The organism is Methanoculleus formosensis (genome assembly GCF_025384765.1).
Lineage (GTDB): Archaea > Halobacteriota > Methanomicrobia > Methanomicrobiales > Methanoculleaceae > Methanoculleus > Methanoculleus formosensis.
In genome coordinates this window covers 1-55,075 of the sequence record NZ_VHLL01000009.1, presented here as the reverse complement: position 1 = coordinate 55,075, position 55,075 = coordinate 1, and the positions used below count along the sequence as shown (strand labels likewise).

Below are 55,075 nucleotides of genomic sequence, written 5' to 3'. Positions count from 1 at the left end.
GGGAGAGGACGGTGCGCGGGTTACCGTCGACGGCGAGGAGTTCTTCATCCCCGCCGACCTCTATGCGGTCCGGGAGGAGGAGGTCGAGGTCCGCGGCGAAGAGGTGATGCCCCACGTCATCGAGCCGTCGTACGGGATCGACCGGATGATCTATGTCGCCCTCGAGCACAGCTACGCCGAGGAAGAGGTCGAAGGCGAGATCCGGAAGGTCCTCCGGTTCCCGCCGGCGGTCGCGCCGATCCAGGCCGCCGTCTTCCCGCTGATGAACCGCGACGGTCTCGACGATATCGCGCAGACGATCACGGAGAGGCTCACGCAGTGCCGCATCCTCGCCCAGTACGACGACTCCGGCGCCATCGGCAGGCGTTACCGGAGGCAGGACGAGGTCGGGACGCCCTTTGCCGTCACCGTCGACTACGATACGCTCGAGGACAACACCGTGACCGTGAGGGATCGCGACAGCATGGAGCAGGTCCGCGTACCGATCGAGCGGCTGCCCGAGACCCTCTCCGCACTCATCTCCGGCGCCGTCGCGTTCCGTAACATCAGGGTATGAACTACGTCTCCCACCCGCTGATCCGGCCGGAGAGCATCGAGGAACGGCGGTATCAACTCTCCGTCGCGCTCCGGGCGCTTGACGCGAACACGATGGTCGTCCTCCCGACAGGGCTCGGGAAGACGGCCGTCGCGCTCATCGTTGCGGCGTCCCGCCTCTACTCTCACCAGGGGAGAGTGCTCGTTCTTGCGCCTACGAAACCGCTGGTCGAGCAGCACCTCCGTTTTTTCAAGCAGTTCCTGCTCGTCCGGAACGATTCCGAGCCGGCCGAATCCGATTTTGCCATGTTCACCGGCGACACCTCCCCGGAGGAGCGGGCGCGGGCCTGGGAGGCGTGCCGGGTCTGTTTCGCCACCCCGCAGGTGATCAAGAACGACTGCCTCGCGGGGAGGTACAGCCTCGCCGACGTCGTGCTGCTCGTCGTGGACGAGTGCCACCGGGCGGTAGGAAACTATGCTTACGTCTTCCTCGCACAGCACTACTGCACCGCGGCGAAAGACCCCCTGCTGCTCGCGATGACCGCTTCCCCCGGCGGAGACCCGGCGAAGGTGCAGGAGGTCTGCAACAACCTGCAGATCGAGGCGGTCGAGACCCGGGTGGAGACCGACGAAGATGTCCGGCCCTACATCCACGAGCGTGAGATCCATTATGTCGACGTCTTCCTGCCTGAAGAACTACAGGCGGCGATCGCCGTTCTCCGGGGGCTCGTGGAGTCGCGTCTTTCCCACCTTGCGAAACTCAACTTCCGCGTCCCGAAACCGGACAAACTCTCGATGAAGGCGTTGAACGCCTTGAACGCCCAGATCCAGCAGCGTATACGGACGCGCGACTCATCGGCGTTCGCCGCGGCATCCCTGCACGCCGAGTGCATGAAACTCCGGCACGCCATAACGCTCGCCGAGACTCAAGGGAGCGAGGCGCTCAAACACTACCTCGACCGGCTCGGCGCGGAAGGGGCCTCCATCTCGGGGAGCAAGGCGAGCAAGCGCCTCATCGCCGATCCCGCTTACCTGGGTCTCGTCGAGGCCGCCGCCGGCTGGAAGGAGGAGCTGCACCCCAAGGCTTCGCTCGTCCGCGAACTGGTGCAGACACAGCTTGCGGCGCACCCGGAGAGCAGGATCATCGTCTTCGCCACCTATCGCGACACCGTCCAGACGCTCGTGGATACGCTCACTGCTGCCGGAATTGTCTGCGAGCGGTTCGTCGGCCAGGCGTCCCGGGACGCGGAGCGGGGGCTCTCGCAGAAGGAGCAGATCGCGAGCCTCGCCCGGTTCCGGGAGGGCGAGTTCAGGTGCCTGATCGCGACCTCCGTGGGCGAGGAGGGGCTCGACGTCCCTTCGACGGATATGGTGATCTTTTACGAGGCCGTCCCTTCAGAGATCCGGAGCATCCAGCGGAAGGGTCGGACCGGGCGAAGCGGCAGCGGCACGATCGTCGTGCTGGTGACGAAAGGCACGTCTGATGAGACGTTCCGGTACGTGAGCCAGAGCCGGGAGCGGGCGATGGTGACGGGGATAAAGGGGATGAGCGCCGCACCCGCTCCCGTTCCCGCCCCGGCTCCGCCCGTCCCGGCAGCCACCAGGCAGACGGACTTCCTCGCGTTTACTCCGGCGGGGCCGGCGATCACCGTCGACGACCGGGAGACGTCGTCAAGGGTCGCTGAGCGCCTGCACGAACTCGGGGCGTCGATCGCCCTGGAACGTCTCGAGTACGGTGACTACGCCATCGGCGACCGCATCCTCGTGGAGAGGAAGACCGTGCAGGACTTCATGAACACCCTCGTCGAGCGCGATCTCTTCGGGCAGATCAAGGCGATGGCCAACGCGGTGCTGCGCCCCGTCCTGATCATCGAGGGGAATGAAGACCTCTACTCGGTGCGAAACATCCATCCAAACGCAATCCGGGGCACGCTTGCGGCCATCACGGTCGATATGGGTGTCGCGCTGATACGCACCCGGGATGCGGACGACACCGCCGAGACGCTCTACGTCCTCGCACAGCGGGAGGGGAGCGAGCGGGGGGAGCGGAAGATGCATCCGAAGAAGTCGTACCGCTCGGTCCGCGAGGAGCAGGAATACGCGCTCGCTGCGTTCCCGAACGTCGGTTTAAAAAGCGCACGGCTCCTCCTCGAACACTTCGGGTCGCTCAAGGCGATCGTCGATGCCGAACCGGAGGAACTCTCGGCGGTGCACGGGATCGGGGAGAAGACCGCCCGTGCGATATGGGATCTCGCTCGCAGACCTTACCGCTGACCCAGTCTCGCGAGGGCTCTGGCACCCCGCTCGACCGCCCGCATCAGGGTCAGGCATTCGTCGGGCCTCTGCTCGCCCCTGATCCGCTCGCAGAGATGGATGATCGTCCGCTCGATCTCGGCGGCAGCCTCGCCCTGCATCTCTGGTGCGGCCGGCGCCGGGGACCGTCCGGGTTTTGGGGTCGGTGCCGGGGGCTCCGGTTCGGGAAGAGGCTCAATTTGCGCAGCAAGCGGGCAGATGACGCACTGTGTCTCTCCCTTATACTCAAATAGGGGGTAGCCGCAGACCTTACAGGATTTAGCGAGCATCTTTCCTCCCTTGAGGAGGTACCCGGCCATAACTTCGTCAGCCTGATCCGCCGTCATTTCGTTGAACTCCCTTAATGAACTTATATATGTCTGGATGCCATTAATAATAGAGGGGTAATTTTAATGGCAAGTCCAGACGAAACAATACGGATCTGCATTCAGATGCTGCAGAATATCAGTGAGGATTCTACTATTCCAAGAAATATCCGGCGCGTCGCAGACTCAACCAGATCGGTTCTCCAGGACGAATCGAGAAGCATCGGTCTTCGCGCGGCAACCGCAATCTCCATGATCGACGAGATCAGCAACGATCCGAACATGCCGGTTCATGCACGGACCCGCATCTGGGAACTGGTATCTCAACTCGAGACGGTACCTCTCGATTAAACCACTCATTCTCCCCGGGCGATCCCGGCCCGGGCCGGAAGCAGGGCGATACTACCCGGGTCTCGGCCCGAACACTTACCCTTTTGCCCGTCGTGCCGCGATCGGGCCATAATCTCAACCCGTGACGGTGACGTAGACCGTCCGCTCGCGTCTCGACCGCACGTCGAGTTCCAGGAGGACGATCTGCTGCCAGGTGCCGCATCCGAGCGCACCGCCGATGACCGGGACGGAGAGCGACGGGCCGACGATCGCCGCCCTGACATGCGAGCGGCCGTTGCCGTCGCCCCATGCCGCATCGTGGGCGTAGGAGATGTCGGCCGGGGCGATGACCGCGAGCGCCCGGGAGAGATCGGTGAGTACGCCCGGCTCGTACTCGATAGTGGTGACGGCGGCGGTCGAGCCCGCGACGAAGACGTTTGCGAGGCCTTCCCGAACACCGCTCTCGGCGACCGCCTGCGCCACCCGGGGCGTGAGGTCGACGATCTCTCCTTCCCCGTGCGTATCTACCTTGATTGTCGTATGAAACATCATGGACACCTCATCCAGACGACCTGTTGTCGTTCGGTCGGATAAAACCCGCGGAGAGTAACTGTGATCCGGGGTACTGGGATCTGGAATGTTACGCGGCAGTACCTATTCCAGGGGGTGCAAACGCGTTTAAGCAAGGCATGATTTCGGGCGCATCTTCGGCACCTTGGGTATCGGTAAATTAAGTGAGATGATTAACGAGCTAAAGAAACCTGAGTGTGATGCAGATGAGCGCGGTTAGTCCTATAATTCCTGCCACGATGTACCGAAGTAATCTGGCTGTCCGGACATTTTGCTTTTCGCGGAAATTTTCTTTCGCTTGAGAAATCGCAGCAGATACTTCACCATGGACTCTTTCGGTTTTCTCTAGATATTTGACATTTTCCTCCTCGGAGAGAGGGCGGAACATAATGAAACGGCGCGCACTATTTTCAAAGTCCAACAATGTTATCTCCGATTCTTTATGTGTTAGTGCGGATTCTTTGATTATTGGAATGCGCCGTTCCCTCCAGTACACCGCAAATTCTTCGAGTTCCTGTTCGAGATCTTCCCGCATCGTTACACGCCCCAAATAATCAATGGACCAATGCAATTTATATATTACGTGGAATTGTCGCTCATAACAATCGAATGTGGCATATGCGAATGTCAAAATCATCTCCAGATATCCCGCGCTAAAGAGAGTCTGTAACAAAGACTGGTGCGCAGCCTGCCACGTTATCGGTGCCGCACCAACCAGTTAGATCGGATGTCCTTCATGACTACAGGGAAGGACGACGCGTAAATACGCAAACAGCGTGAACGAAAAAGAGAGAGACTGTTTACGCCTCTTCCCGGTCTTCGGCATCCAGGATCGTGAACCCGATGACCCTGTCGCCGTCGTCGAGTTTCATCACCCGGACGCCGCGGGTGCCCCGCTTCTGGATCGATATCTCCGAGACCTTCGTCCGGATGACGATGCCGGACGCGCTCATCACGATGATCTCGTCGTCATCGGAGACCGCCATTGACCCGATGACGTTGCCCGCCCGGGCGTCGACAACGATGTTCCGGACGCCCATCGTGCCTCTGCCGTGGCCGCGGAACTCATCGAACTCCGTCCGTTTCCCGTAGCCCTGCTCCGTGATGGTGAGAAGATGATCCTCCTCGACCACCGCAACCGCCTGCAGGGCATCGCCGTGGCGGAGTTTGATCCCCCGCACGCCCATCGCGTTGCGGCGAACCGGGCGGACGGCCTCCTCGTGGAACCGGAGGCTCTGTCCGAACTTCGTCGTCAGGATCAGTTCCTGGTTCCCGTCGGTCGCCTTCACGTCCACCACCGCATCATCGCCGCGGAGGTTGATGGCGTTGATCCCGGTCTGCCGCGGCCGCGAGAACTCGTCGAGCGCCATCTTCGCGACTGTTCCCTCCCTCGTCGCGAAGAAGAGGTAGCGGTCCGGCCGGAACTCCCGCACAGGGATCACGGTCGTCACCCGCTCCTCGCCGTCGAGATTCAGGAGATTGACCAGAGCCTTGCCCTTGCCGGTCCGCTGCCCCTCGGGGAGATCGTAGACCTTCAGCCAGTAGACCCTCCCTTTATCGGTGAAACAGAGGAGGTAATCGAGCATATTCGCGACGAAGACGTTCTCGACACCGTCGTCGTCTTTCGTCGCCATGCCGATGATGCCACGCCCGCCGCGCCGCTGGTTCCGGTAGGTGTCGAGGTCGATCCTCTTCACGTAGTTCGAGGAGGTGAGCGAGACCAGCATCGGTTTATCCTCGATGAGGTCTTCTTTCTCCAGGATCTCGGTCGCGTGCCCGATCTGGGTCCTCCGTTCGTCACCGAAACGGGCGGTGATATCGACGAGTTCCTTCCTGATCTCGGCGAGGATGCTTGCTTCGCTTGCGAGGATCGCGGTCAGCCGTTCGACCTCCAGTGCGAGAGCGTCGCGCTCGTCCTGGATCTTCTTGTGCTCAAGCGCCGCCAGCCTCCGGAGCTGCATCTTCAGGATGGCGTCCGCCTGCGCCTCGTCCAGGCCAAACTTCGCCACCAGGGCCGCCTGTGCCTCCTCGGTCGTCCCGGATCCCCGGATGGTTGCGATGACGGCATCGATGTTGTCGAGCGCAACAAGGAGGCCGCTGAGGATGTGCCTCCGCTCCTCCGCCTTTGCAAGATCGAACTCGGTCCGCCGCCTGACCACGTCCACCCGGTGCTTGAGGAACTCCTGGACGAGTTCCTTCAGGTTCAAGACGCGGGGCTGGCGGTCGACGATGGCGAGGTTGATGATGCCGAAGGAGGACTCAAGCGCCGTGTGCTTGTAGAGGAAGTTCAGGACAACCTGGGGCGCGGTGCCTCTCTTCAAGTCGATGACGATCCGCATGCCGTCCCGGTCCGACTCGTCGCGGATGTCGGAGATGCCTTCGATCCTTTTTTCGCGGACGTGGCCGGCGATATTCTCGATAAGGCGCGCCTTGTTCACCTGGAACGGGATCTCGCTGATGATGATCCGCGGTGTCCGCCCTTCCTCCTCAATCTCCACGACTCCCCGCACGACGCACTTCCCGCGCCCGGTCAGGTAGGCGTCCCGGACACCCTGGGTGCCCATCATGATCCCGCCGGTGGGGAAGTCCGGGCCGGGCATAATCCGCATCAATTCCTCGGTGGAGACGCCGGGCTCGTCGATGATGCGGCAGGTCGCCTCGCAGACCTCCCGGAGGTTGTGGGGCGGCATGTTCGTCGCCATCCCGACCGCAATCCCGCTCGACCCGTTGACGAGGAGGTTCGGGATCCGGGCGGGGAGGACGTCGGGCTCCTGGAGCGACTCGTCGAAGTTCGGGACGAAGTCGACGGTCTCCTTATCGATATCTGCCAGGAGTTCCTCTGAGAGTTTCGTGAGCCGGGCCTCCGTGTATCGCATGGCGGCAGCGGAGTCCCCGTCGATCGACCCGAAGTTTCCCTGGCCGTCCACGAGCGTATACCGGTAGGAGAAGGGCTGCGCCATCTTCACCAGCGTGTCGTAGATGGCCGAATCGCCGTGAGGATGGTACTTACCCATCACGTCTCCGACGATACGGGCGCTCTTCTTATAGGGCTTGTCGCTCGTGTTGCCGAGCTCCCGCATGGCATAGAGGGTGCGGCGGTGAACCGGCTTCAGGCCGTCTCTCGCGTCAGGGATGGCACGGCCGATGATCACGCTCATCGCGTAGTCGATGTAGCATGATTTCATCTCCTCTTCTATGTTGATCGGAACAACCTGATTAGACGTCAAGGTTGTTCACCTCCTTTGCATGCCGGCGGATGAAGTCTCTCCGGGCATCCACATTCTCTCCCATAAGTTTCTCGAATATCTCGTTTGCGTAGACGGCATCCTCGATCTTCACCTGCTTGAGGATCCGGTTGGCCGGGTCCATCGTGGTGGACCAGAGTTGCCCGGCATTCATCTCACCGAGACCCTTGTAGCGCTGGATCGTGACGCCTTTTTCGCCGAACTCACCGACGATCTCCCGCATATCTTCCTCGCCGTAGGCGTACTTCTCCTGTTTTCCCCGGGCGACCCGGTAGAGCGGCGGCTGGGCGATGTAGATGTAGCCGTTCTCGATGAGTGCCGGCATATACCGGTAGAAGAACGTGAGGAGGAGCGTCCGGATATGCGCACCGTCGACATCCGCATCGGTCATCAGGATGACATGGTGGTACCGGGCCCTCTCGACGTCGAAACTGTCGCCGACCCCGGTGCCGATAGCGGATATCAGCGCCTGGATCTCGGCGTTCTTCAGGATCTTGTGCTCCGAAGCCTTCTCGACGTTCAGGATCTTGCCCCGCAGGGGGAGGATTGCCTGGAACTTTCTGTCTCGCCCCTGCTTTGCGGAACCGCCTGCAGAATCTCCTTCCACGATGTAGAGTTCGCTCTTTGCCGGGTCCCGCTCCTGGCAGTCGGCGAGTTTGCCGGGCAGACCTGTGGATTCCAGCGTGCTCTTTCGCCGGGCGAGTTCGCGAGCGTTCTTTGCAGCTTCACGGGCACGGGCGGCCGTAAGTGCCTTGTCCACGACGACCTGGAGGGTCTTCGGGTGCTCCTCGAAGTACTCGGTGAGCGACGAGTAGACGAGGGAATCCACGATGCCGCGGACGTTGCTGTTGCCGAGGCGCATCTTGGTCTGCCCCTCGAACTGCGGGTTCGCGACCCGGGTGCTGATGACAGAGGCGAGCCCTTCCCTGACGTCCTCGCCCTTGACCTGAGCGTCGTTGTTCTTGAGAAGGTTGTTCCGGTGGGCTGAGTTGTTGATCGCCCGGGTGAGGGCGCTCCGGAAGCCCTCGAGGTGGGTCCCGCCCTCCCTGGTGTTCACGCTGTTGACGTAGGTGTAGATCGTCTCCGTGTATGAGTCGTTGTACTGCAGGGCAACCTCGACCTCGACCATGCTCTCGGGGTCGCGCTTCTGGAAGTAGATGACCTCATCGTGGAGGCGCGTCTTCCCCTCGCCGACATGGGCGACGAACTGCCGGATGCCGTCCTCGAAACAGTAGGTGACCGCATCGCCGGTGCGGTCGTCCCGGAGGCTGATCGTAAGGCCGCTGTTTAAGTAGGCGAGTTCGCGAAGCCGGTGGTCCAGCACATCGTAGTCGAACTCGACGGTCTCGAAGATCGACCGGTCGGGCTGGAACGTGATCCGGGTTCCCTGGAGTCGCTCGTAGTCGAGCCGCTGCCCGGGCTGGGTGCCGTAACGCTCTTCACTGCGCAGTTTCTGCTCATGCTCGGTCTCCGGGCGGCTCTCGAGCGGCTTTGCGACCAGGCCCTGCCGGAACTGCATCTTGTAGACCTTGCCGTCCCGGAAGACCGTCGCATCGAGCCAGCTTGCAAGGGCGTTGACGACCGAGACGCCGACGCCGTGCAGCCCGCCGGAGACCTGGTAAGTATTTTTATCGAACTTTCCGCCGGCGTGGAGGACGGTGAGGACGATCTCGAGAGCGCTCTTGCCGTACTGGGGCATGATGTCGACCGGGATGCCGCGGCCGTTGTCATCCACCGTGATCGAGCCGTCCTTATTGATGCTCACCTGTATCAGGTCGCAGAACCCGGCAAGCGCCTCATCTACGGCGTTGTCCACGACCTCGTAGACAAGGTGATGCAGTCCCCGGGGACCCGTGCTGCCAATGTACATGGCGGGACGTTCCCGCACAGGCCGAAGCCCTTCCAGTACCGTGATGTGTGAAGCATCGTAGGTATCAGTCATTTGTGACCTCCGCTGAACGAGCGGCGTCCTGAATCGCAGCAAAACTCACAGTATATATTGGTCGTGTAGCCTCTTATACTGTTTGGATCCGGGAAATTCCCTGTTTTGAGGTGATCCTGCTGCATCGTGGTTCGATGGGGCTCCAGTGCAGACCAGCCCGGGAAGCCCCTGCGTCCCGGCCGGTCCCGACTTCCGCGCGGTAAGCGCGCGCTCCCGTTAATCGTATTTTCCCGTATCCGGATCGGGTATGCCGAGTTCTTTATCGACCGCGACCGCGAGCCGGTTGAGGAGCCGTTTCACATCGGCCGCGTCCTCCTTGTCCAGGATTCCCGGCTGGTGCCAGATCACCGTCTTGCGGAGCCGCTCGACGAGTTCCTCGATCTCGGTTCCCCGGAACTGTTCCGGTATGGTGAAGTCGTTGAGGTGGTCTGCGGCGCCAAAGAATGCTCGCTCAGGAGGCAGGCCGAAGTGCCGTGAAAGCAGCATCAGGTTGACGACAAACCCTCTGCCGAATTCGCTCTTTGCAGGCATACTACCCTATGCATCGCCGGGGAATATGAACGATCTGGTTTTTCGCGTGTCGAAAGGCGTCTCTGAGATGATCCCGGCTCGTCTCAAACACGTAATTACATCGCTGGTTTCCGCTAAGGTTCCCCCGTTCGCACCTGCGAGTGCCCCTGCTCAGGTTCTAACGAACTGTCGCATCTCGAAATCTGATGGCTCCGCGTGCTCCGGATGTTCTGTTCGTTACGGCAGGTCATACTTCGGAATATCACGCCCCCGGATACGGATTCCCACGGGCTATCGCAACTTGGGGAGGGGCTGACGGGGAGGGGGGAGCATCCCCCCTCCCCTGTCTCCACCCCACTTCGGCGATATTTCCACGGTCCAGTCTGCTGGAATTTTCCACGCACCGTCCGCTTTGTTTGTCGCAGCTTGTACTTCCGCTAACCAAGCTCTGCTGGGACATCCGGAACTCGAGAAGAGTAGAGGTGCAGGCATTGGCCTCCACAGCAAAAGGGACTACGGCAACCGAACACTCATCTACGGCTGCACGTAGATCAGAACCGCAGAAAGCACGACGAAACCGAGCGTTGCGGCGAAGAAGACGATCTCCTGGGTGCGGAGAGGTTTTTTCCTGACATACAGGCCGGCGTTCGCCCCGTATCCCCGACAGAGCATGCTCGTGTAGGTGCGTTCGCCCTGCTCGTAGGACCGGATGAAGATCGTCCCGACCGTGTAACCGATCTGGTGCAGCCGGTAGCGGTAGGGGAGGGTGCGGTCGAGGGGGTCGAAGCACCGGGTCGCCATTGCGGTCCGTATCCTGTTGAACATCTCGGCGAAGACGAAGATGTAGCGGACCATCATACCGAGCGTGAGGGTGAACTCCCGGGGCAGGCCGAGCCTCCCCGCCGCCTCGATCATATCCTGCATCTTTGTCGTCGACGAGAGCAGGATGATGAACGATATGCTGATGACGAACTTCACGAGGAGGATCGACGCGAACTCCACCGACTCCGCGTAGATCTCGATCCCGAGCGGCAGGGTCGCAATCGTATGGAATACGTCATAATAGGGGTTTTTTACAAATGCCTGGAAACCGACCAGGAAGATCCCGAACGGTAGAATGAGTATGAGCCTCTTCAAGTAGACAGTCGGCGGGAGGCGTGAAGCGGCCCAGAGTACGATGAAGAGAGCAAAAAGGACAGCACCGAGTTCGTAGACTTTCGTCGAGTATGGCACGGCAACGATGGCCACGATGGCAGCGAGGGCTATGAGGAGTTTAATCCTCGCATCCAGACGGTGGACGATGCTCGTCTGGTAAGCATACTTCTCGATGAAGTAGAGGTCGTCGATCATCCTCGTCTCGCGTAGGCGTTGAGAAACGATCTCTTCGCGTCCTCGTAGGTGTAGGCCATATCGATGGCGACGCCGTTTTCCCGGAGCGACCGGATCAGTTTCGGTATGGGCGGCACGTCGAGCCTTGTCCGGGCGAGCAGTTCCGGCCGGGCGAAGACCTCCTCGACCGTCCCGGTGCCCACGATCATTCCCTTATCCATCACGTAGACATAGTCCGCCATCTCCGCCACGAGGTCGAGGTGGTGGGTCGAGAAGATCACCGTCATGCCGTACTCCTCGGGCAGCCGGTTGACGAACGCCACGAGGTCGGCGACGCCCTGGGGATCGAGCCCCGCGGTCGGTTCGTCGAGCACCAGCACCTGCGGCTCCATCGCGAGGATGCCGGCGATGGCGACCCGTTTCTTCTCGCCGCCCGAGAGATGGTGCGGCACGCGCTCGCGCAGCCCCTCGATCCCGAGGAGGTGCAGGGCCTCCTCGACGCGGTGGGCGACCGTCGTCTCGTCGAGGCCGATGTTGATCGGGCCGAACGCGACGTCCTGCTCTACGGTGGGAGAGAAGATCTGGTCGTCGGGGTTCTGGAAGACGATCCCGACGAACTTGCGCACCTCGTTCTGGTTCACCTTCGTGATCGGCTCGCCCCTGACCAGCACCTCGCCGGAGGTGGGTTTGAGGATGCCGTTGAGATGCTTGAACAGGGTGCTCTTCCCGGCACCGTTCGGCCCGATGACGGCGATACGGGACTTTCTTTCGGCAGCGAAGTTCACGCCTTCGAGAGCGTGGACGTCGCCTCGGTAGATGTGAGTGAGATCGCGTGTCTCGAGCAGGTGCATGGTAGCAAAAAGTTGGAGTTTTTTGGGTATTTAGTTATCGGGCCGCGCTGAGATCTTCGCAACGACGACCCCCAGGACGAGGATCATGAGCGTACCGAGCACGACCGCAAGAACCTCTCCGGTTTTATCCATTCCGGGGATGCTGTAGTCGGGCATGAGCGCCTCATACGAGAAGTCGTTCCCGGTCGCGGCGACCACCTGCTCCTCTGCGGCGCCGGCGGCATCTTCGTCGAGTTCGCTCCCCATGAAGGGCTTTGCGCCGTAAATGCTGAAGAACGCGCTCTCAAGCCCGTCGGGGTCCCCGGACGCAAGGAACGGTGCGGCAACCGCGATCACAAGGGCGATAGCGACGCCGATGAGGATAAACTGTTTCGTCTCCATTACGCGCTCACCCCCGTGGGACGTTCGAGGATATCTGGCCGTGCCGAGGCTATCAGGTAGAGGGCGCCCGCGGTGATGCCTCCCTCGATCAGGCCGATGACCGCATGGTAGAGTCCAAGGCCGATGAGTGCTGGAACCAGCGGGAACGTGCCGGCGATGGCGAGTTCGACCGCACAGAGGATTGCGGAGACGAAGAGCGCCGCCCATCCGGCGATGAACGCGGCGGCGTATGCGTTTCCTATCACGCCTTTGATGCCGGTATACCCGTAGTAGCCGACGAACCCGCCGATGACGCCCATGTTGACGATGTTCGCGCCCATGACAGTGATGCCGCCGTCGCCGAAGATGACGCCCTGTACGAGGAGTACCAGCGTCAGGACGAAGATGCCTGCATACGGTGATCCGAGGACGATCGCCGCGAGCGCCGCACCGACCATGTGGCCGCTCGTCCCCCAGGGGATGGGGATGTTCAACGCCTGGATGGCAAAGATGCCGGCGGCGAGGACGGCGACCAGCGGTATCTTCTCCTCTCCCATCGAACGCCGCGCCCACCGGAGGGCGAGAGCGATGAAGATCAGGGCGATGACCCAGTAGACCAGGGCCTGCCCCACCGGTATAAATGCATCAGGTATATGCACAACAACACCTTGTGCAGTGGTATTACATCTTTGTATAAATGTATTACTAACCGTGAGGGTTGTATCAGCCAGTAAGAATCCGACGTACTCCCGATGCAAAAAGTATGCCCATTGCCCGGGCCAATGCAGGTTTCAGGGCAAGTTTGCGGAGCAGGGTGCCCGGCCTGTCCATGTCGCCGTGCTCCACGATCGTTGCGATGAGATCCGGATCGTCGAGGGCCCGGCAGAGGCGGTCGATATCCTCCGGCGTCATCTTCTGCCGCATCCGGAACGCTTTCATCCCGATATCGAGTTCTTTTCCGAAGTCCTCCTTCCAGCGCCGCTCGTAGTCACGGAGACTCCCGTCGTCGAACTCGGCGCGCGCGCAGCAGGCCGCGGCGACGGCGGCCGCGTGTTTTGCGGACCGGATACCGGTGTAGATCCCGCCGCCCGATGTCGGTTTCGCGAACCCCGCGGCGTCGCCGACGATGAGCGCCCGGCGGCCATAGGTCTGCGGCATGACCCCGAGCGGGATGACCCCGCTCACGAGGTGGAGCGAGTTTTTCCCGTAACGGGCGATGAACCGGTTGAAGTGGTCGTTTGCGTGCTCCTGGGCACAGAGGCCGACTCGGGCCCGGGTCGGCGAGACCGGGATCACCCATCCGAAGAAGCCGGGAGCGGCGTTGGGGTGGAGTTCTACGTGGCGCGGGTTCATTTCGTAGGGGATCTCCGCCTGCACCCCGGCGAGGTAGGTCTCCGGTCTCCGGAAGCCGAGCATGCGGGCGATGGAACTCCGCGGGCCGTCGGCGGCGATCAGGAGGCGGAAGGGGATCTCCTCCCGCCCGCGGATGCCACGGGTCAGGAGTGAGGTGCCGCTGATGCCCGCTGCGCTGGTCTTCAAGCGGAACTCCGCCCCGGCGTCCGCTGCTCTCTCTGCCATCTCCCGGTCGAGGAGGCACCGATCTACGACATAGGCCTTTGTGGTCCGGGCGTCGAAGAGGAGTTCTCCCCCGAGATCCGAGACCATCCGGGCCCCGCTCACCTCGTTCTGGACCGAACGCCTTGAAACACCGCACTCGGCGAACGCGGATGCGGAGAGCAGTCCCGCGCACTGCACCGGGTAGCCGATCGTGCCGTGCTCCTCGATACAGAGCGTCGTAAGCCCCTCCTTCGCGCACGCCCGCGCGGCGGCACTCCCGGCGGGGCCTGCGCCCACAACAACAACATCCCAGGTCAGACTACCATGCCTCGCATACATGAGATCCCGACCGGCCGGCGATCCCTTTCCCTCGAATAATAGGGCCCGGCGGGTATAAATGAAATGGGCACGGTCGGCGGGGTCGGTCGCCCCGCCTACCTGAGATACTCCGCCACGAACCGGCCCGTCTCAAGGCCGATGAGGGCGAGAAAGATCATGGTCAGCACGACCATCGCGGAGAGGAAGAGTGCGACCGTTTCATCGAGGGGGAACATGAGCGCCCCGGCGGCCGGGGCCATGAGGCCGGGAAATGCGGCAACTGCCACGGCGCCGAGGACCCATATCGCCACAAAAATGAGGTAGACCGATAGTTTCCTCATGGGTCTACTCTTCGCGGTATTGTGCCTGCTGCTCCTTTAAGGCCATATCCTGCCGCTCTAACTCGACCTTCCGGGAGAACTCCGCGGCCCACCGCTCGATCTCCCCCGAAAAGAGCCTGCCTGTCCGGAAGAGGACGAAGATCGCCCAGAGGACCAGGATGACCAGGACTATGCCTGCAAGGACCGGGAAGATCCCCGCGATGAACGGCAGGAAGAACAGGAACGCGACGACGGCAAGGAGCACGTACGCGATACCCCGGAATGCCAGCCGGTAACGCTCCACCTTCTCGTCAGGCGTCTCGCCTCGCGAGTATGCCGCGGCAGCGTACCCCGCGGTCGCCTCGGCGACGTCGAGGACCTCCCCGAAGATACCGAGGACGATGATCACGAGCGCGACGAGAATTATCCCTGAGATCAGGCTGTCAAGACCGATCAGGCCGAAGAGGAACGGGTTCCCGAGCATCGTTGCAAGCGGCAGGAAGATGAGCACGCCAAAGAGCCATATGAGGAATGCGATGGCGACGCCGACCGCAATCTTTGGAATGCTGTCGTAGATCTCCTGCCGGGATTCGGCAAGTAACTGTTCGCGGTTTACCATAAAAATCACCTCGTTCGATGGAGTGTTATGGACGGCGGCCTATAAATAAGTTTCCCGGAAAGGCGGGCCTATAAAAACCTTTCCCGGGGAAAAGGGCCGGTGTCATCGAACGAAATCCGATACCGTCCGGGGATCAGGCCCGGATATCCGGGCAGCCCGGCACGATCTCCGGCGGGTTGGTGTTCCTCTGCCTTTTGCCCCGGCAGGTGCGTCGAGAGAAGATCTCCCGCACAGGCGGTGCAACGCGCTCCTCCGCCGCCCCATAGGCGAGGACAGGCGGGAGGAACGCCGGTGACCTCTTTTGGCCTCCGCCCCCATAGCTGCGTATTTGATGGATCATGCCCCAGGTAGTAGGAGATGCCTGATATGCGGGAGTTCAAGTGGAAACAGTGTCTGGTCGTGCGCGCCGACATCAAGATGAGTTGCGGCAAGAAGTGTGCCCAGATCGCCCATGCCGCCATCGGGGCCTACGAGAGGGCCGACAAGATCGCAAAGAAGGCCTGGCTCGACGAGGGGCAGAAGAAGGTGGTGCTGAAGGCGTCAAACGAACGGCAGCTCTTTGAACTCAAGACGATCGCAGAGCGGGCGGGCATCCCCGCATCGATCATCCAGGATGCCGGGATGACCGAGATCCCGCCGGGAACCGTGACGGCCCTCGGGCTCGGCCCCGCCCGCTCCGAAGACCTCGACCGAATCACCGGAGACCTCTCCCTGCTATGATGCCCTCGCCCTATCCCCTTGAGGTGGACCTCGGGATGCGCTACTACGCGTCCGTTGCCCCCGGCATCGGCGGGCGTCTCCGCGCAAGCCCCGCCGACTTCGTCGTCGAGGAACTCCCGCTCCCGATCAGCGATCCGGACGGCCCCTACCTCATCTGCCGGCTCACCAAGACGAACTGGGAACTCCAGCGAGCGGTCAAGGAGATCGCGAAGAGGCTCGGCATCAGCCACCGGCGGATCGCCTGGGCGGGGACGAAGGACAAGAACGCGGTGACCACCCAGTTCATATCGATCTACGACGTCCCGCCCGAGGCGGTCGAGCAGGTGCACCTCGCGGACATCACGCTTGAGGTCGTCGGGCGGTCGCAGCACTCGCTCGCCCTCGGCAGCCTCGCGGGCAACCGGTTCGATATCGTCATCCGCGACTGCATCGAAGAGGGCCTCGCGGAACGGGTGCAGGCGGCGACGGAGGTTGCGTCCGCCGGGATACCGAACTACTACGGGCTGCAGCGGTTCGGCGTCGTCCGGCCGGTCACGCACCTCGTCGGCGAGAGGATCCTCAAGGGCGACTACGAAGGCGCCGTGACCACCTATATCGGCCGGGCCTACCCCCGGGAGCCGGAGGAGGTGCAGCGCGCCCGGACCCATTTTGCCGAGACATGCGATGCGCGGGCGGCGCTCGCCGACCTCCCCGTCCGGATGACCTACGAGCGGGCGATGGCGAACCACCTCGTCGCGAACCCCGGCGACTACGCCGGCGCGCTCCGGGCCCTCCCCCCGAAGCTCCTCTCGCTCCTCGTGAGCGCATACCAGTCCTACCTCTTCAACCGCGCTCTCTCCTCTCGTATCGACGCCGGCATGTCGCTCACCGAGCCTGAAGTCGGCGACCGTCTCCTCTTTTCAGGCGGCCGCGAGGATGTCGTCTCCGCGCGGAACCGGCAGGCGGCTCTGGTGCAGGCCCGGCGCGGCCGGTGCCGGATCGCCCTCTTCATCCCGGGATCCGGGCCCGTGGCGTCGCACGGGCCGATGGACGAGATCATGCAGGGCCTGCTGATCGAGTCGGGTATCGACGCCGGGGACTTCGAGCGCGCCTCCCGGTTCGTGAAGACCGCGTTTGCCGGTGTCTCGAGACCGATCAGCCTCTCCGCCGACGTGGAGGCGGACGTATCCGGTGCGGATGTCCGGCTCAAATTCACGCTCCCTCCCGGTCACTATGCGACGACGGTCTGCCGGGAGTACATGAAGGCCGACCCCTACGTGATGATCTAGGGGTTCGGCGTCAGAAAAGGATCATTCGTGGGGGACGGGATGATAGATCACGTCCCACTCGGTGACCAGATTGCTCCCGCACATGAAGTGGCGTTTCAGGGAGAGCCGGAACATCTCGTCCTCGCTCTCGATATGCATGCCGCCGACGAGCGACGGGGTGTCTGCGCCGCCGACGATGAACGGCAGGTGGATCAGGCGAATCTCGTCCACGAGCCGGTGGTTCAGCATCGACCAGTTCAGCGTCGGGCCCCCCTCGATCATCATCCGGCCGACACCGTAATCTCGCGAGAGGATGGCCATCAGTCCCGGCAGGTCGACCTCGTCCTCGCCCGCGACAACGACATCGACGCCGCTCTCCCGGAGCCGGACGACATTCTCCGTCGGCGCGGCCTTACTGACGGCGATGACCGTCCGCGCATCCGGGCCGAGGATGTTTGCGTTCGGCGGGATATCTGCCCGATTACTCGGAATGACGCGGAGCGGGCTTTTTCCCTCGACCAGCCTGACCGTCAGGAATGAGTTGTCGATCCTGATGGTGTTCGCCCCTACCATGATGGCATCGTATTCCGCCCGTGTTTGGTGAAGGAGGAGTTCGGTTTCGGGAGCCATATACTTCATGAGGATCTTGCTCGAAGCCCCGCGCTTCAGGGTAAGTTTCCCGTCGACGGTGATCTCCGACATCATGAGCACGTGCGGCCTGTCGTGTTCTGGCATTGAAATTCGTTCCCGGTGATCTATCTTGCGGGAGCGTTTATGAATCTGATGATTTTAGCCGGCAAACGGTATTCCGGATGAAGCGTTGCGCCGCGACAGAACAGAGCAAAGGTTAAACTCCATACAGGCTGATAAATTTATGCGATGAATATAACCTCCCTGCGGCCGAAATTCATCAAATATACAGAGCGAATCGCGTCGATTTTCATACGCCTGGGCGTTACGCCGAACCAGGTCTCGATGCTCTCTCTGCTCTTCGGCTTTTCATGCGCCCTCGCCTTCGCCGGGCGTCACTTCGTCGCGGGCAGCCTGCTCCTCTTCGTCTCGGCGATCCTCGACCTGGTGGACGGGAACGTGGCCCGGAAGAACCACACGGAGAGCCGGTTCGGGGCGGTCTTTGACTGGATCGCCGACAAATATGTCGACGCGGCGGTCATCCTCGGCATAGGGTTCTCCGGCATCCCCATCATCAGCCACCTCATCGAGGTTCCGCAGGTCGTCGACTTCGGTATTGTGGGGCTGGCACTTGCGGGATCGTTGCTGAACACCTTCATCAAGCCGGTCACCTACGCGGAGATCGGGTTCTCCGAGAGGGTCGCCGGGAAGATCGAGGATCCCCTCGAAGGGGTTGGTTTCTTCGGTCGGCCCGAGACGATCCTCGTGCTGGTGCTCGGCGGCGTGACCGGGCTCCTCTGGGTCTCGGTGCTCCTCATCGCGGTCTGCACCAACCTCTCCGCGATCCAGCGGGTCGTCTACCTCTACCGGCGGTATTCCTGACCGGTTCGTGTCTCTTTTTTTTGGATCGATGCAGATAGAGGGTGAGGTCATCCCAAAAAGATCTCCGAACCCCCGGCATACCCTGATCGGAGCCCTTAATTCTCAGGTATCCGCCATCTGAGCCACATCCTGAACCAGGGAGATAAAACGGTTTTCCACTGGATATCGCCACTCGGGGGAGGGTCCGGGAGGGGGACACCCTCTCCCGGTAACAGCGTTTTGGGATAGCTTCGGTGGTGCGTGGGCGAGTTCATCCCGAAAAGATCCTGGACGTTCGGCACCCCCTGTTCGGAACACTCACCTCCAGGTTTCCTCCCATCTGTTCGATATCCTGGGCAAGGGGGGTGAACCGGCTTCTCATCGGGTATCGCCACTCGGGGGAGGGATCGGGAGGGGAACCCCCTCTCCCGTCAAAGAGGTTTTGGGACAACCTCGGCGTTTCTCCCCTCCCATCAAGGGATGTTCATGCCCCATTCCCTGGAGGGGAGGTCGCGCTTCGCGTCTTTGCAGGTTGTTCAGGTTCTGTTGGCGCTACGCTTCGCGCACATTGCTCTCAGAGGGTGTCCTCCCCGCGCAGTTCCCTCTGCGGGGAAGATCTTTCAGGAGTCGGATGCTCCCCGTCCGGCGTCAGCTCTCGATCTTCCCGGACTTCGGCCGAAGAACTCGCTCCACTTCGCCGCGGTAGAGACGGTAGAGGCTTTCGGCGAGGGTGCCGAGCTGGGGCACGACCAGGAAGAGGGTGTAGGCGAGGACCACGAGAAAGACGAGTGCCCCCAGTTCCGCCATGACGTTGTGCGCCCAGAAGAAACTCTCATACCCGAATTGGCCGTTGCCGGCGATCTCGGGGAGGTAGGGGAACCACTGCTCGGTGTAAGCCGAGATCACGAACAGGTTCCTCACGATATTGAGGATATAGATCGTCGGGACGACGATGAGAAAGCCGGCAATCTTCTGCTTCAGCGTCGACTGGACGCCCCAGGCGACCCCGAGCATGATCGCGATACTCTGGATGCCGGTGCAGGCGAGGATGATCTCCGTCTGGAGCCCGTTGCGCTCCATCAGGTTCCAGGCCTGGAGGGTTACGGGATAGCCGATGGCCGCGAGCGCCGCCGAGGTCTGGTCGGTGACAACGGTAATCAGCCAGTCCCCGAGTGCGGGTATGTAGCCGAAGGGAGCGTATATCAGGAACGCCACAGCCGCTATCATCGAGAGCTGCATCACCCGGGAATCGTCGCGGAGCAAGTACTTTGCGGTGATGTAGAGGAAGGGTACCGAGAGGACGGCTATCGCCGGGTACACGAAGTTATTGAGGGAGAAGTAGTAGGGGAGCTCGAAGAAGAGGTATCCGACGATGCTTATCCACCCGCCTAGTGCAAAGTACTTCCGGAACCTGCCCGGGATCAGAAAGACGAGAAAGCAGATGCAGGAGATCAGCACCAGGTAATCCTTCATCCTTTACCCTTTGGCATATCCGGCTATAATTATTTGTGCACCTCTCCTGCCCGGGTCGCCCGTCGTGCAGACCGATCATGCGGCATGACCAAGAATTAATTGCGATCACGCCCCATTCATTACAATGATGTTCTGTCCGCAGTGCAAGGGTCTGATGATATCGTCCGGTGGTCAGCTGAAATGCAAAAAATGTGGCTATATCCGGGAGATCGATGAGTCCGACCGGTTAAAGAAGACAGACAAACGCGTGGAGAAAGAGATCACCATCGTCGACGAGGAGGACAAGATTGCAACCCTCCCGACCGCGACGATCAAGTGCCCGGAGTGCGACTGCACGACGGCATACTGGTGGCTGCGGCAGCTGCGTGCGGCGGATGAGAGCGAAGTCAGGTTCTACCGTTGCACCGCCTGCGGCAAGACCTGGCGCGAGTACGACTGATTCAGTCGCTTTCCTGTTCTGGCGCCCTTCCCGGGCGCATTTCTTTCTGTTGATCCTGGCAGATTCTTCTCGACGGAGCCTGTTCTCACGTACATGCCCGTATCCCCCCGTGAACCTGCGAGTGTGAGGGCAGCCTCAGACTCCGGGTGGGAGTTACCCGGTTTCGCGGTGACGGGTGGATGGGGAGTCTCGCGTCTGCTCTGCCAGTGCATCCTCCGACCAGGTGGGGCCGGTCTGAAGACTCTGCCGTATCAACTCCTTTAGGTGGTCTATCGATGCTCTGACCTCATCGCTGGTGACGTTGTCTGCATGGCCGCACTTCCCCCCAACCTCGGCGAGATACCGGATGGTTTCGAGCTGCGTGAGACCGATGTAGTCGTTCTCATACAGTCGTTGGATCAAGGGCTCGATGCTATCCTCTTTCTGGTATTCGAGGCCATACCTGTCGCACAACGTTCTCAGCTGACGATCGAGCGCAACCCCGAGAAGGACGCCTGCGGCACGAGGATGACCTGTCCTGCAGGCGGTCGGCTTCGTTGATCTCCCGGTCGGTGAAGTCCGCTGATATGAGTTCCCGAAGGTTTATCCGCTCTATCCCGATAACATCCGATACCGAGAGGAGGATGCTCCGTTGAATCTCGAAGACCCGCCAGAATTCATCGATGATCCTGGACTTGTTGCGTGACCACTGGAGCCGTTCTAGCCTGATGTAATCGATGACACCGTAGTTGCCGTTTTTATCGCCAGAATAGCATTTGTTGAACTCATCAACTCTTTCGGGGGTGTACTCCCCGACATACCGGTGGGCAACCGTGTACCACCGTTGGTATCTTCGTAGCGCGTCTCGCTGTTTCTGCTGCTCCTCCTCAGACAACTCACCCCACTGGTTACTCGGAGCGAAGAAGAGTGCTTCTGCAGGATCGGGCTTGTGGATCAGTTCCACAGCTCGAAGTAACGCGATTACAGTCTTCTCGATCTCAATTGCATCCGTCTCAAGTTCGTTTATCGTCTGCTCGATCCCTTCGGTCTCCCTCATCCCTTCGCCCCCTCCGCGAGCCGACGCGACTTGTATACCCGCAGGTCGATCTGCCGGTCGGTCGCGTCGCTCATCCCGGCGGGCACCTCGCGCCCGCGGTTCCGGAAGGAGACGGCCATTGGAATCACCCCATCGTGCATGGTGATCCTTTGAATATGGAAAAGGGCCCGGCAAAAAAGGTTGGCATTTGTCACTCCCGGGGGCGGCAACCCCACCTCGCTCGCCGCCGCCGCCAACCCGGCGCCCCGGCCTCTCCGGGTTTTGATTCCTCATAGGGGCGCGGATAACGCGTTCCCCGTTGCAACTGCCGGCCATTTCGGTGCGTTTTTGGCAACGGTTGCCTGCCGTCTCCCTCTGGTGCACCCGTCCCTTCGACCAGAATGTTGATATACAATATACATTATTAATAATGTAGAATAGGAGTTAGTCAGATGGCTGAAAGCTTTAACGTCAAACTCGAGGAGGCGAAGTACTATACTCCCGAGGCCAGCTGCAAGGAGCACTCCTGGATCGGCGACTACGACCGGACCTATCGGGAGTTCCTTGCGAACCCCGATCTGTTCTGGGACAGCGTCGCCAGGGAATTGGAATGGTTCCAGCCCTGGGACCGGGTGAAGGAGTGGGAGTACCCGTACGCAAAGTGGTTCATCAACGCCAAGCTCAACATCACCCACAACTGTCTGGACCGCCACGTCCAGAACCAGCGGCGCAATAAGGTCGCGATCATGTGGCGGGGAGAGACCGAGGAGGAGGAGCGGATCCTCACCTACCGCCAGCTCTACCACGCGGTCTGCCGGTTCGCGAACGGCCTCTCGCGTCTCGGCGTCGGGAAGGGCGACCGGGTCTGCATCTACATGCCGCTCGTCCCCGAACAGGTCATCGCGATGCTCGCCTGCGCCCGCATCGGGGCGATCCACTCGGTCGTCTTCGGCGGGTTCGGCGTCAAGGCACTCAACCAGCGGATCAACGGCATCGGCGCCAAGGTGATCGTCACCGCCGACTTCACCTACCGGCGCGGGAAAGCGATCCCGCTCAAGAACGTCGTCGAGGAGGCGGTCGTCAACGCGCCCTCCGTCGAGCGCATCGTCATTCTCCGGCGGGATCTCGACAAGCCCGTCGAACTCCACCCCGAGATGGAGGTGGACTACTACGAGCTGATGGAAGGCGTCGAGCGGGAGTGCCCCGCCGAACCGATGGATGCGGAAGATCCGCTCTTCGTCCTGTACACGAGCGGCACCACCGGGACGCCGAAGGGCATCGTCCACACATGCGGCGGGTACATGGTCGGGACATACTACACGACGAAGAACGTCTTTGACATCAAAGACAGCGACATCTTCTGGTGCACCGCCGACCCCGGCTGGATCACCGGCCACAGTTACTGCGTCTATGGCCCGCTCCTGAACGGTGCAACCTGTCTCATCACGGAGGCGACCCCCGATTACCCGAACCCGGGCACTTACTGGGACCTCATCGAGGAGTACGGCGTCACCATCTTCTACACCGCCCCGACCGCCATCCGGATGTTCATGCGGGTGGGTGAAGAGTGGCCGAACCGCTACAATCTCTCATCGCTGCGCATCCTGGGGTCGGTCGGCGAACCACTCAATCCCGAGGCGTTCGAGTGGTACTACCGCACCATCGGCAAAGACCGGTGCCCGATCATGGATACCTGGTGGCAGACCGAGACCGGGATGCACATGCTGACCACGATGATCGGCGAACCGATGCGCCCCGGATTCGTGGGAAGGCCGTTACCGGGCGTTGTCGCGGATGTCGTCGATATGGAGGGCAACCCGGTCCCGCCGGGTACGGGCGGCCTCCTGGTCATCAAAGAGCCCTGGCCGTCGATGATGCGGACGATCTGGGACGACGATGAGCGATACTGCAATTACTGGAACACCATTCCCGGCTGCTACACTGCGGCCGACCTCGCGGTGAAGGACAAGGACGGCTACATCATGGTCATCGGGCGGTCCGACGACCTGATCGTCGTCGCCGGGCACAACATCGGGACGGCCGAGGTCGAGAGCGCGCTCGTCTCCCACGAGGCGGTGGCGGAGGCCGCCGTCATCGGGAAACCCGATGCCCTGAAGGGGAACACCATAAAGGCCTTCGTCATCCTCAGGAACGGCCACAAGCCGGGCGAGAAACTGAGAAACGATCTCGTCTACCATGTCAGGATGACGCTCGGCCCCATCGCCATACCGTCCGAGATCGAGTTCGTCGAGTCGCTCCCCAAGACCCGGAGCGGCAAGATCATGAGGCGGGTCTTGAAGGCACAGGAGATGGGTATGGATCCCGGTGATATCTCGACTCTAGAAGAGTAGAATACCACTATTTATATACCATTTTTAAGCATGCTATATATATGAATGAGCACAGACCAGAGGAGTCCCTCAAGATAGAAAATATCGTCGCTTCCGCGAAAGTGACGGATTCTCTTGATCTGCCATCTCTTGCATCCCAGTTGAAGGACGCGGAATACAATAAGAAGCGGTTCCCCGGCGTCGTTCTCCGGATGCAGGACCCGAAGATCGCCGCGCTCGTCTTCGGTTCCGGCAAGGTCGTCCTGACCGGAGCGAAGAGCATTGACAACCTCTCGCGTGGCCTGGAGATTCTCGTTGAGAAGTTGCGGGCGCTCGGCATCGAGATCGCCGAGAACCCGACCTACAAGGTCCAGAACATCGTCACGTCCGCAGACCTCGGGACGCCGATCAACCTGAACAAGATTGCCGTGGGCTTCAATCTGGACAAGATCGAGTACGAGCCCGAACAGTTTCCCGGGCTCGTGTACCGGCTCGACGACCCCAAGGTGGTCGTCCTCCTGTTTGGGTCCGGCAAACTGATCATCACAGGCGGCAAGGTGGCCGAGGATGCTCAGCGTGCGGTACGGCGGATCCTCTCCGAACTCTCGAGTCTCGGTCTCATCTGAAGGCTGTCTGGTAGTCCTCTTCTCTTTTTAATCTCACGGGGCCGTCCGGGCCGTTTTGAAGATCGAGCAGAATCAGGTGACGACAGTCTCCCCGCTGGCGGCGTGCCTGTCGCCTTCCCGCCTTTCCGTCATCCCGATCGCTTTCTCCCCGTTTCAGAGAGTACCCTCTTCCTTCCCGCGACAGCGCGTTCCGGTGAAAAAAAGACAGTTTTCAAAGGTTTGATGGTTCATCCGTTCACTTTAAAGAGATGCAATCGCTGAATCTCCCATTGAAATAATAATATTTTTATAGTCAGATTTAAAACACTAGATAACTATCTGATGGTGAATGGATGAGGTCCGATAAGGTACGATATTTTACGCCGCGCGATGAAGAACTCGCCGAGCTCTTGATGGGCATCGGGATCAAGAGAAACGTCTCCAAAGTGCTCGTATACCTGGCAAACACGGAGGAAGCGACCTCCCGGGACATCGAGCGCGGCACCGATCTCCGCCAGCCCGAAGTCAGCATCGCAATGCGCTTCCTCAAAGAGTGCGACTGGATCGATACCCGCGAGAGCAAGTCGGAGAGCAAAGGAAGGCCGGTGAAGATCTACGCGCTCTCGCGCTCAATATCAGAGATCATGGACACGATCGAGAAAGAGAAGAAGAAGGAAGCCCGGCACCAGTTGGACCTTATCCAGAAGATGCGGGAATGCATCTCAACGCAGTGATACGACGCTGCAACCCTTCTCCTCACCGATAATAACCGTTATTTTTTCCGTGTAGGTCGTGAAGAGGCCGCACTCGAGTGCCCCCGGGATCGAGGCGATCTCGGCCTCCAGGCGGTCAGGGTCTCCAATCGCCCCGAAACTGCAGTCGACGATGAAATTGCCGTTGTCGGTGACGACCGGCCCGTCTTTCTTCACCCCTTCCCGGAGAACCGGATCGGCACCGAGCGCCGCAAGCCGGCGGGAGACCGTTTCCACGGCGAACGGGAGCACCTCGACCGGCACGGGCGCGTCAAGGGTCTCGACCATCTTCGTGCGGTCGACGACGATAAGCACCCTCTCAGCCGCGTCGCAGACGCACTTCTCCCGGAGGTGCGCGGCTCCGCGCCCTTTGATCAGGCGGAGCGCCGGGTCGACCTGGTCGGCGCCGTCGATGGCGATATCGAGTCCGGGGTGCTCATCGAGGCTCGTGAGCGGTATGCCGTACCGGCGCGCCCGGATGGCCGCCTGGTATGAAGTCGGGACGCCGGCTATGGAGAGCCCCTCCTCTCTTATCCGCGCGCCCAGCCGCTCCATCGCAAAGAAGACGGTCGACCCGGTGCCGAGCCCGACGATCATCCCGTCACCGACCTCCTCTGCTGACCGGTAGCCTGCATTCTGCTTCGATGCTGCCTGTGCTGATGTATTCATGCTGTACCTTCCTCCCCCGTTCAGATATGCATGCCGTCGAAGATATCCTTCAGTTCATCCGCGGCGGCATACGCAGTGCAGTCGAGCGTGATCGGCGTGATGGAGACGTTGCCCTTCTGCACCGCATGCGCGTCGGTGCCCTCCTCCGCATCCTCGTACAGCGGCCCGTCGATCCAGTAATAGGGGCGGCCGCGCGGGTCGAGGCGCTCCTCGACACCGGTATAGAAGAGTTTCTCGGCGAGACGGGTGATCTCGTATCCGCCGCGCACCTGGGCCGGGATATTCACGTTGATGACGTGGGCCTTTCCAGGGAACCCGTTTGCAAACACCCTCTCGCAGATCTCGCGAACCACCCGCTTCGTATCGGAGTACCGGTCGGCGATCCGCGAGGGATCGTCGAACTTGTCGCCCTGATCCTCCACCTGGAGCGAGAAGGCAAGGGACGGCACCCCCTGGTTCGACGCCTCGAGCGCAGCCCCGACGGTTCCCGAGGTCATGATCGACTCAAACGAGAGGTTCTCGCCGATGTTGACCCCGCTGACCACAAAGTCGGGATTCAGACGCAGCGCGAAGAGCCCGATGATCACGGCATCGGTCGGTTTCCCGCCGACCGAGTAGGCGGTCACGCCGTTCATCGTCACCTGTGTTGCACGGATCGGCTCGAAGATGGAGATGGATCTGCCTACGGCGCTCTGCTGGGTCGAGGGGGCGACCACGGTGACGTCGGCGATCGGCGCGAGCGCGTCGTATGCCGCCCAGAGTCCCGTAGAGGTTATTCCATCGTCGTTGGTGAGCAGAATCTTGGGTTTCATCCTTGTCTATAGGGATAGTTTCCGCGCATCAAAAACCTGCCCGATCGTCAGGGTCAAGTTCTCTGTAGCTGACCTCTACTGCAATGAAGGTCTTTCTCGCCGAGTACTCGGTATGCAACGACCCCGAGCTTGCGCCCGAGGGCGCTGCCATGCTCGCCGCCATAAGCGGCAGCTTTGAGAGGTGCGGTTACGACGTGGTGACGCCCGAGCGCCCCGACTTCGAGGGCGAGATCAAGAGACTCGCACCGGAATGCGATGTGGGCCTGGTCATCGCGCCGGATCACCTCCTCTTCCGGTACACGCATCTCCTCGAGGGGTTGACCCACAACATCGGGTGCGGGAGCATGAACGCGGCGATCTGCGCCAACAAGCAGCGGACGGCGGGTATCCTCTCCCGGAACGGGATTGCCGTCCCCCCTGACGCCGGGGGAGGGAAGAGGGTCGTCAAGCCGATCATGGGCTGCGGCGCTCTCGGGGTCCGGCTGACGGATGAGGAGCCCGGAGCCGGCGAGTTTGCACAGGCCTATGTCGAAGGGGAGGCGCTGAGCGTGAGCCTGGTGGGGAGCCGGGTGACCGGCAACGTCTGCGAGTTCTACTCGGGCGTTCCTCCGCTCCGGCTCGCCGTCAACCGGCAGGAGATCGCCATCGCGGAGGACGGGAGGTTCCTCTACCTCGGGGGAGAGACGCCCGTCCATCCCGATCGCGAGGAGGAGATCGTCGATCTTGCCGTCCGGGCGATGAACGCGCTTGGGTGCCAGGGCTACGCCGGGATCGACGTCGTCGCCGGGGAGCAGCTCTACGTCGTAGATGTCAACCCGAGGCCCACGACCAGCCTGGTCGGCATCGCGGCTGTCATGGAGGAAGAGATTGCCGATATCCTCGTCAGAGCGTCGCACGGCGAGGCGCTGGCGGAGGTGCACCTCTCCGGGAGGGTGCGGTTCGACAAGGACGGGGGGCTTCACCGGTTATGATCGGGATCGATATCGGCGGTGCGAACCTCAAGGTCGTCGACGATGCCGGCGTGCATATCCATTACTGCCCGCTCTGGCAGGGTGCACCGCTCGCCGCTCTCCTCAAACCGTATGCCGGAGAGGATGCTGCCGTGGTGATGAGCGGGGAGCTCGCCGACTGCTTCACAAACAAGATGGACGGCATCCGCTGGATTGTCGGGGCGGTCCGGGAGGTCATCCCCGCCGCCGTCTTCTACGGCACCGATGCGGCGTTCCATACCCGGCCGGTTCCGGCCCTTGCCGCCGCGAACTGGCTGGCGTCGGCCGACTACCTGCGAGAGGACTACGCCGACGCGGTTCTCCTCGACGTGGGAAGCACCACCGCCGACGTCATCCCCCTGAACTGTTTCGAGGATCTCAAGGGGCTGACCGACACCCGGCGGCTGCAGGAGCGGTACCTCGTCTACACCGGGATGCTCCGGACGAACGTCGCGACGCTGGTATCGTCGGTCACGCTCGACGGGACGGTGACCCCGGTGAGCACCGAATACTTCGCCTCAAGCGCCGACGCCCACCTTGTGCTCGGCCATATCGCCCCGGAGGACTACACCTCCCCTGCACCCGACAACGGCGAGAAGACTCCTGAGGCGGCGCTCCGGAGGCTTGCCCGGGTGGTCTGCGCCGATCTCGATGAGATCGGGGAGAGTGGAGCACGAACTGTCGCCCGGCAGTTCTGGGATGCCCAGCGAACGGTGATCGCCCGCGCGGTGGAGCACGCAGTGTCCCGGAGCGGTGCCGGGCGCTTGATCACGGCTGGTATCGGTGCGGACCTCTTTGCCCGCGAACTCGGCGGCGTTACGCTTGATGAGGAGATCGGAGAGGTCTCGGACGCGCTCCCTGCATACGCGGTCAGGGAGGTGGCGCTACGGCGAGCCGGTGGTACCTGACCCTTCTTTTGCTCGCGGTATCGATCGCCGTCACGATCGTGTCGCTGGCCTCAGGGTTCCCGTTCTTCTTTCTCTTCCTGTTCATCCCGCTGATCCCGCTCTTTGGGCGTCGCTCTGCCGTGAGGAGGTGCCCTGTTTGCGGGTGGGAAACCGCAGGCGGCGAGCACTTCTGCCCCTACGATGGGGCGCCCCTCCCGGCTGAGGGCGAAGGTGGCGAGGTTCAGCAGGGGGAGCGGTAGCAGGAACCCGAAGAGGTTGGTCGCGGGGATCGCCCCAAAATCGCGGGAGGCGTAGTTCCGGATCGTTCCCCGGTCGACGACGATCCCCATCGCCAGGAGGTGCTGCGCCACCTGGTTGAAGGGCATCTGCTGCGAGAGGAGGATGCAGAGATCGACGATGGGCGACGCGAGACGGGTGTCGGGGTAGAAGGGGGCGTCCGCATAGCAGAGGGCGTTACAATCCTGGCAGTAGAAACGCTTCACGAAGACCCGGATAGTGTGCTCTTTTCCCTGATCGAGTATGACAGCAAACCGCTTTGCCCGCATGTCGTGCCCGATCACCTGGCCCCTGCACGATGGGCAGGCGGCGAGATCAGCGAATATAACGCCGTCCATCGACGCGAGGGCGTTTCCCACCAGGTCGACGAGCATCGGCGGGATCGGCAGCATCTTCTTCACGATGGAAACTCTCTCCTGTGCAGTTGTGTGAGAGGGTTACGCGTCCACCGATAATAACATCTTCCCTCAATCGAGGGGGTATCCGGAGGGCAGGCTCTGCTCCTGCTGTATCCCGCCGGTCATGAGCGGCTGAAGAGGTCACGGGCGCCGACGTGCTGAAGTAGGGCGAGTGGGGCGGTGCGATCACCGCTCTGCTGACGCACGCCCTAACGTCTGGCATGGTGGGTGCTATATCCTCGCCGTCAGAAAGGGTGTGGAGCATCCCCCTGTCTCCACCCATCCTGGATATCTGTAGCTCCCATCCCGCCCGCGCCTCCGGCGCTCCTCCCCCACCCCCGGGGGCGGGGGCAGTGTGTGGCGATAGCCGGTGGAAAGCCGTGTCTGGGAGGCGAAACGGGCCCCCATCCATTTTCAGCATCTTCCCATACAGTGGAGCGTGGGAGTATCGCCATTGGGGAGGAGGCTGACGGGGGGCACCCCCCCTGTCTCTACTGCGTATGACTTTTCCGATAGCCCCAACCCAGGTCTCCGCCGGATGGTTGCTATCCGTCGCCCCACCCCACCCCTCGCGGGCGGGGTGGGGAACGTCTGCGCGCTGGAGACAGGGGGTGAGATCCTCCCGCAAGCCGCCATCCCCGTGGCGAATAGCCTCCGCGGTCGGGCGCCCGCCGAAACAGCTGCCGCCGGTGCCTCTACGGGGTCCCGCGCTCCAGGACCGGGGGTGATCGTGCACTCGGACCCGGAGATCGATAAGGGGCCTTACTCCGACCGGCCTTTCTATACTATAATCAGTCGGACGCCGCTTCAGGCGCGCGTCGAGGCGCGGGGCCCGGGTATATGCTCTACAACGGAACCGGCCGGTGATGCCGGAGATCGAGATCATCTCCCGGGAAGAAAGATTATGCTACCCACACTTATTCATCAAAAACCCATCTGTTAATCACTAGTGTTAAATATTACAATCGTCTATATAGTGGTATCCGAGGTTTTTACCATGGATCTCAAGTATGTACAAACTACATGCCCGTACTGCGGTACAGGGTGCAGCTTTAATCTCGTCGTGAAGGACGGAAAGGTTGTCGGCACACAACCTTACAAGCGTTCTCCGGTCAACGAGGGAAAAGTCTGCCCCAAGGGCACTTACGCTCACGAGTTCGTGAACAGCCCGGACCGCCTCACGAAGCCGCTCATCAAGAAGGACGGCAAATTCGTCGAGGCGACCTGGGACGAGGCCTACGACCTGATCGCACAGAAGTTCAAGTCGTACAAGCCCGATGAGTTCGCGGCGCTCTCCTCAGCACGTGTCTCGAACGAAGAGAACTACCTGATGATGAAGTTCGCCCGCGGCGTCATGAAATCTCGTCACATCGACCACTGCGCCCGACTCTGTCACGCATCCACCGTCGCCGGCCTTGCCGCTTCGTTCGGCTCCGGGGCGATGACCAACTCCATTCTCGATATCGCCGAGTCGAAGTGCATCTTCGTTCTCGGGTCGAACACCCTCGAACAGCACCCGCTGATCGGCCGCAAGATCGTCCAGGCGAAGCAGGACGGCGCGAAGGTCATCTGCGCCGACCCGCGCTACACTCCGACCGCCCGGCTGGCCGACCTCTACATGCCGTTCGTCTCCGGCACCGATGTCGCTCTCTTGAACGGCCTGATGCAGGAGATCATCAAGAACGGCTGGGAGGACAAGGAGTTCATCGAGAAGAGGACGAAGGACTACGAGAAGCTCAAGGAAGTCGTCATGAAGGAGGACTACAGCCTTGAGAACGTCTCGAAGGTCACCGGCATCCCGGCCGACCAGATTAAGCAGGCCGCCGAGATCTTCGGCACCACGAAGCCCGGCGCGATCCTCTACTCGATGGGTATCACCCAGCACACCGTCGGCGTCGACAACGTCCGGTCGGTCGCAAACATCCAGATGCTGACCGGCAACCTGGGCAAGCCCGGCGCCGGCGTGAACGCGCTCCGTGGCCAGAACAACGTCCAGGGCGCCTGTGACATGGGCGCACTCCCGGTCGTCTTCACCGGCTACCAGAAGGTCATCGACCCGGCCGCCCATAAGAAGTTCGCCGACGCCTGGGGTTTCCCCGACGGCATCTGCGAGCCGAAGAACGGCTATGAGGTCACCGTCATGATGGACGTCCTGACCGACAACCCCGGCGAACTCAAGTGCATGTACATCATGGGCGAGAACCCGATGATCTCCGACCCGGACATCAACCACGTCAGGCATGCCCTCGAGAGCCTGGAGTTCCTGGTCGTCCAGGACATCTTCATGACCGAGACGAGCGAACTCGCCGACGTTGTTCTGCCTGCGGCATGCTACGCGGAGCGCGACGGCACCCAGACCAGCACCGAGCGGCGCGTCCAGATGTGGCGTAAAGCCCAGGACCCGCCTGGTGAGGCGAAGGAAGACTGGCAGATCATCAGCGAACTCGCGGCAAAGATGGGTTACGCGGACCAGTTCCCCTACCAGAACATGGAGGAGATCTTCAACGAGGTCGCCGAACTCACCCCGTCCTACCATGGGATGAACTACGAGCGCCTCAACAAGCCCGAAGCCCTCCACTGGCCCTGCCCGACCGTGGAACACCCCGGCACGCCGATTCTCCACAAGGAGAAGTTCTCCCACCCCGACGGCATCGGCATCTTCGCTCCTATCGAGTGGAAACCGCCGGCGGAGGTCCCCGACGCAGAGTATCCGTTCGTCCTCACGACCGGCCGTATCCTCTGGCACTGGCACACCGGCACCATGACCCGCCGCTCCGCGACGCTCGACAGTGAGGTCCCGACCGGCTGGATCGAGATCAACCCCGACGACGCCAAGGCGCTCGGCATCCAGAACAAGGAGATGGTCCGTGCGACCACCCGCCGCGGCACGGTGAACGTTCCCGCGAAGGTGACCCCCGATATCATGAAGGGTGTCATGTTCATGCCGTTCCACTTCGCCGAGTGCGCGGCAAACATACTGACGAACAACGCTCTCGACCCGATCGCCAAGATCCCGGAGTTCAAGGCCTGTGCTGTGAAGGTCGAGAAGATCACGGAGGCCTGAAGATGGCAGCAAAAGGCGATATGGTCTACGCATGGGCAGCCGACGCCGCCTGCCAGGAGAGGGGCGAGTGCGGCGGAGCGGTCACCGCTCTGCTGACGCACGCCCTAACGTCTGGCATGGTGGATGCTGTCCTTGCCGTGAAGAAGGGACAGGATCTCTACGACGCAGTCCCGACCCTCATCACCAACCCTGAGGAGATCGCAGAGACGTCTGGCTCGCTCCACTGCGGGACGCTCCTGCTCTCGAAACTGGTGAAGGAATACCTCGACGGCGCCAAGGATATGAGGATCGCCGTCCCGGTGAAAGGCTGCGACGCGATGGGCCTCTACGAGCTCGCGAAGCGCAACCAGGTCAACCTGGACAACGTCCTGATGATCGGCCTCAACTGCGGCGGTTCGGTCAGCCCGGTTCTTGCCCGGGAGATGATCGCCGAGAAGTTCGGGGTCGACCCCGACACGGTCGTCAAGGAAGAGATCGACAAGGGCCAGTTCATCATCGTCACGAAGGATGGTGAGCACAAAGGCATCTCGATGGACGAACTCGAGGAGGCGGGCTTCGGCCGCCGCTCGAACTGCCGCCGGTGCAAGATGAAGATCCCCCGCCAGGCGGACCTCGCCTGCGGAAACTGGGGCGTCATTGGCGATAAGGCCGGGAACGCTACGTTCGTCGAGGTCTGCTCCGAGAAGGGCGCAAACCTCCTCGACGGGGCCGTGAAGGCCGGAGGGCTCAAGACCGAGGCCGCGAACCCGAAGGGTATCGAGATCCGCGGCAAGGTCGAGAACTCGATGCTGAAACTCGGCGACAAGTGGCGGGCGAAAGATTTCGAGGCACTCGGCGAGGGCAAGGAGCGTCTCCAGAAGATCATGAGCGAGACGGGCCGGTGCATCAAGTGCTACGCCTGCATCGAGAACTGCCCGATCTGCTACTGCGTGGAGTGCAGCACGAAGAAGCCCTATCTGGTCGAGCCCGGTCAGGTTCCGCCGCCCTTCATGTTCCACCTGATCCGCTACGCTCACATCTCGGATTCGTGTGTCAACTGCGGTCAGTGCGAGGAGAACTGCGCCATGGATATCCCGAACGCGCTCTTCATGCACGCCCTGCAGACGGATATGGAGAAGATGTTCGGTCACACCCCGGGTGTGGACATGGAGCTCCCGGTCCTCGCGCTCGTCGAGGAGCAGGCGGAACGCCAGCGGCTCTCCGACACCGGCAGCGACCAGATCTTCGACGTATTCAAGTAAGGAGAAATTCCTCCCCTTTTTTTAGCAGGCTGCGACCGGTCAGCGGAGGCTCCCGCATCGGTTAGACCTGACTTCAACCAGATTATCCGACGTCGGATTGGTTCTGCCCCGCTTCTTCTGTCTGGATATGAAAGGATTCGGGGCCGAAAAAGAGAGTGTTGTGGTTCTGCTCACGGAACCTGGTGGGAGAGCGGCGGGATTGCGCTCAGGTTGGAGAACGTCTCCTCGTGGCCGTCCGAGAACCGAACCACTGTCTGATCGGGGGAGAAGTCGGCCTGGACCAGCGGCGCAAACCAGTACTCATCAAGAACCGCCTGCGCTTCAGTGAAGTCGAGCCCCGGTGTCGAGTAGGTCTTAGCGCCGTCGGCATCGCTGATCATTGCAAACCTCGTGGCAGTGAACGTAGCGGAGTCGCTCTCGACCGAGGCCACGACTACGGGAACCCCCAGCGATCGTTCAAGTGCGGACTTCAGTTCCTGTGCCGGATCGGCTATCTTGAAGAAGACGGCAATCCGCTCGATCCACGAGAGGGTGTAATCGAATGTTATCTCCGCGCTCGCATCCTCGTTCACGGTAATATGAAGGCGGTCTGCGCTGAAAGCCCCTGTCGGGGTTACGAGAACCGCCGTGAGCAGAAGCAAGGCGACCAGAATTTCACGTTTCATCTCTGTACCTCAAAGAGCCTTATGCCGTTTGAATGGATAAATTTTTGGAGGCGTCCTGCATCCGGCCCCGGTTCCTTCAGTGCACCCGCAGCCAGAGGTGCAGGTTGCGGTAGCTGGCCTCGGCGAGAGTGTTTCTCGGTATGTTGTCGGGCGGCGGCTCTTTGAAGAGGAGGAACTCGATCCTGTTCGTATCCGGGTCCATGATCCGGAAGGAGTAGGGCTGCTCGACGGTCCGATTGTGCGGCACCGTGACGGAAAACCGGTCGAGGGGCGTCGCCGAGACGATCGTCGACTGGTTTGTTGCGTTATTGAACCTGCTCTCCACGGCAAACGTCTCCACCGTGTAGGTGATATCCCGGTATTCGTGGTTTCCGATCCCGATGATCACCGTCTGCGGTGTCCCGGACATGAACTCGGTCGGGTAGTCGGCCGCCTTTCCCCGCGGGCCGAGGATGTAGAACTCGGTGAACTTCTCGCCCTCTTTCGGGACCATGATGATGAAGACCGTCGTTACCACGGCCACGAGGACGGCAGCGATGAGGACGACACTCAGGACGCGGTCGAACCGGGATGCGGAACCGCCGGAGAACTCCTCCCGTGCCGAAGCCCGGTACATGGCAAAAGGAACGGTGAAGCGGCTCTCTTCCGGGAGTTCACGGCGCCGGAACTGGGCGGCGATGCCGACGACGAGGCTGAATGCCAGAAGGGTGACGGCGATGGAGTCGAGCCCGATACCCCAGGGCGTGTAGTTGAGCGCGAAGCCGAGGAGCGGTACGGCGGCGATGGAGACCCCGAGTGAGAGGGCAACACGTTCTATCCCGTCGAGGTCGTCCCTTGCCGGGAAGAGTGCCGCGGTCAGGAGGTAGCCGGGGATGAAGAGGATGAACGGCAGGACGAAGACCACGCGGAGAAGGCTCTCGCTGATGATCGGGGCGTAGATTCCGGCAAGGGCGAGGAAGACCCAGAGATAGACGCCCTTTAAGTCCGGCGGGATGGTGCGGGGGTCCAGCGACCTGATGAGAACTCCTGCGGCGGTCTCGGATGTCATGCTGCTACCCCATAAATAGCCATGGTATAAATAGGTTCTCCGGTGAGGGCCTGTTTGGGAGATACGAAGACCTGGGGTCACGGGAGGCCGGTCTGTGAGAAAAATCAGCATCTTTTAATCGAAGCGCGACCAACTCGCATTCATATGCCCCGGGAAGACTGGGACGATCGAGCGTTCACCGGACTTGAAGCGGCGATCGTCTTCATCGCCTTTATCGTCGTCGCTGCGGTCTTCGGGTACGTCGTTCTCGGGGTGGGCATGACCACGTCGCAGAAGAGCCAGGAGACGATGCATGCCGCTCTCGGCGAAGCCGGATCCGCCCTCCGTCCGGGCCAGACGATCATCGCCAAGCTGGACAACGATCAGGGTCTCGTCAAGTTCATGGAGTTCGATCTCGAGACCGCGACCGATCTCGCCGTCATCGACCTGGGGAGGATGACCTACACCATCGCGACGAAAGAGACCCTCGTCACGTTCCCTCCCGGCGATTCCCGTGTAACCGTCACCTGGCGGTATCCGGAGGACGGCGGAACCCTCCTTGAGGCAGGGGAGGTCGTCACGGTGAGACTGAATACGGTCGGTGTGGGCATCGGGCGGGGGGATACGTTCACCCTCCAGGTGATCGCCGGAGGGGGAGAGACCGTTGCGTTGACCAGGAACGTTCCCACGGGTATCGGGAAGAATGACTACGTCGAACTCTTCTGACGCCGGGTTCACCGGGCTCGAGGCAGCGATCGTGCTCATCGCATTTGTCGTCGTTGCAGCCGTTTTTGCGTACGTCGTCCTGGGGGCGGGCATCTTCTTCTCGGAGGCAAGCCGATCCACCGTTCACCGCGGCATCCAGGAGGCGGGGTCGAGCCTCACCGTGACCGGCAGCGTATATGGCGTCAGCAACTCTCCCGAAATGATAACCTCGATCATCATCCCGGTCAGTCTCACCCCCGGCAGCGATCCTATCGATATCACCACGGTATCCGTCCGCCTGGTCGGCTCCGCGCACAGGGAGATAATTGACCGGAACGAACCTCTCATAGACGTCGCCCCCGGAAAGGGGTACTGGAGCGTCCAGGAGCGGTTGAACGCCGATTCCGATCACCTTCTCGAGACCGGAGAACAGTACATCCTGAACATCTCGCCGGACGGCAGAGCGGATTGCAAGCCGTACCGGACGTTTGCCGTCGAGATCAAACCGGCGGGGAGGCCGGCGCTCCGGGTGGAGAGGACGGTGCCGGGCAGCATCACCCCGATAACCCGGCTTGACTGACGGCTCTACCCGGTGTACAGGAACTCCCGGTGGCGTATCGTCCCGACGACCCCGACTGCCGCCACCGCTGCGAGCAGCAGGTAATCCTCCGGCCCCGCCCCGGCCATCAGGATGCTCTCCGGGCTGCCGGCCGCCCATACGAGGACGGAGACGAGGGCGAGGATGGCAAGGAGCGGGACGGAGACGCGGACGAGTGCCGCGGCGAGTCTGGAGCTGCCCGAACCGGAGCCCCGGCAGGCGGCGAGAGCGATCCCGGCCGCTGCCGCGAGGAATATCCATTCGGAGAGCGACGATACCTCGGCAAGGATGGCGCCGCCGAAGTAGTCGGTGAACTCGTAAGGCTGGTATGGGCCGAGGAGCGGGAAGTACCAGGTGAGGGGCATCGCCCACATCGCATCGAGAATCTGGTGGGAGAGTGCTCCCGCCGCGACGGCGAGGAGCGCAAACGACTCCCGTCTCCGGTACAGGGCGATGCCCGCGACCGCGAGGAGGGTGAGGAAGAGCAGCCCGTGCCCGAAGAGCCGACCGGAGTTGAGGGACCCTGCAAGAAGAAGGTGACCGACCGGTTTATCGAGCAGGTCGGGGAGGATGGCCCCGAGAGCAGCGAAACCGATGAGCCGCCGGTCGTCCAGGCGTCCGGCGAATGCGAGGCCCAGGATCAGGCCGAGAAAGAGGTGGCAGGCGGCGAACATTTTTCTATAATAGTGATGCCGATCGGTTATATCCCTGCTGTCCGGGGTGGGGCAAACGATATGGGCGAAGAGCGCCGATACCTCCCTCTATCATGGCAACGGTGGACCGGCAGGAGATCCTCATCATCTTCGCCTCCTTCCTCATCGGCAGCGCGGCAGGGTGGTGGAGCCGCACACACTGGGGTGACGGCCTCATTGCCGTCGCCGCGACGCTCATCGGAACCGTTCTCGGCTATTTCATCATTGTAACGGTTCTCCGGGCCGCGGGTCATCCGGTCGGGTAGCCGGCGTGGAAGGGGCACTCCCCCCGCAGGCATTCGCGGTTGATATCGCTGAACTCGCACCGTACCGCTTCTTCTGCCGGGAGGTTCACCCCGAACCGCTCGCGAAGGAACGCGATCGCGGTGCGGATGGCAAGCCACGAGTCGCGCTTGCAGCACCGGGGGCCGCCGTGCCGGGCTATCGTCATCAGGCTCTCTGCGGTCACCAGGTTAGCAAGCGACCATTCCTGCTTCTTCAGGGGTGTCGATCTGGTGATCAGGCTCACGAAGATGCCGGTGCCGACCGCCGCCCCGCAGGTGCCGTGGGTTCCGCAGGCCCCTCCCGGAACCACGCCCGCCCTCGTGCGCGCCTGCCTGAGCAGTTCCCCCTTTCGCCCCGGTTCCCCCCGGTGGTTGCAGTAGGCGGCGATGAGGGATGCAGGCACGAGAAAGTGGTGCTCCGGCCCGTGCATCCTCACCGCCGGATACCGCATCAGGATACAGGCGATGGCAAGCGGATCCTCAAGTTCCGTTGCGATGCAGAACCGCTCGATGAGGTCGAGCGCTGCGAGGCCGTGGCACCGGTCGCAGACGAAGTGCCCGGCTTCGCAGGCGACCGCAGTGCTCATGATCTCCCCGCAGACGGCGCAGGGAAGGTCGCGGGCTTCCTCACCGTATATGAGATCCCGGCCGCAGATCAGACATCCTGCCTTATGCTCCATGCCACAGGGGTATGTCGCCATATCCTATAATCCCGGCCCCATCAACGTGGTCGCGGATCGGCCGGGGCGGTGCATGCGGCCGCCCTCGTCTCCCGGCGGGAGATCCGTCCACTGCTCTTCCCGCAACCGTCCGCCTTCGATCGCGATGACGCGGTCGGCGAGCGTCAGGAGCGACGGACGGTGGGTGATGAGGATGGTCGTCCGGTTCCGGACCAGGAGCCGGAGCGTCCGGCGGATCTGCTCCTCGGTCTGGATGTCGAGCGCAGACGTGGGTTCGTCGAGGATGAGGATGGGAGCATCCTTCAGGAAGGCTCTCGCGATGGCAACCCGCTGCCGCTGGCCGACGGAGAGCTGCGTCCCACGCTCCCCGACGATCGTCCGGTAACCCTCCGAAAACCCCATGATCTCGTCGTGGATCTGCGCTTTCCGGGCGGCCGTGACGATCTCCTCGAATGTGGCTTCAGGCCTGCCGTAGCGGATGTTCTCCTCGATGGTGGTGTGGAAGAGGAAGAGATCCTGCGAGACGAGCGATACCTGCCGCCGCAGCCACCTGGGGTCGAGCGACGCAAGATCGCGGCCGTCGAGGGTGATCGTGCCTTCCTGCGGTGTGAATGCCCGGAGGATCAGGTTTACGAGCGTCGTCTTTCCGGCACCGGTCCTCCCGACGACGGCGACCACCTCGCCGGGCCGGGCGACAAAGGTTGCGTCGCAAAGGACCGGTTCCGACTCCGTGTACCCGAACCAGACGCTGGAGAACTCGATCCTGCCCTGCGCCGCGTCGGGTACGACCCCGCTGCCGGCCGGCTCTCCGTGCATCGCAAAGAGGTCGCGCAGGCGAGCGGCGGAGGTGAGGGCGGGCTGCATGACGACGGGAAAGGCGAAGAAGGTGTTGACGGCGGGGGCGAACGTCACGACGTAGACCGCGAACGCGACGAAGTCCCCGACGGTCATGGCACCGGCGAGCACCTCGGTCCCGCCGACCCAGAAGACAGCGATCAGCATGAGCGACATCGTACCGATCCTGAAGTACTCCGAGAACGCCGAGAGCATCGTGGTTCTGACCCGGGCATCGACCATCCCTGCAAGCGTTCCGGAGACCCGGTACACCTCTCGCTCCTCAGCGGCGTGAGTCTTTACGGTGTCGATGCCGGAGATCACCTCCTGGATGTCGCGGGAGACGTAGGCCTGCCGTTCGCGTTCCCGGTGGGTGGCGGCGCGGATCCGCCGGATGAAGACGGCGTTGACGAGGAGGTAGAGCGGGATGAAGGCGGCGATGACGAGGGTGAGCCTCAGGCTCAGGATGGAGAGTATAGCGAGGGTGAAGGCGACGTAGAGGCCGTTTGCGACGATCAGGGGGAGATACTGGGAGACGGTGTACTGCAGGATCTGGACGTCGTCGGAGAGGCGGGACATGATGTAGCCGGTCTGCTGCGACTTGAAGTACGAGAGCGGGAAGTTCAGGACGTGCTCGACGAGGGCGGTCTGGAGGTTGAAGGCGTAACCTTCCCGGAACCGGGCGGTCCAGTAGTTCCGCAGCAGGTCCATGCCGCCGGTGAAGAGCCCGAGCACCAGGAGAGCGGCGATGAGGGTGTCGAGCGACGAGAGGAGCCCGCCGGCTTCTGCGGTGAGGGAGTCGGAGGCCTCCGTCCCGCCGAGCAGGATGTTGTCGATGAAGAACTTGATGCTGAGCGGGAGCACAGTCTTTGCCGCCGAGACGAGAGCAGTCGCTGCGAGGGCCAATACGCCCACCGTCCTGATCGGCCGGGCGAACCGGAGGAAGAAGGCGAGGTCGGAGAACCGGAGGGTCCCGTCGGCCTTCGTTGGCTGCCGCATGACATCAAGGGTGAAGGCGATGGTACGGCGACAGCGGTCAGTGATGCTCATGGTATAAGTCCGGTCGAGGGATGGACGGGTCTGAGGCCTGACCCCGGATTGTCGCCCTCCAGTCTCCTGCCATATCCCTGTTCCATACCCTCCTCGTGTATAATACCTCTCCTCCGGCGACCGGGATAAACCGAAACAGATAATGTGCGATGGTATGAGATCCACGCATGATATCGCGCGCCGTAGTCAGACGCTTCCGCGGGGCGGTTGTGGGAGCACTGACGATCGGCGCAGCCTCACTCCTTGGTCTTCTCAAGGTCCTCCCCGGGTCGTTTGAAACGGTGGCGTTCCTCGTTTGCGGGGGACTCATTGCCGGGCTCCTCACTCCGGGATCGGTGAAGGATGGGGCTATCTCCGGTGCCATCTGCGGGGTACTCGTGGCCCTGATCATGGCCTCCGCAACGACTCTCACGAGCCTGGTGGAGGGCAACCCGCAGTATCCCCCGTTCTGGATGACGTTCCTCTTCTACGCCCTCATCCTTATGGCGCTCCTCCTCCCCTACAGCGCCGTCGGCGGGGCGGCCGGGACGGCGGTGCGAAACGGTCTCCGGAGGAGCGGCACCGCCGGGGAAGGCGAGCGGGGCCGGTGGGTCGGGATCGGCATCGGCGCTGCCGTCATCGCCGGTTCGGCTCTCGTGCTTGTCTATATCGCCCCGTTCATCATAGTCGTCCCGCTCGTCGGCGGATTTATCGCGGGATACTCCGCCGGGAGCAGGCCGGAAGACGGCCTCGAGGCCGGGCTTGTCGCGGCGCTCTTCGGGACCGGCCTTTTCCTGATCCCGATGCTCTGGACCGCTTCCTCCGGCACGGGGTTCGCCGCCGGGCTTGCCGGAATGGCCGCAGTCGCGCTGGGATTACTCTTCCCCCTCCTCGGGGCCGCCGCCGGGGTTGCCGGCGCGGTTGTGCGGGCGAGTTCCGGTGCGAGGGGTGCTGATGGTGTGGAGGGTTGAAGGGGTCGTCCCTCACCCCCCGTAGAAGATGCTCGCGATCTTGTAGAGATCCATATCCACCGTCTTGAGGTTCGCCACCGCCTCCTCGAGCGGGACCGCGACGATATCGTCCCCCCGGAGCGCGACCATCTTCCCGAAGTCCTTGTCCCTGATGAGATCCGCCGCCGCCACCCCGAACCGGGTCGCGAGCACCCGATCGCGCGCCGTCGGCGAACCGCCGCGCTGGACGTGGCCGAGGACCGTCACCCGCACCTCCATATCGAGCCTCTTCTCGAGTTCGTCGCGCAGGTAGTTCCCGACACCACCGAGGGTGACATGGCCGAACTCATCCGTCCGGGCCGACTGCGCGATCGCCTCCACCATCCCCTTCGGCTGGGCGCCCTCGGCGACCACGACGATGCTGAACTTCTTCCCCCGCTCGTAGCGCACCCGGAGATGGTGAGTGACCTCGTCAAGGTCGAACGGGATCTCCGGGATCAGGATCTCGTCGGCTCCGCCCGCGATCCCGGCCATGGTCGCGATCCACCCGGCATACCGCCCCATCACCTCCACCACCATGATCCGGTGATGCGACTCCGCCGTCGTGTGGAGCCGATCGATCGCCTCGGTGACGATGGAGACCGCGGTGTCGAATCCGAATGTGTAGTCGGTCGCGGCGACGTCGTTGTCGATGGTCTTCGGGACCCCCACCACCGGGATGCCCAGCTGGGATAGTTTGTTCGCGACGCCGAGGGTATCCTCGCCCCCGATCGCAACGATCGCGTCGAGCCCGAACTTCCTGATGTTGTCGCGCAGCCGCTGGAGATCGGCCTCGTTCTTGAAGGGGTTCGTCCGTGACGTCCCGAGGATCGTCCCGCCCTTCGGGAGGATACCCGTCACCGAATAATCCGTGAGCGGCTCGACGTTCCCGGCCACGAGCCCGAGCCACCCGTCCCGGATCCCGATCGCGTCGAACCCGTGCTTCGCCCCCGTCCGCACGACCGCCCGGATGACCGCGTTCAGGCCGGGGCAGTCTCCTCCCCCGGTGAGGATACCGACCGTCGTCATCCTAGCACCTGCCTCCCGTGCAGATCCGGTTCGCCTCCTCCACGCTCGCATCGTCGAGGGTGATCGCCGATATCGCGTTGCAGAACCGGACGGCCTCCTCGAGCGGCCGCTGGTGAATGTTTCTCCCCGTCGCGTTCCCGACCGTGCCGCCGATGTGGATCTGGTCGTGGAGCTGCTGCAGGAACTCCTGCATATCGACATGCGACCCGCCCGCACAGACGACGCCCGTCCTGCCGCCGGCCGCCACCGCCTCCTGGAGCAGGGCGGCGTCGACCGTTCCGTCCTTCTTCGGCGGGTTCACCTTCACGAAATCGCTCCCGAGGGTCGCCGCGACGCCCGCCGCCCCCGCAACCAGGTGCGGGTCGCGTTCGTCCTTGACCGCCTTGCCCCGGGGATATATCCAGAGCACGGTGATAAGGCCGTTCGCATGCGCGTTGCTGACGATCTGCGCGGCCTGGTAGAGCATCATCGGCTCGTACTCGCTCCCGAGGTAGATCGTGTAACCGACGCCGAGGATGATTAGCCCCGTCCGGTCGCGGAGGTCGACGACCTGCCGGACGAGATGGAGTTCCGAACTGAGCGGATCGCGCTGGGCGGTCTTGACCAGGTGGGTCTTCGAGTTTAGCTTGACGAGATACGGCACATCCCGGTAATCATCGCCGTAACGGGCGATCATTCCGAGTTGCGTCGCAAAGACCCCTATCCTCGCCCGGCTCGCGATCCGGAAGAGGTGTTCGGGATCGGCGTCGTCGGGGTGGATGCCTTCGCCGTAGAAATCGTCGTTGAGGTGCTCGATCTTCTGATCACCGGCAAAGAGCATCAGCCTCCCGGTACCGTGCGTGATTGTCCGGTAATTCTCCCGGTACCTCTCCTGCTCCTCGGAGGGCACATCAAGAGGGATCCTGACATCGTGTGCAGGTGGCATACCCCTCCTTCCCCCTCCCCTAGATACTTAAGTCTTGCTGGAACCCCGATGAGCGTGCCGTAGAGAGCGTTTGCAGCGGATACGATCGAATCCACCTTCTGAGATAAGGACCTCCCGTTCCGGCGAGCGGTCGTCCCGCTCGATTGAGGGGGATTTGGCAACGTTTATTTTGATATCCGTCAGATTCATGCATAGAGTATCGGCACCGCTCTCCCGGCCGGAGAAGGTGCCGCACAAGACTTCAGGGATTGCTCCATGGACATTCTACCGATTCTCATCGACTGGTCGCCGTATATCCTTTCAGGCGTCGCCTCTACCCTCGGCCTTGTCCTCACCGCCCTCGGCCTCGGGATCCTTCTCGGCCTCCCTATGGCGCTCGGCCAGGTCTACGGGGCGTGGCCGGTTCGGGCGGTCGTCGGGGTCTACGTCTGGTTCTTCAGGGGTCTCCCCATCCTCGTCCTGCTCTTCCTCTTCTGGTTCGGCATATTCCCGGCGATCGGGCTCGGCCATCTCTCGGCGTTCGTCGTCGGGGCGGTCGTGCTGGGCCTCCGTGGGGCGGCATACCAGTCCCAGATCTTCCGGGGGGCCATCCAGTCGGTCGGCGAAGGACAGATGATCGCAGCGCGGTCTCTCGGGATGAGCAAGTTTACCGCCATTCAATCGGTCATCCTTCCCCAGGCGATGCGGATAGCACTCCCGGGATGGTCGAACGAGTACCCCAACATCCTGACCGATTCAGCGGTCTGCTACGCGATCGGGGTCGTGGAGCTGCTCACCATCACGTCCCGGATCGTCACGCAGACCCACATGACGATGCCGGTCTACCTCGTTGCGGCGGGGATCTTCATCATCTTGAACTACGGGGGCCTCAAATTCCTGCACGGCCTGGAGAAGAGAGTCGCAATCCCTGGATTTGGAACCGGAGCGACGTAGAACATGAACGACAACGACATTGTGCTGAGAGTCGAGGATATCCACAAGTCCTTCGGGGGCATCGAGGTGCTGCGCGGGGTCTCTTTCGACGTCCGCCGCGGCGAGACGAAGGTCTTCATCGGCCCCTCGGGGACCGGGAAGAGCACGCTTCTGCGGTGTATCAACCAGCTGACGCCGCCCGACCGCGGGAGGGTCTGGCTCGACGGGGAGGAGGTCACGAACTCCGGAGCCCGGATCAACCACTTCCGGCAGAAGATCGGGATGGTCTTCCAGAACTTCTTCCTCTTCGACCACCTCACGGCAGTAAAGAACGTCGAACTGGCACTCCTGAAGGTCAGGGGCATGAGCAAAGCGGAGGCGCGCGAAAAGGCGCTCACCGAACTCCGGCAGGTCGGGATGGAGGACTGGGCCGAACACTACCCGGCGGAACTTTCGGGCGGCCAGGCACAGCGGGTCTCCATCGCACGGGCGCTTGCCATGGATCCGGACGTTATCCTCTTCGACGAACCGACCTCTGCGCTCGACCCCGAACTGACGAGGGAGGTGCTCGAGGTCATGAAGAAACTGGCCAAGAACGGGATGACGATGCTCGTCGTCACCCACGAGATGGGGTTTGCCTGCTCGGTTGCAAATGAGGTCCTCTTCATGGAGAACGGTGTGGTTGCCGAGCAGGGGTCGCCCGACCTGCTCCTGAACGACCCGCGGTTCACCCGGATGAAGGACTTCATCGGCCGGATCGATTCCCGGATGAGTGACTGAGGAGCGGCATGGACCAGGCAGTATTCCTCTTTGATATTCTCCTCCCGGCGCTGATGCAGGGGCTGGTGATAACCCTGCAGCTGATCGCGTGCTCTGCTCCGTTCGGCCTCGCGCTCGGCATCGCCGTTGCGGTGGGAAGGCAGTACGGCCACCCCGCCATATCCTGGCTCTGCAGGACGTATGTCTTCCTCATCAAGGGTACGCCGCTCCTCCTCCTTCTCTTCATCCTCTACTTCGGGCTCCCGTCGGTGGGGATAACCCTCACGGCGTTCATGGCATCCATACTCGGGTTCATCCTCTGCAACGGGGCGTACAACGCCGAATACATCCGGGGCGCGCTGATATCGATCAAGGAAGGCCAGATGGTCGCGGCGAGGTCGCTCGGGATGACCCGGTGGCAGGCGATCAGAAGCGTCATCCTGCCGCAGGCGCTCCGCCGGGCGATACCGGGGCTCTCGAACGAGTTCATCTACCTGATCAAGTACTCGTCGCTCGCCTACATGATCACGGTCATCGAACTCTCCGGGGCGGGGAAGCTGGTGGCAACGAAGTACTTCACGTACACGGAGTCGTTTGCGGCTGTCGGCATCGTCTACCTTGTGCTGGTCTCGATCACGACGATTGCGGTCAATATCCTTGAGAAACGGGTGGCGGTTCCCGGGACCGTCCGGGCAACGCCCTCGGCCCAGTTGTAACTTTTTGAAGGCGCAGGTTCGTTGGAGCCGATTGCCGGCAGGACACAGTACTTCGCTAAAATGGCTGAGGTAGTTTTCAAGAGGTCAAACCATTGTCTTTCCTGAGTCCGGTCTCCGGGTGCTGCCAACTCCTCGTTACCGTATTGTACGAGGCCGCATTGCTCAGTGTCGGGTGCCGAAATTAGGGCTCTGTTGAAACCCTATTCTGATCTTCATCCTAACCCTGATGAGGCTGGTGCCGGACTAGGCCTGTCCCTGGGACGACCTTTCTTCTCGGGCATGTCCTCATACAGTGGACCGTGGTGGCTATCGCCATTGGGGGTGGGGCTGACGGGGAGGGGGTCTCCCCCTCCCCTGTCTCGCGCGAAAATCCGCATGCCTCATCGACCCCACCCCACCCGGCCTCCGGCCTCCTCCCCCGCCCTAAGGGCGGGGGCAGTCATGGCGATACCGGGTGGAAAGCCGTGCCCCTGAGTACCCCCTGATTGTGGCCATCTGGAACAAGCAGGTGGGGTTTCAACAAAGCCGAAATTAGTGAATTACCGGGACAGGACTCCGCCCCCTTTCTTTACTCCAATCTCACACCGCCGGGCGCCATATGCTCACTCGCGTCCACCCCCGCCCTGACGCCGGTGCAGGTGCCGGTGGTGGATGTCGGGCTGGTGCGGGTGCTCGTGGGCGAGCTCGGCATGGGCGTGCACGTGGGAGTGTTCCCCGGCCGCCGGGAGCGGCGGGTCGCCGGCCTCGTGGCCGTGATTGTGGTGCAGGTCGTCGTGGCGGTGGCGGTGCTCATGGACGACGCCCGGGTGCCGGTGGGGATGGGAGTGCTCCTCGGAGACCATCAGCCAGGCCCCGACGGCCATGACGGGCAGCGCGACGTAGAAGGCGCCCGCCGGAAGTTCGGCGAAGAGCAGGAGCGAGAAGAGGACGCCGAAGAACGGGGAGACGGCAAGGAGCGAGCCTGCCCGGGCTGCACCGATGCCCCGGAGGGCGAGGAGGAAGAAGATGCTCGTCAACCCCCCGTAGCAGAGGAATCCGACGAGCATGGCGGCACCGGCAGCGGCCGGGCCCGGGAGGTGTTCCCCGGTGGCGAGCGCGATGAGAAGCACGACGGTGCCGGCCCCAAGCCCCTTGATGGAGATGACGAGGAGAGGATCCTTTGCCGAGAGCCGCTGCCCCAGGTTGTTGTCGACCGCCCAGAAGAGGCAGGTGAGCAGGATGCCGAGCGCCGGGAGGGAGAGGCCGAGTCCGCCTGCCGGGTTCCAGGTGAGGATGAGGCACGACGCGGTGATGCACCCGAGCGCAGCCCAGACGCGGCGGCCCACCCACTCACCAACGACAACCGCGGCGATCAGTGTCGTCGCAACGGCCTCGAAGTTCAGGAGGAGGGCTGCCGTCGCCGCCGGTGTTCCCGGGAGGCTGTATACCAGGGTGACCGGCGCGAGAAGCCCTCCAAAGAGCGTCACGCCGATGAGCCAGGGGATGTCGTTCCTCCCGGGCGGTGCCTCGATCTGGCTCCTCCGGGTACCCGCCGCCGTTCCGGCGAGGGAGAAGAGCAGGGCGCCGGAACCACTCCCGAGCGAGACGAGCGCAGCGAGAGCGAGCGGCCCGATCTCACCGAGGAGAAGTTTCGTGAACGGGGCGCTTCCCCCGATCAGGATCGCTGTCGCCAGTGCACAGAGGACGGGTGTCCGGTAATGCGCCAGGGTGGATCTGGTCTCTATGGCGGCGGGTCTGCGCGGGTACAGGGGAGGTGCCTCCGAAAGGGGTAAGTATCGTAAAAAGGGGGGACGACTCGTCCCCGGTTACTTCAGGTTGTGCTTCTCTTTGAGCTCTTCCCAGTAGGGATCAGCCTGCAGTTCCGCAATACCCTCGTTCATGAACTCGAGGAGCGCGGTGTCCTCCTTTCTGATGGCGACGCCGAACTGCTCCTGCTCCTGCGTCTCGACGGAGCCGATGGTCTTGACCGGCTTGTCCTTGATGATATCCTGGATGGAGACGTCGTCATACATGACCGCGTCGATCCTGCCGATCTCGAGGTCGCTGACGGCGGCCGGTGTGTCGGGGTAGTATTTCAGGTTGTCTTTGGGCATCTTCTCGTTCCCGACCAGATTCTCCTCGATCCAGAGGGCTGCGGTGCATCCCCGCTGCACTCCGATGATCGCCTTTCCGGCAAGGACATCATCAAGCGTCACGTTCGAGTCCTCACGGGCTACGACGTCCTGGTTGACCGACCAGTAGGGGTTGCTGAAGTTGACCTTCTCCTGCCGCTCGGGGGTGATCGACATCCCGGCATAGACCATATCGATCTTCCCTGCCTGGAGGGTCGGGATGATGGCGTCCCAGTCGACTGCCATGAACGTCACCGTGACGCCCTTTTTCTCGGCGATCCACCTCATGGAGTCGACGTCGAATCCCTGGGCGTTGCCGTCCTTGTCGACATAGCTGAAGGGAGGATACGCGCCGTCGATGCCGACGACGTAGTCCGGTTCGGTGGTCGTGCCGGTGCACCCTGCACCAGCGACTGCCAGCACCGTAACGATACCGACGAGCAGTATAAGAATGCCATGCGTTCTCATGAAAATGGGTTAGTCAGGTAAGGACAATGAACCTTTTGATATGGCCCTGCCGGAGAGCCGGTTCTTTCGGCTGCCTGTTCCGGAACCTTCTCAATCGTAAAAATCCTGTCGTGTGTGAGCCCCCAGGGATCACCTCGGGGTTCTCGCCCCCCCGGCTGATAGGGGACAATTCTTCACCCTTCATTGCGGTGACGATAGGTATTTATGATACTATACCTCTGGTGGGGTCGCTCCCGTGAGGGAACTAGAGATCGGATGGTGAGAATTATGAGAGGTACACAGGAATCCGGCATGAGCGGGCAGTCCAAAGTTGCCGGGACCATACGGGAACTCGACCCGCAGATCATCGAGGTGAGCACCTCGGGAGTAAACTTCCCCGCATCGAAGAACGACCTCATTAGCCGTGCGAAGGGAACCGAGGTACCCCAGATCGTTCTTGACGCACTGAACCAGTTTGAAGACAGGCAGTACAATGATCCGGAAGATGTGAAGTCCGAGTTCCTTAAAATTCAGCAGAAGTAACCTATTCTCGACAGGTGCCGGAGACGGTACCTGCCGCCCTTTTGCCTGGACCTGTATAGCCCCTGGATTCCGGATGGATGAGGTCATCCCAAAAAGATCTCCGAACCCCCGGCATACCCCGATCGGAGCCCTTAATTCTCAGGTATCCGCCATCTGAGCCACATCCTGAGCCAGGGGGGTGAAACGGCTTTCCACTGGATATCGCCACTCGGGGGAGGGTCCGGGAGGGGGACACCCCCTCCCGGTAACAGCGTTTTGGGATAACTTCGATGTCCCACGAAAGAGAAGTCAGGTTGCCCCGGGGTTCCCGGAACTCGGTGTCCTAGCGGGTGCAGGGCAAGCCTTGCTGCTGCGGCATGAACGACAGGTATTTATTCGGCCTTAGCCACCGGAGGCCGTCTCCTTGAAGGGAGCGCGAACACAGTGGTGAGAGGTATGAAAGGTATGAAAGAGTCTACCACGAGCGGGATGTCAAAAGTTGCCGGACCACTGCAGGAGGTCGACCCGCGGGAGATCGAGATGATCATGTCCCGGATCAACTTCCCTGCATCAAAGAGCGATCTTATCACCCGGGTGCAGGATAGCGGAGCATCGCAGGGTGTCCTCGATACGGTGAACCTGTTTCAGGAACGAAATTACAAAAGCATGGACGATATCCGATCCGAACTGAAGAGGATCCGACAGAGATAACCATTTTCAGATGGGTGTCTGCCGGCCCTGCTTTACAGGGCGGCGGCCCGCACCGAAGGTCCGGTCCGCCGCCTGGCATCCTGGCCTATCAACCAGCAACCTATTCAAATTCCCGGGTGTATGCCGTGGCATGCTGATCATCGGACACCGGGGAGCGAGGGCGCTCGGGCCGGAGAACACCCTGAGCGCTCTCCGAAAGGGTATGGCGTGCGCCGATCTCGTCGAGGTCGACCTGCGCCTCACACGGGACGGTATTCCTGTTGCGATCCACGACGCGACCGTCGACCGGACGACGAATGGGGTCGGGCCGGTCAAGGGGTATACCGTCGAAGACCTGGCCGGACTGGACGCCGGCGAGGGCGAGAGGATTCCTGCGCTCCAGGAGATTCTCGGCCTCGTCCATAGTAAAACGGGGCTTGTCGTGGAGATCAAGGAGCCCGGAATGGAGGCGATCGTCGTCTCGGCACTCATGGAGATGATGCCGGAGCGACTCTTCCTCGTCTCGTTCCACCCTGGAAGCGTTGCGACGATGAAGAATCTCCTGCCCGGGGCGCAAGCGGGCCTCGTCTACTCCGAAGCGACCGGCGATCCCATAGCGCTCGCCCGCTCGGTGCAGGCCGGTCTCCTCCTTCCGAGATGGGATCGGGTCTCGCACGAACTGGTCGAGCGGGCGCACGCGGCCGGGCTGCTCGTCGTTCCCTGGGTTTTGAACACGGAGGACGATATCCGCGAAGCACTCCGGCTCAGCATCGATGGGTTCTCGAGCGACGATCCCTGTGCAGCCCGGAGGTATCTTGAAGGGCTGGCCGCGGAGCTCCCGGTCAGACCAGCGTCCCCGGGAGGTGCTTAAGGAGCCACGCCTTCACCTCGACGTAGAGGCTTTCGGCTGTCTCGTCGAGGGTGTGCCCCGCCCCTTCGTAGACGATCAGCCGTTTGGGTTCGCCGGCGCGCCGGTAGACCTCCTCCGCGGAGGTATGGGAGAGAACCGGATCTCGGTCCCCGTGCACCAGGAGGATCGCGGCACGGCCGGCGAGGGCGGCGACCGGTTCGGTCCCGGCAGACTGGGTCGCGACGGCGACGACGACCCTGACCGCCGGGACGTTCGCCGCTGCCTGGATCGCCACCGCTCCCCCGAGCGAGTGCCCGACGACCCCGGCGGCCGTGACACCCCGGCTTTCGAGGTAGCGCAGCCCGAGGACAGTGTCGAAGACCGATTCCACGAGGTCGGTCGGGTGCCGGTACTGCACCCGGAGCGCACTGATCCGGTGGTTTGGGAGATCCTGTGCCAGCCGCGGGTAGAGTCCCCGTGCCGGGGTGTCGAACCCGCCTCCGGTTCCGCCGACCATGACGACGCCGACCCTGGTCCCCTGCGCTTCGTAGTAGCGGCAGACGGTCGTCCCCCGGTCGGTCTCGATCTCCACGGTGTCGTAGGCCTCGCCGGCCTGCGGTGTTCGCCTGATATCCGTAGGGCGCACGTCGACTCTCGCACCCTCCACTTCTATTGCAATCGTTCCGGGCATGGGGGGCAATAGATGCCGGGGCTATTTGGCCTTTGCGGCAGGGAGGTCACCCGCATGCCCGGGAGAGAGCGATCCGGCGCAACCAGGATAGTGTTCGTAGACCCGTGCGGAAAGTACATTACTATTTGTTACGAATTATAAATGGCGATGGATAAAATGAAGCCCAGTCTCTTCCGGCATATCGGAGATTCTTCTCAGAGATCCGTTTCAGAAAGACACGCTGCAAGCCCCGATTCGGAGGAGTCCGATGCTGACCTCCTCGACGCCTACTCCCGCGCCGTCGTCCGGGTCGTCGAAACCGTGAGCCCCGCGGTCGTGAGCGTGGTCGTGGGGACGAACTCTCCCGGGTGGCGCGGCGAGCAGGTAGGAGCAGGCTCGGGCGTGGCCGTGTCGCCGGAGGGCTACATCCTGACCAACAATCATGTGGTACAGGGGGCGGGAAGGATCGAGGTTCGCACGGCCGACGGAACCACTCTTCCCGCACGCCTGGTCGGGGCCGACCCGGCGACCGACCTCGCCGTGCTCCGCGCCGATGCCGGGGATCTCGCCTACGCCTCATTCGGCGACTCCGGGGCGCTCGCGGTCGGGCAGCTCGCGATAGCCATCGGCAACCCGCTTGGTTTCGACTCGACCGTCTCGACAGGGGTCCTGAGTGCTCTCGGGAGGGCGTTCAGGAGCCGGGACGGCCGCCTGATCGAGAAGATCATCCAGCACACCGCTCCCCTGAACCCCGGGAACTCCGGCGGCCCGCTGGTAGACTCCCGTGGCCGGGTCATCGGGATCAACACGGCCATCATCCCGATGGCTCAGGGCATCTGCTTCGCGGTCCCCTCAAACACCGCCTCGTGGGTTCTCCCGCAGCTGGTCGCCGACGGCAGGGTGCGGCGCGGTTACCTCGGTATTTCCGGCCAGTCGCAGCCGCTCCCGCAGCACCTCGTCGCGGCGCTCGGCCTCTCCGCGAACCAGGCGGTCGAGGTCGTCTCGGTGAACCGGGCGAGCCCCGCCGGGCGGGCCGGAATCAGGCCGGGCGACCTGATCGTCGCGATCAACGATACTCCTGTAGTCTGCGTCGACGATTTGCACCGGTTCCTCGCCGCCTGGCCTATCGCGGAACCCGCTACCCTCGCGGTAGTCCGGAACCGGCGGCGGATCATGCTCGCGATCATCCCTGCGGAAGCGGTCGCGTGCCCCGCCTCCGGGTGAAGGAGGTACGGTCAGGGGACCCAGTCTATCCGGGGCTCCCGGCGCACCGGTTTCGGTGAGAGGGGTCCGGGATAACCGAAGATCAGCGGGGCCACGATCTGGTGGTCGTCCGGAACCTTCAGCGCCGCGAGGAGGTCGGGTCTCTCCTGGACGAGAGCCGCCGAACCGATCCAGCAACTGCCGATCCCGAGCGCCCAGGCGGCAAGCATCATGTTCTCCGCGCAGAGCGCGCAGTCGAGGAAGCTCGATACGGCCTCCCGGGCGCCGAGAACCAGGACCAGCACCGGGGCGTTGTAGAAGATACTGAACACGGGGGTTTTGAGCGCCGCGAGAAACTCTTCTGTCCCCGCTCCGCCCTCCTCTCCGATCCTCTCGATGAGGATCGGTTTGCAGTAATCGGACACCTGCTGTATCAGGGCCCGATCCTTCACGATCACGAATCGCCAGGGCTGAAGCCCGAGGGCGGTCGGGGCCTGGATGCCCGCAGCGATGATCGCCCTCAGGCCCTCTTCCGGAACGTCCCGGTCGGTATAGTTCCTGACGCTCCGGCGCTCCCGGATCACGGAGAAGATCTCGATGGACTCGGCACCCGTCATCATGAACTCCGGCTATGGCCTGCCGGCGATATTTATACCTTGAGGTTGTCCCAAAATCTCTTTGCCGGGAGGGGGACACCCCCTCCCGATCCCTCCCCCGAGTGGCGATACCCGACGGGAAGCCGTTTCACCCTCCTTGCCCAGGATAGAGAACAAAGGGTAGAAACCTCAGAGGTGGGTGTTCCGACCGGGGTGTAAGGAACGTTCAAGATCTTTTTCGGGATGACCTCCCGGCCTCTCGCCTGCTTCCCCGGTAACCCGGAGATCTCGCTGAACCGTCCAGGAGGTCGAAAGAGCCCGGATTTCACCCGATAACAGGATCGTAATTATTTTAAAGTCCCCGGAGCACAACCACTACAGCGACTGCATCTCGATGCCGGTGGGTTATGGCGGACTCGCACCTGGACCGGGCACCCTTTCACCATGCGGTGCTCAACGCTCTCGAAGATGGACTTCTTGTGGTAGGCGACGACCGGAAGGTCTGGTGGTACAACCCCGCCCTCGCACGGACTCTCGGTATCCGGCAGGAAGATGCCATCGGTATGGAGCTCGACTCTCTCCTCGAAACATACCTCCTGCCGATGATCGAAGAGGACGACTCCGTGCGGCTGCTCCGCCGCGCCCTTGAGAACGGCGCGGACCTGCCTCCTCTTCTCTGCCGCGCCCGGACCCCCGACGATGCCCGGCGCTGGATCTCGATATCCAGCAGACGGACTTTCGCCGCGACCGGGCAGCGGCTCATCAAGATCCGGGACGCCACTGCGGATCTGGATGCGTATCACTTCAGGGCCGCGCTCGAGGGATCCCCGGTGGTCGTCTTCGTGCAGGATGCAGACCTGCGGTACATCTGGTCGTACAACCAGCAGTTGGGGTCCACGGACGCGTCCATCATCGGTATGCGCGAAGAGGATGCTTTTCCCGAGAACGCCGATCATCTTATCGCGCTGAAGCGGCGGGTTCTTGAGACGGGAGAGAGCCTACGGACTGCGGTGACGTTCACCATCGCAGGCAAGCGGCGTGTCCGCGACCTGACACTCAAGCCGTTTCGTGATGCGGACGGGACGATCGTCGGCGTTGCCGGGACAGCCTTCGACGTGACCGAGCAGAACCGGGTGGAGGAGGCGCTCCGGGAGAAGACGTACGAACTGAAGGAACGGATGGACGAACTCCGGTGCCTCTACACCGTCGCGCACCTCGTCGAGACGCCCGGAATGACGCTCGAGAAACTCCTGCAGGCGGTTGCCGATACCCTCCCCATGGGATGGCAGTACCCGGAGAGTACCGGGGTACGGATCACCGTCGACGGCCGGGATTACTACCGGGGCGGTCCGGTGGACTCCCCCTGGATGCAGAAGAGCCTGATCGCCGTCCACGGCGAAGAGGTCGGTGAGGTCGAGGTGCGGTACCTCGGCGAGGTCCCGCAGGGCAGTGAGGGGCCGTTCCTGCCGGAAGAGCAGATGCTGCTCGACTCTATCACGAAGCGGATCGGCCGGATCATCGAGCGGTTGCAGGTGGAAGCGGCGCTCGAGGAGAGCGAGGAGAAGTTCAGGGGGATTGCCCAGCGGAGTTTCGACCTCATCGTCACGTCGTACCGGGACGGCGGACTGAACTACATCTCGCCGGCGATGGAGCGGATACTCGGGTACTCTCCCGAAGAGATGGTGGGAACCGATTGGGAGGACTACATCCTCCCGACAAGCCTTCTGGCCTGGAAAGAGGGGCGACGGAGAGTTCTCCGGGGCGAGCAGGTCGAGAGGCTCCAGATCGAGGTCCGGCGAAAGAACGGGGAGACCGCCATACTGGAACTGAACGAGTCGCCGATCGTCGAGAAGAAGACAGTTGTGGGGTTCCAGGTGATCGGCAGGGACATCTCCGAGCGGATCTTGCACGAGCGGCTCCGTGAGCAGGCGTTTGATATGACCGAACGGAACATCGCTCAGTTCGCCGTCCTGGCCGACCACGTCCGCCACCCGCTCCAGGTGATCATGGGTGCCGCGGATCTCCTCGACGACGAAGCGGTCGCGGAGAAACTCCGGGAGCAGGTCCGGCGGATCAACGTGCAGATCCACGAACTCGACCGGGAATGGATGGAGTCGCGGAAGATCCGGGAGTTCTTGAAGCGCTACGAACTCTGAAGGATTGCTGCGGCCTCAGGGTTGTTTTATAGGATCGTAATGGGCATTTTTGTTTTATAGGATCGTAATGGGCATTTCACCGTATCAGGTGGATCCCGGTGCAGAACGCCGCCTCACGCGAAGAGCGCGAAGCCGCGAAGTCCGGGGAATTATTTCGCCCTCCTCCGCACCTTGACAGTGCTCATGCTCCGGGCGTTCGCACCTAACGGTGCTCACGCTCCTGCCCCCGCACCTCCAGTGCCCAAACTCCTGTCCTATGGACAGTCGCATTCCGGAGGAACGTCGCACCTTCAGCCATTCGCGTTCCATCCATCGCTCTTCCCGGCTTCGCAAAGAAAGGCACGCTACTCCCTGAGGCGCTCGCCGCAATCCGGGAGGCCGTGCCGGGGGTGCAGGAGAAGAGAAGGCGGGGGCGGCGGCGGTGAATGGGTTTTCCCGGGAATGCCGTCCTGTT

The 55,075-nt window shown here is 62.2% G+C and carries 58 protein-coding genes (1 of these 58 cut by a window edge); 26 read left to right on the top strand and 32 right to left on the bottom strand.

All coding sequences use genetic code 11. From position 1 onward, the window contains the following. Together glyS and FKB36_RS11975 are read left to right on the top strand one after the other, a co-directional pair. Positions 1–556: the 3' portion of a glycine--tRNA ligase gene (glyS, locus tag FKB36_RS11980; protein ID WP_261598315.1), read on the top strand. It extends 1,175 nt beyond the left edge of the window; only the last 556 of its 1,731 coding nucleotides appear in the window; the start codon falls outside the window, past its left edge; its stop codon occupies positions 554–556. Next, a complete protein-coding gene (locus tag FKB36_RS11975) occupies positions 553–2,808 on the top strand; it encodes a DEAD/DEAH box helicase (RefSeq protein WP_261598314.1) in 2,256 nt (751 codons plus the stop codon). Before glyS ends, FKB36_RS11975 begins: the two co-directional genes overlap by 4 nt. Here FKB36_RS11975 and FKB36_RS11970 read toward each other — a convergent pair. Further along, positions 2,799–3,173, bottom strand: a complete 375-nt coding sequence (locus tag FKB36_RS11970; protein ID WP_261598313.1) for an Sjogren's syndrome/scleroderma autoantigen 1 family protein — start codon at positions 3,171–3,173, stop codon at positions 2,799–2,801. The two genes, FKB36_RS11975 and FKB36_RS11970, sit on opposite strands and share 10 nt — an antisense overlap. Positions 3,174–3,239: 66 nt before the next feature. Here FKB36_RS11970 and FKB36_RS11965 point away from each other — a divergent pair, with 66 nt between their 5' ends. Then, positions 3,240–3,503 carry a UPF0147 family protein gene (locus FKB36_RS11965; protein WP_054848394.1) on the top strand — a complete coding sequence of 88 codons (264 nt, stop codon included), beginning with the start codon at positions 3,240–3,242 and terminating at the stop codon, positions 3,501–3,503. 114 nt (positions 3,504–3,617) lie between these two features. On the opposite strand, the gene FKB36_RS11960 is transcribed toward FKB36_RS11965, so the two are convergent. From FKB36_RS11960 to FKB36_RS11905, 12 genes are all read right to left on the bottom strand, one after another. After that, positions 3,618–4,031 carry a secondary thiamine-phosphate synthase enzyme YjbQ gene (locus tag FKB36_RS11960; RefSeq protein ID WP_261598321.1) on the bottom strand — a complete coding sequence of 138 codons (414 nt, stop codon included), beginning with the start codon at positions 4,029–4,031 and terminating at the stop codon, positions 3,618–3,620. 202 nt (positions 4,032–4,233) lie between these two features. After that, a complete protein-coding gene (locus FKB36_RS11955) occupies positions 4,234–4,587 on the bottom strand; it encodes a hypothetical protein (protein ID WP_261598312.1) in 354 nt (117 codons plus the stop codon). Between the two features lie 265 nt (positions 4,588–4,852). Further along, on the bottom strand, positions 4,853–7,279 hold the full coding sequence (gyrA, locus tag FKB36_RS11950) for a DNA gyrase subunit A (protein ID WP_261598311.1): 2,427 nt from the start codon (positions 7,277–7,279) through the stop codon (positions 4,853–4,855). Beyond that, positions 7,269–9,239 carry a DNA topoisomerase (ATP-hydrolyzing) subunit B gene (gyrB, locus tag FKB36_RS11945; RefSeq protein ID WP_261598310.1) on the bottom strand — a complete coding sequence of 657 codons (1,971 nt, stop codon included), beginning with the start codon at positions 9,237–9,239 and terminating at the stop codon, positions 7,269–7,271. The genes gyrA and gyrB overlap by 11 nt, the downstream gene beginning before the upstream one ends. Positions 9,240–9,455: 216 nt before the next feature. Continuing rightward, complete coding sequence (locus FKB36_RS11940; RefSeq protein WP_261598309.1) at positions 9,456–9,770, bottom strand: hypothetical protein; 315 nt, start codon at positions 9,768–9,770, stop codon at positions 9,456–9,458. Positions 9,771–10,283: 513 nt separating this feature from the next. After that, positions 10,284–11,099, bottom strand: coding sequence for a cobalt ECF transporter T component CbiQ (gene cbiQ, locus FKB36_RS11935; protein ID WP_261598308.1), 816 nt, complete (start codon positions 11,097–11,099; stop codon positions 10,284–10,286). Beyond that, positions 11,096–11,929 carry an ATP-binding cassette domain-containing protein gene (locus tag FKB36_RS11930; RefSeq protein ID WP_261598307.1) on the bottom strand — a complete coding sequence of 278 codons (834 nt, stop codon included), beginning with the start codon at positions 11,927–11,929 and terminating at the stop codon, positions 11,096–11,098. Before FKB36_RS11930 ends, cbiQ begins: the two co-directional genes overlap by 4 nt. A 30-nt stretch (positions 11,930–11,959) precedes the next feature. After that, positions 11,960–12,310, bottom strand: a complete 351-nt coding sequence (locus tag FKB36_RS11925) for a PDGLE domain-containing protein (protein WP_261598306.1) — start codon at positions 12,308–12,310, stop codon at positions 11,960–11,962. Beyond that, a complete protein-coding gene (cbiM, locus tag FKB36_RS11920; RefSeq protein WP_261598305.1) occupies positions 12,310–12,948 on the bottom strand; it encodes a cobalt transporter CbiM in 639 nt (212 codons plus the stop codon). Before cbiM ends, FKB36_RS11925 begins: the two co-directional genes overlap by 1 nt. 64 nt (positions 12,949–13,012) lie before the next feature. Next, positions 13,013–14,185: a geranylgeranyl reductase family protein gene (locus tag FKB36_RS11915; protein WP_261598304.1), complete on the bottom strand. Its 1,173-nt coding sequence runs from the start codon at positions 14,183–14,185 to the stop codon at positions 13,013–13,015. Positions 14,186–14,280: 95 nt separating this feature from the next. Then, on the bottom strand, positions 14,281–14,505 hold the full coding sequence (locus FKB36_RS11910) for a hypothetical protein (protein ID WP_261598303.1): 225 nt from the start codon (positions 14,503–14,505) through the stop codon (positions 14,281–14,283). A 4-nt stretch (positions 14,506–14,509) separates the two neighbouring features. After that, positions 14,510–15,103, bottom strand: a complete 594-nt coding sequence (locus tag FKB36_RS11905) for a hypothetical protein (protein ID WP_261598302.1) — start codon at positions 15,101–15,103, stop codon at positions 14,510–14,512. A 357-nt stretch (positions 15,104–15,460) separates the two neighbouring features. Here FKB36_RS11905 and pth2 point away from each other — a divergent pair, with 357 nt between their 5' ends. Both pth2 and truD read left to right on the top strand, forming a co-directional pair. Next, positions 15,461–15,823 (top strand): peptidyl-tRNA hydrolase Pth2, encoded by a 363-nt coding sequence (pth2, locus tag FKB36_RS11900; RefSeq protein ID WP_261598301.1) that lies wholly within the window; start codon positions 15,461–15,463, stop codon positions 15,821–15,823. Further along, entirely contained in the window at positions 15,820–17,091 is a 1,272-nt protein-coding gene (gene truD / locus FKB36_RS11895) for a tRNA pseudouridine(13) synthase TruD (protein WP_261598300.1), read from the top strand. Before pth2 ends, truD begins: the two co-directional genes overlap by 4 nt. 21 nt (positions 17,092–17,112) lie before the next feature. Here the strand turns inward: truD and FKB36_RS11890 are convergent, their stop codons facing one another. Continuing rightward, the gene (locus FKB36_RS11890) at positions 17,113–17,805 is read right to left on the bottom strand and encodes a dihydrofolate reductase family protein (RefSeq protein WP_261598299.1); all 693 of its coding nucleotides are present in this window, start codon (positions 17,803–17,805) and stop codon (positions 17,113–17,115) included. A 144-nt stretch (positions 17,806–17,949) separates the two neighbouring features. Between FKB36_RS11890 and FKB36_RS11885 the strand changes: the two genes are divergently transcribed. Then, a complete protein-coding gene (locus FKB36_RS11885; RefSeq protein ID WP_261598298.1) occupies positions 17,950–18,582 on the top strand; it encodes a CDP-alcohol phosphatidyltransferase family protein in 633 nt (210 codons plus the stop codon). Between the two features lie 627 nt (positions 18,583–19,209). On the opposite strand, the gene artA is transcribed toward FKB36_RS11885, so the two are convergent. Beyond that, a complete protein-coding gene (artA, locus tag FKB36_RS11880) occupies positions 19,210–20,034 on the bottom strand; it encodes an archaeosortase A (RefSeq protein WP_261598297.1) in 825 nt (274 codons plus the stop codon). A gap of 124 nt (positions 20,035–20,158) precedes the next feature. On the opposite strand from artA, the gene FKB36_RS11875 reads away from it, so the two are divergent. Continuing rightward, positions 20,159–20,473 carry a transcription factor S gene (locus FKB36_RS11875; protein ID WP_261598296.1) on the top strand — a complete coding sequence of 105 codons (315 nt, stop codon included), beginning with the start codon at positions 20,159–20,161 and terminating at the stop codon, positions 20,471–20,473. Between the two features lie 153 nt (positions 20,474–20,626). Here FKB36_RS11875 and FKB36_RS11870 read toward each other — a convergent pair whose 3' ends face one another. The 3 genes from FKB36_RS11870 to FKB36_RS11860 are packed head-to-tail and all read right to left on the bottom strand — an operon-like array spanning position 20,627 to position 21,628. Then, the gene (locus FKB36_RS11870; RefSeq protein ID WP_261598295.1) at positions 20,627–20,875 is read right to left on the bottom strand and encodes a hypothetical protein; all 249 of its coding nucleotides are present in this window, start codon (positions 20,873–20,875) and stop codon (positions 20,627–20,629) included. Positions 20,876–20,885: 10 nt separating this feature from the next. Continuing rightward, positions 20,886–21,509, bottom strand: coding sequence for a hypothetical protein (locus tag FKB36_RS11865; protein WP_261598294.1), 624 nt, complete (start codon positions 21,507–21,509; stop codon positions 20,886–20,888). Beyond that, the gene (locus FKB36_RS11860) at positions 21,506–21,628 is read right to left on the bottom strand and encodes a hypothetical protein (RefSeq protein ID WP_261598293.1); all 123 of its coding nucleotides are present in this window, start codon (positions 21,626–21,628) and stop codon (positions 21,506–21,508) included. The genes FKB36_RS11865 and FKB36_RS11860 overlap by 4 nt, the downstream gene beginning before the upstream one ends. Before the next feature lie 312 nt (positions 21,629–21,940). On the opposite strand from FKB36_RS11860, the gene acs reads away from it, so the two are divergent. The 3 genes from acs to FKB36_RS11845 all read left to right on the top strand — a co-directional run bounded on the left by acs (position 21,941) and on the right by FKB36_RS11845 (position 25,157). Then, the gene (acs, locus tag FKB36_RS11855; RefSeq protein WP_261598292.1) at positions 21,941–23,839 is read left to right on the top strand and encodes an acetate--CoA ligase; all 1,899 of its coding nucleotides are present in this window, start codon (positions 21,941–21,943) and stop codon (positions 23,837–23,839) included. A 41-nt stretch (positions 23,840–23,880) separates the two neighbouring features. Beyond that, positions 23,881–24,444 carry a TATA-box-binding protein gene (locus FKB36_RS11850; RefSeq protein WP_261598291.1) on the top strand — a complete coding sequence of 188 codons (564 nt, stop codon included), beginning with the start codon at positions 23,881–23,883 and terminating at the stop codon, positions 24,442–24,444. 332 nt (positions 24,445–24,776) lie between these two features. After that, positions 24,777–25,157: an ArsR family transcriptional regulator gene (locus FKB36_RS11845; RefSeq protein WP_261598289.1), complete on the top strand. Its 381-nt coding sequence runs from the start codon at positions 24,777–24,779 to the stop codon at positions 25,155–25,157. On the opposite strand, the gene rpiA is transcribed toward FKB36_RS11845, so the two are convergent. Next, positions 25,146–25,844 carry a ribose-5-phosphate isomerase RpiA gene (rpiA, locus tag FKB36_RS11840; RefSeq protein ID WP_261598288.1) on the bottom strand — a complete coding sequence of 233 codons (699 nt, stop codon included), beginning with the start codon at positions 25,842–25,844 and terminating at the stop codon, positions 25,146–25,148. The two genes, FKB36_RS11845 and rpiA, sit on opposite strands and share 12 nt — an antisense overlap. A gap of 20 nt (positions 25,845–25,864) precedes the next feature. After that, positions 25,865–26,656 (bottom strand): 5'/3'-nucleotidase SurE, encoded by a 792-nt coding sequence (gene surE, locus FKB36_RS11835; protein ID WP_261598287.1) that lies wholly within the window; start codon positions 26,654–26,656, stop codon positions 25,865–25,867. Positions 26,657–26,739: 83 nt separating this feature from the next. Here surE and FKB36_RS11830 point away from each other — a divergent pair, with 83 nt between their 5' ends. Further along, positions 26,740–27,627 carry an ATP-grasp domain-containing protein gene (locus FKB36_RS11830; RefSeq protein WP_261598286.1) on the top strand — a complete coding sequence of 296 codons (888 nt, stop codon included), beginning with the start codon at positions 26,740–26,742 and terminating at the stop codon, positions 27,625–27,627. After that, a complete protein-coding gene (locus tag FKB36_RS11825; protein WP_261598285.1) occupies positions 27,624–28,553 on the top strand; it encodes a hydantoinase/oxoprolinase family protein in 930 nt (309 codons plus the stop codon). The genes FKB36_RS11830 and FKB36_RS11825 overlap by 4 nt, the downstream gene beginning before the upstream one ends. Before the next feature lie 50 nt (positions 28,554–28,603). On the opposite strand, the gene FKB36_RS11820 is transcribed toward FKB36_RS11825, so the two are convergent. Further along, entirely contained in the window at positions 28,604–29,221 is a 618-nt protein-coding gene (locus tag FKB36_RS11820; RefSeq protein ID WP_261598320.1) for a hypothetical protein, read from the bottom strand. Positions 29,222–30,224: 1,003 nt separating this feature from the next. On the opposite strand from FKB36_RS11820, the gene fdhF reads away from it, so the two are divergent. Together fdhF and FKB36_RS11810 are read left to right on the top strand one after the other, a co-directional pair. Beyond that, positions 30,225–32,291 (top strand): formate dehydrogenase subunit alpha, encoded by a 2,067-nt coding sequence (gene fdhF / locus FKB36_RS11815; RefSeq protein WP_261598284.1) that lies wholly within the window; start codon positions 30,225–30,227, stop codon positions 32,289–32,291. A 2-nt stretch (positions 32,292–32,293) separates the two neighbouring features. Continuing rightward, positions 32,294–33,532, top strand: coding sequence for a Coenzyme F420 hydrogenase/dehydrogenase, beta subunit C-terminal domain (locus FKB36_RS11810; RefSeq protein WP_261598283.1), 1,239 nt, complete (start codon positions 32,294–32,296; stop codon positions 33,530–33,532). A gap of 170 nt (positions 33,533–33,702) precedes the next feature. On the opposite strand, the gene FKB36_RS11805 is transcribed toward FKB36_RS11810, so the two are convergent. Further along, the gene (locus FKB36_RS11805; RefSeq protein ID WP_261598282.1) at positions 33,703–34,197 is read right to left on the bottom strand and encodes a hypothetical protein; all 495 of its coding nucleotides are present in this window, start codon (positions 34,195–34,197) and stop codon (positions 33,703–33,705) included. 76 nt (positions 34,198–34,273) lie between these two features. Next, positions 34,274–35,245: a DUF1616 domain-containing protein gene (locus FKB36_RS11800; protein WP_261598281.1), complete on the bottom strand. Its 972-nt coding sequence runs from the start codon at positions 35,243–35,245 to the stop codon at positions 34,274–34,276. Between the two features lie 144 nt (positions 35,246–35,389). Here FKB36_RS11800 and FKB36_RS11795 point away from each other — a divergent pair, with 144 nt between their 5' ends. Both FKB36_RS11795 and FKB36_RS11790 read left to right on the top strand, forming a co-directional pair. Further along, a complete protein-coding gene (locus FKB36_RS11795) occupies positions 35,390–35,950 on the top strand; it encodes an archaellin/type IV pilin N-terminal domain-containing protein (RefSeq protein WP_261598279.1) in 561 nt (186 codons plus the stop codon). Continuing rightward, positions 35,928–36,509 carry an archaellin/type IV pilin N-terminal domain-containing protein gene (locus FKB36_RS11790; RefSeq protein WP_261598278.1) on the top strand — a complete coding sequence of 194 codons (582 nt, stop codon included), beginning with the start codon at positions 35,928–35,930 and terminating at the stop codon, positions 36,507–36,509. The genes FKB36_RS11795 and FKB36_RS11790 overlap by 23 nt, the downstream gene beginning before the upstream one ends. A 5-nt stretch (positions 36,510–36,514) precedes the next feature. On the opposite strand, the gene FKB36_RS11785 is transcribed toward FKB36_RS11790, so the two are convergent. Further along, a complete protein-coding gene (locus FKB36_RS11785) occupies positions 36,515–37,201 on the bottom strand; it encodes a metal-dependent hydrolase (protein WP_261598277.1) in 687 nt (228 codons plus the stop codon). Positions 37,202–37,293: 92 nt separating this feature from the next. On the opposite strand from FKB36_RS11785, the gene FKB36_RS11780 reads away from it, so the two are divergent. After that, positions 37,294–37,485, top strand: coding sequence for a hypothetical protein (locus tag FKB36_RS11780; RefSeq protein ID WP_261598276.1), 192 nt, complete (start codon positions 37,294–37,296; stop codon positions 37,483–37,485). Here FKB36_RS11780 and FKB36_RS11775 read toward each other — a convergent pair. After that, positions 37,470–38,204, bottom strand: a complete 735-nt coding sequence (locus FKB36_RS11775; RefSeq protein WP_261598275.1) for a DUF5714 domain-containing protein — start codon at positions 38,202–38,204, stop codon at positions 37,470–37,472. The genes FKB36_RS11780 and FKB36_RS11775 overlap by 16 nt on opposite strands. 3 nt (positions 38,205–38,207) lie before the next feature. Next, on the bottom strand, positions 38,208–40,067 hold the full coding sequence (locus FKB36_RS11770) for an ABC transporter ATP-binding protein (protein ID WP_261598274.1): 1,860 nt from the start codon (positions 40,065–40,067) through the stop codon (positions 38,208–38,210). Between the two features lie 209 nt (positions 40,068–40,276). Here FKB36_RS11770 and FKB36_RS11765 point away from each other — a divergent pair, with 209 nt between their 5' ends. Beyond that, positions 40,277–41,017 carry a DUF5518 domain-containing protein gene (locus FKB36_RS11765; RefSeq protein WP_261598273.1) on the top strand — a complete coding sequence of 247 codons (741 nt, stop codon included), beginning with the start codon at positions 40,277–40,279 and terminating at the stop codon, positions 41,015–41,017. Between the two features lie 12 nt (positions 41,018–41,029). Here the strand turns inward: FKB36_RS11765 and FKB36_RS11760 are convergent, their stop codons facing one another. Beyond that, entirely contained in the window at positions 41,030–42,064 is a 1,035-nt protein-coding gene (locus FKB36_RS11760; protein ID WP_261598272.1) for a 6-phosphofructokinase, read from the bottom strand. Position 42,065: 1 nt separating this feature from the next. Further along, positions 42,066–42,989, bottom strand: a complete 924-nt coding sequence (locus FKB36_RS11755) for an aldolase (protein ID WP_261598271.1) — start codon at positions 42,987–42,989, stop codon at positions 42,066–42,068. Positions 42,990–43,244: 255 nt separating this feature from the next. On the opposite strand from FKB36_RS11755, the gene FKB36_RS11750 reads away from it, so the two are divergent. From FKB36_RS11750 to FKB36_RS11740, 3 genes are read left to right on the top strand one after another with little or no spacing between them, the layout of a single operon-like run. After that, complete coding sequence (locus FKB36_RS11750; protein ID WP_261598270.1) at positions 43,245–43,922, top strand: amino acid ABC transporter permease; 678 nt, start codon at positions 43,245–43,247, stop codon at positions 43,920–43,922. 3 nt (positions 43,923–43,925) lie between these two features. Beyond that, positions 43,926–44,681, top strand: coding sequence for an amino acid ABC transporter ATP-binding protein (locus tag FKB36_RS11745; protein ID WP_261598269.1), 756 nt, complete (start codon positions 43,926–43,928; stop codon positions 44,679–44,681). Positions 44,682–44,689: 8 nt separating this feature from the next. Next, positions 44,690–45,376 (top strand): amino acid ABC transporter permease, encoded by a 687-nt coding sequence (locus FKB36_RS11740; RefSeq protein WP_261598268.1) that lies wholly within the window; start codon positions 44,690–44,692, stop codon positions 45,374–45,376. A 602-nt stretch (positions 45,377–45,978) separates the two neighbouring features. Here the strand turns inward: FKB36_RS11740 and FKB36_RS11735 are convergent. Both FKB36_RS11735 and FKB36_RS11730 read right to left on the bottom strand, forming a co-directional pair. Further along, positions 45,979–47,031 (bottom strand): DMT family transporter, encoded by a 1,053-nt coding sequence (locus FKB36_RS11735; protein WP_261598319.1) that lies wholly within the window; start codon positions 47,029–47,031, stop codon positions 45,979–45,981. Positions 47,032–47,181: 150 nt separating this feature from the next. After that, on the bottom strand, positions 47,182–47,955 hold the full coding sequence (locus tag FKB36_RS11730) for an ABC transporter substrate-binding protein (RefSeq protein ID WP_261598267.1): 774 nt from the start codon (positions 47,953–47,955) through the stop codon (positions 47,182–47,184). A 267-nt stretch (positions 47,956–48,222) separates the two neighbouring features. On the opposite strand from FKB36_RS11730, the gene FKB36_RS11725 reads away from it, so the two are divergent. From FKB36_RS11725 to FKB36_RS11715, 3 genes are all read left to right on the top strand, one after another. Continuing rightward, positions 48,223–48,477, top strand: coding sequence for a DUF2795 domain-containing protein (locus FKB36_RS11725; RefSeq protein ID WP_261598266.1), 255 nt, complete (start codon positions 48,223–48,225; stop codon positions 48,475–48,477). A 444-nt stretch (positions 48,478–48,921) separates the two neighbouring features. Next, complete coding sequence (locus FKB36_RS11720) at positions 48,922–49,167, top strand: DUF2795 domain-containing protein (RefSeq protein WP_261598265.1); 246 nt, start codon at positions 48,922–48,924, stop codon at positions 49,165–49,167. Positions 49,168–49,297: 130 nt separating this feature from the next. Continuing rightward, positions 49,298–50,017, top strand: coding sequence for a glycerophosphodiester phosphodiesterase (locus FKB36_RS11715; protein WP_261598264.1), 720 nt, complete (start codon positions 49,298–49,300; stop codon positions 50,015–50,017). Here the strand turns inward: FKB36_RS11715 and FKB36_RS11710 are convergent. Beyond that, on the bottom strand, positions 49,989–50,687 hold the full coding sequence (locus FKB36_RS11710; protein WP_261598263.1) for an alpha/beta hydrolase family protein: 699 nt from the start codon (positions 50,685–50,687) through the stop codon (positions 49,989–49,991). The genes FKB36_RS11715 and FKB36_RS11710 overlap by 29 nt on opposite strands. 156 nt (positions 50,688–50,843) lie before the next feature. Between FKB36_RS11710 and FKB36_RS11705 the strand changes: the two genes are divergently transcribed. Beyond that, positions 50,844–51,890, top strand: coding sequence for a S1C family serine protease (locus FKB36_RS11705; RefSeq protein ID WP_261598262.1), 1,047 nt, complete (start codon positions 50,844–50,846; stop codon positions 51,888–51,890). Between the two features lie 11 nt (positions 51,891–51,901). Here the strand turns inward: FKB36_RS11705 and FKB36_RS11700 are convergent, their stop codons facing one another. Continuing rightward, positions 51,902–52,489 carry a nitroreductase family protein gene (locus FKB36_RS11700; protein WP_261598261.1) on the bottom strand — a complete coding sequence of 196 codons (588 nt, stop codon included), beginning with the start codon at positions 52,487–52,489 and terminating at the stop codon, positions 51,902–51,904. 383 nt (positions 52,490–52,872) lie between these two features. Between FKB36_RS11700 and FKB36_RS11695 the strand changes: the two genes are divergently transcribed. Continuing rightward, on the top strand, positions 52,873–54,621 hold the full coding sequence (locus FKB36_RS11695) for a PAS domain-containing protein (protein ID WP_261598260.1): 1,749 nt from the start codon (positions 52,873–52,875) through the stop codon (positions 54,619–54,621). Positions 54,622–55,075: the final 454 nt, after the last annotated feature.

Coding starts and splice junctions, on each gene's coding strand:
- FKB36_RS11785 (WP_261598277.1), bottom strand. CDS start 37,201: ATGTTCGCCGCCTGCCACCTCTTTCTCGGCCTGATCCTGGGCCTCGCA.
- FKB36_RS11850 (WP_261598291.1), top strand. CDS start 23,881: ATGAATGAGCACAGACCAGAGGAGTCCCTCAAGATAGAAAATATCGTC.
- FKB36_RS11885 (WP_261598298.1), top strand. CDS start 17,950: ATGAATATAACCTCCCTGCGGCCGAAATTCATCAAATATACAGAGCGA.
- FKB36_RS11905 (WP_261598302.1), bottom strand. CDS start 15,103: ATGGTAAACCGCGAACAGTTACTTGCCGAATCCCGGCAGGAGATCTAC.
- FKB36_RS11710 (WP_261598263.1), bottom strand. CDS start 50,687: ATGCCCGGAACGATTGCAATAGAAGTGGAGGGTGCGAGAGTCGACGTG.
- FKB36_RS11805 (WP_261598282.1), bottom strand. CDS start 34,197: ATGAAACGTGAAATTCTGGTCGCCTTGCTTCTGCTCACGGCGGTTCTC.
- FKB36_RS11910 (WP_261598303.1), bottom strand. CDS start 14,505: ATGAGGAAACTATCGGTCTACCTCATTTTTGTGGCGATATGGGTCCTC.
- FKB36_RS11695 (WP_261598260.1), top strand. CDS start 52,873: ATGGCGGACTCGCACCTGGACCGGGCACCCTTTCACCATGCGGTGCTC.
- FKB36_RS11930 (WP_261598307.1), bottom strand. CDS start 11,929: ATGCACCTGCTCGAGACACGCGATCTCACTCACATCTACCGAGGCGAC.
- FKB36_RS11965 (WP_054848394.1), top strand. CDS start 3,240: ATGGCAAGTCCAGACGAAACAATACGGATCTGCATTCAGATGCTGCAG.
- FKB36_RS11825 (WP_261598285.1), top strand. CDS start 27,624: ATGATCGGGATCGATATCGGCGGTGCGAACCTCAAGGTCGTCGACGAT.
- surE (WP_261598287.1), bottom strand. CDS start 26,656: ATGAAACCCAAGATTCTGCTCACCAACGACGATGGAATAACCTCTACG.
- FKB36_RS11810 (WP_261598283.1), top strand. CDS start 32,294: ATGGCAGCAAAAGGCGATATGGTCTACGCATGGGCAGCCGACGCCGCC.
- FKB36_RS11705 (WP_261598262.1), top strand. CDS start 50,844: ATGAAGCCCAGTCTCTTCCGGCATATCGGAGATTCTTCTCAGAGATCC.
- FKB36_RS11970 (WP_261598313.1), bottom strand. CDS start 3,173: ATGACGGCGGATCAGGCTGACGAAGTTATGGCCGGGTACCTCCTCAAG.
- FKB36_RS11715 (WP_261598264.1), top strand. CDS start 49,298: ATGCTGATCATCGGACACCGGGGAGCGAGGGCGCTCGGGCCGGAGAAC.
- fdhF (WP_261598284.1), top strand. CDS start 30,225: ATGGATCTCAAGTATGTACAAACTACATGCCCGTACTGCGGTACAGGG.
- FKB36_RS11925 (WP_261598306.1), bottom strand. CDS start 12,310: ATGGAGACGAAACAGTTTATCCTCATCGGCGTCGCTATCGCCCTTGTG.
- FKB36_RS11740 (WP_261598268.1), top strand. CDS start 44,690: ATGGACCAGGCAGTATTCCTCTTTGATATTCTCCTCCCGGCGCTGATG.
- truD (WP_261598300.1), top strand. CDS start 15,820: ATGATGCCCTCGCCCTATCCCCTTGAGGTGGACCTCGGGATGCGCTAC.
- FKB36_RS11830 (WP_261598286.1), top strand. CDS start 26,740: ATGAAGGTCTTTCTCGCCGAGTACTCGGTATGCAACGACCCCGAGCTT.
- FKB36_RS11795 (WP_261598279.1), top strand. CDS start 35,390: ATGCCCCGGGAAGACTGGGACGATCGAGCGTTCACCGGACTTGAAGCG.
- FKB36_RS11775 (WP_261598275.1), bottom strand. CDS start 38,204: ATGGCGACATACCCCTGTGGCATGGAGCATAAGGCAGGATGTCTGATC.
- acs (WP_261598292.1), top strand. CDS start 21,941: ATGGCTGAAAGCTTTAACGTCAAACTCGAGGAGGCGAAGTACTATACT.
- FKB36_RS11750 (WP_261598270.1), top strand. CDS start 43,245: ATGGACATTCTACCGATTCTCATCGACTGGTCGCCGTATATCCTTTCA.
- FKB36_RS11770 (WP_261598274.1), bottom strand. CDS start 40,067: ATGAGCATCACTGACCGCTGTCGCCGTACCATCGCCTTCACCCTTGAT.
- gyrB (WP_261598310.1), bottom strand. CDS start 9,239: ATGACTGATACCTACGATGCTTCACACATCACGGTACTGGAAGGGCTT.
- FKB36_RS11780 (WP_261598276.1), top strand. CDS start 37,294: ATGGCAACGGTGGACCGGCAGGAGATCCTCATCATCTTCGCCTCCTTC.
- FKB36_RS11940 (WP_261598309.1), bottom strand. CDS start 9,770: ATGCCTGCAAAGAGCGAATTCGGCAGAGGGTTTGTCGTCAACCTGATG.
- FKB36_RS11960 (WP_261598321.1), bottom strand. CDS start 4,031: ATGTTTCATACGACAATCAAGGTAGATACGCACGGGGAAGGAGAGATC.
- FKB36_RS11875 (WP_261598296.1), top strand. CDS start 20,159: ATGATGTTCTGTCCGCAGTGCAAGGGTCTGATGATATCGTCCGGTGGT.
- FKB36_RS11865 (WP_261598294.1), bottom strand. CDS start 21,509: ATGAGGGAGACCGAAGGGATCGAGCAGACGATAAACGAACTTGAGACG.
- pth2 (WP_261598301.1), top strand. CDS start 15,461: ATGCCTGATATGCGGGAGTTCAAGTGGAAACAGTGTCTGGTCGTGCGC.
- FKB36_RS11955 (WP_261598312.1), bottom strand. CDS start 4,587: ATGCGGGAAGATCTCGAACAGGAACTCGAAGAATTTGCGGTGTACTGG.
- FKB36_RS11915 (WP_261598304.1), bottom strand. CDS start 14,185: ATGTATGCGAGGCATGGTAGTCTGACCTGGGATGTTGTTGTTGTGGGC.
- cbiQ (WP_261598308.1), bottom strand. CDS start 11,099: ATGATCGACGACCTCTACTTCATCGAGAAGTATGCTTACCAGACGAGC.
- FKB36_RS11845 (WP_261598289.1), top strand. CDS start 24,777: ATGAGGTCCGATAAGGTACGATATTTTACGCCGCGCGATGAAGAACTC.
- FKB36_RS11820 (WP_261598320.1), bottom strand. CDS start 29,221: ATGCTGCCGATCCCGCCGATGCTCGTCGACCTGGTGGGAAACGCCCTC.
- rpiA (WP_261598288.1), bottom strand. CDS start 25,844: ATGAATACATCAGCACAGGCAGCATCGAAGCAGAATGCAGGCTACCGG.
- FKB36_RS11725 (WP_261598266.1), top strand. CDS start 48,223: ATGAGAGGTACACAGGAATCCGGCATGAGCGGGCAGTCCAAAGTTGCC.
- FKB36_RS11745 (WP_261598269.1), top strand. CDS start 43,926: ATGAACGACAACGACATTGTGCTGAGAGTCGAGGATATCCACAAGTCC.
- artA (WP_261598297.1), bottom strand. CDS start 20,034: ATGAAGGATTACCTGGTGCTGATCTCCTGCATCTGCTTTCTCGTCTTT.
- FKB36_RS11800 (WP_261598281.1), bottom strand. CDS start 35,245: ATGACATCCGAGACCGCCGCAGGAGTTCTCATCAGGTCGCTGGACCCC.
- FKB36_RS11730 (WP_261598267.1), bottom strand. CDS start 47,955: ATGAGAACGCATGGCATTCTTATACTGCTCGTCGGTATCGTTACGGTG.
- FKB36_RS11790 (WP_261598278.1), top strand. CDS start 35,928: ATGACTACGTCGAACTCTTCTGACGCCGGGTTCACCGGGCTCGAGGCA.
- FKB36_RS11760 (WP_261598272.1), bottom strand. CDS start 42,064: ATGACGACGGTCGGTATCCTCACCGGGGGAGGAGACTGCCCCGGCCTG.
- FKB36_RS11890 (WP_261598299.1), bottom strand. CDS start 17,805: ATGCCAGAACACGACAGGCCGCACGTGCTCATGATGTCGGAGATCACC.
- FKB36_RS11700 (WP_261598261.1), bottom strand. CDS start 52,489: ATGATGACGGGTGCCGAGTCCATCGAGATCTTCTCCGTGATCCGGGAG.
- FKB36_RS11755 (WP_261598271.1), bottom strand. CDS start 42,989: ATGCCACCTGCACACGATGTCAGGATCCCTCTTGATGTGCCCTCCGAG.
- FKB36_RS11720 (WP_261598265.1), top strand. CDS start 48,922: ATGAAAGAGTCTACCACGAGCGGGATGTCAAAAGTTGCCGGACCACTG.
- FKB36_RS11860 (WP_261598293.1), bottom strand. CDS start 21,628: ATGGCCGTCTCCTTCCGGAACCGCGGGCGCGAGGTGCCCGCCGGGATG.
- FKB36_RS11975 (WP_261598314.1), top strand. CDS start 553: ATGAACTACGTCTCCCACCCGCTGATCCGGCCGGAGAGCATCGAGGAA.